The 57,671-nt window shown below is 65.4% G+C and carries 40 protein-coding genes and 1 tRNA gene (2 of these 41 running past the window's edge); 20 read left to right on the plus strand and 21 right to left on the minus strand.

Going from position 1 to position 57,671, the window contains the following annotated elements:
* The 4 genes in view from hutU to hutI are tightly spaced (at most 6 nt apart) and all read right to left on the minus strand, a layout consistent with a single transcriptional unit that may run on beyond the window.
* A protein-coding gene (hutU, locus tag VHN57_RS06795) for a urocanate hydratase (RefSeq protein WP_423283230.1) crosses the window boundary here: on the minus strand, positions 1-279 show its start. The gene continues 1,389 nt to the left of window position 1, outside the view; the window shows 279 of its 1,668 coding nt (coding positions 1-279); it begins with the start codon at positions 277-279; its stop codon lies off the left edge, out of view.
* Positions 280-285: 6 nt separating this feature from the next.
* Complete coding sequence (gene hutG, locus VHN57_RS06800) at positions 286-1,098, minus strand: N-formylglutamate deformylase (RefSeq protein WP_423283232.1); 813 nt, start codon at positions 1,096-1,098, stop codon at positions 286-288.
* Positions 1,095-2,624: a histidine ammonia-lyase gene (gene hutH / locus VHN57_RS06805; RefSeq protein WP_423283234.1), complete on the minus strand. Its 1,530-nt coding sequence runs from the start codon at positions 2,622-2,624 to the stop codon at positions 1,095-1,097. The genes hutG and hutH overlap by 4 nt, the downstream gene beginning before the upstream one ends.
* Positions 2,621-3,820, minus strand: a complete 1,200-nt coding sequence (gene hutI / locus VHN57_RS06810; RefSeq protein WP_423285988.1) for an imidazolonepropionase — start codon at positions 3,818-3,820, stop codon at positions 2,621-2,623. The genes hutH and hutI overlap by 4 nt, the downstream gene beginning before the upstream one ends.
* Positions 3,821-3,916: 96 nt before the next feature.
* Between hutI and VHN57_RS06815 the strand changes: the two genes are divergently transcribed.
* Complete coding sequence (locus VHN57_RS06815; RefSeq protein ID WP_423283236.1) at positions 3,917-5,272, plus strand: formimidoylglutamate deiminase; 1,356 nt, start codon at positions 3,917-3,919, stop codon at positions 5,270-5,272.
* Positions 5,269-5,979, plus strand: coding sequence for a histidine utilization repressor (hutC, locus tag VHN57_RS06820; RefSeq protein ID WP_278987214.1), 711 nt, complete (start codon positions 5,269-5,271; stop codon positions 5,977-5,979). Before VHN57_RS06815 ends, hutC begins: the two co-directional genes overlap by 4 nt.
* A 126-nt stretch (positions 5,980-6,105) precedes the next feature.
* Here hutC and VHN57_RS06825 read toward each other — a convergent pair whose 3' ends face one another.
* Together VHN57_RS06825 and VHN57_RS06830 are read right to left on the minus strand one after the other, a co-directional pair.
* The gene (locus tag VHN57_RS06825) at positions 6,106-7,752 is read right to left on the minus strand and encodes an amidohydrolase family protein (protein WP_278987212.1); all 1,647 of its coding nucleotides are present in this window, start codon (positions 7,750-7,752) and stop codon (positions 6,106-6,108) included.
* A gap of 73 nt (positions 7,753-7,825) precedes the next feature.
* Complete coding sequence (locus VHN57_RS06830; RefSeq protein WP_278987210.1) at positions 7,826-10,744, minus strand: TonB-dependent receptor domain-containing protein; 2,919 nt, start codon at positions 10,742-10,744, stop codon at positions 7,826-7,828.
* Positions 10,745-11,191: 447 nt separating this feature from the next.
* Between VHN57_RS06830 and VHN57_RS06835 the strand changes: the two genes are divergently transcribed.
* Positions 11,192-12,517, plus strand: a complete 1,326-nt coding sequence (locus VHN57_RS06835) for an amidohydrolase family protein (protein WP_423283239.1) — start codon at positions 11,192-11,194, stop codon at positions 12,515-12,517.
* Between the two features lie 177 nt (positions 12,518-12,694).
* Here VHN57_RS06835 and VHN57_RS06840 read toward each other — a convergent pair whose 3' ends face one another.
* Positions 12,695-14,251 (minus strand): S10 family peptidase, encoded by a 1,557-nt coding sequence (locus VHN57_RS06840; RefSeq protein WP_423283241.1) that lies wholly within the window; start codon positions 14,249-14,251, stop codon positions 12,695-12,697.
* 105 nt (positions 14,252-14,356) lie between these two features.
* On the opposite strand from VHN57_RS06840, the gene VHN57_RS06845 reads away from it, so the two are divergent.
* A complete protein-coding gene (locus VHN57_RS06845; RefSeq protein ID WP_423283243.1) occupies positions 14,357-15,439 on the plus strand; it encodes an alpha/beta fold hydrolase in 1,083 nt (360 codons plus the stop codon).
* A gap of 4 nt (positions 15,440-15,443) precedes the next feature.
* Here VHN57_RS06845 and VHN57_RS06850 read toward each other — a convergent pair whose 3' ends face one another.
* From VHN57_RS06850 to VHN57_RS06865, 4 genes are all read right to left on the minus strand, one after another.
* A complete protein-coding gene (locus VHN57_RS06850; protein ID WP_278987366.1) occupies positions 15,444-16,946 on the minus strand; it encodes a peptide MFS transporter in 1,503 nt (500 codons plus the stop codon).
* Positions 16,943-17,374 (minus strand): YybH family protein, encoded by a 432-nt coding sequence (locus tag VHN57_RS06855; RefSeq protein ID WP_278987368.1) that lies wholly within the window; start codon positions 17,372-17,374, stop codon positions 16,943-16,945. Before VHN57_RS06855 ends, VHN57_RS06850 begins: the two co-directional genes overlap by 4 nt.
* A 37-nt stretch (positions 17,375-17,411) precedes the next feature.
* Positions 17,412-19,214, minus strand: a complete 1,803-nt coding sequence (locus tag VHN57_RS06860) for a DUF885 domain-containing protein (RefSeq protein ID WP_278987364.1) — start codon at positions 19,212-19,214, stop codon at positions 17,412-17,414.
* An 85-nt stretch (positions 19,215-19,299) separates the two neighbouring features.
* Complete coding sequence (locus tag VHN57_RS06865) at positions 19,300-21,708, minus strand: glycoside hydrolase family 127 protein (protein WP_278987363.1); 2,409 nt, start codon at positions 21,706-21,708, stop codon at positions 19,300-19,302.
* 115 nt (positions 21,709-21,823) lie between these two features.
* Here VHN57_RS06865 and VHN57_RS06870 point away from each other — a divergent pair, with 115 nt between their 5' ends.
* Complete coding sequence (locus VHN57_RS06870; RefSeq protein WP_423283246.1) at positions 21,824-22,840, plus strand: Ldh family oxidoreductase; 1,017 nt, start codon at positions 21,824-21,826, stop codon at positions 22,838-22,840.
* A 15-nt stretch (positions 22,841-22,855) separates the two neighbouring features.
* Here the strand turns inward: VHN57_RS06870 and VHN57_RS06875 are convergent, their stop codons facing one another.
* Both VHN57_RS06875 and VHN57_RS06880 read right to left on the minus strand, forming a co-directional pair.
* Positions 22,856-24,058 (minus strand): M24 family metallopeptidase, encoded by a 1,203-nt coding sequence (locus tag VHN57_RS06875; protein ID WP_423283248.1) that lies wholly within the window; start codon positions 24,056-24,058, stop codon positions 22,856-22,858.
* 3 nt (positions 24,059-24,061) lie between these two features.
* Positions 24,062-25,312, minus strand: coding sequence for an NAD(P)/FAD-dependent oxidoreductase (locus VHN57_RS06880; protein WP_423283250.1), 1,251 nt, complete (start codon positions 25,310-25,312; stop codon positions 24,062-24,064).
* Between the two features lie 69 nt (positions 25,313-25,381).
* Between VHN57_RS06880 and VHN57_RS06885 the strand changes: the two genes are divergently transcribed.
* From VHN57_RS06885 to VHN57_RS06900, 4 genes are all read left to right on the plus strand, one after another.
* Positions 25,382-26,296, plus strand: coding sequence for a dihydrodipicolinate synthase family protein (locus VHN57_RS06885; protein WP_099230124.1), 915 nt, complete (start codon positions 25,382-25,384; stop codon positions 26,294-26,296).
* Positions 26,296-27,303, plus strand: coding sequence for a 4-hydroxyproline epimerase (locus tag VHN57_RS06890; protein ID WP_278987758.1), 1,008 nt, complete (start codon positions 26,296-26,298; stop codon positions 27,301-27,303). Before VHN57_RS06885 ends, VHN57_RS06890 begins: the two co-directional genes overlap by 1 nt.
* Before the next feature lie 85 nt (positions 27,304-27,388).
* The gene (locus tag VHN57_RS06895) at positions 27,389-28,039 is read left to right on the plus strand and encodes a GntR family transcriptional regulator (protein ID WP_278987757.1); all 651 of its coding nucleotides are present in this window, start codon (positions 27,389-27,391) and stop codon (positions 28,037-28,039) included.
* 51 nt (positions 28,040-28,090) lie between these two features.
* Positions 28,091-29,536, plus strand: a complete 1,446-nt coding sequence (locus VHN57_RS06900) for an amino acid permease (protein WP_278987755.1) — start codon at positions 28,091-28,093, stop codon at positions 29,534-29,536.
* A gap of 52 nt (positions 29,537-29,588) precedes the next feature.
* Here the strand turns inward: VHN57_RS06900 and VHN57_RS06905 are convergent, their stop codons facing one another.
* Together VHN57_RS06905 and VHN57_RS06910 are read right to left on the minus strand one after the other, a co-directional pair.
* Positions 29,589-31,454: a gamma-glutamyltransferase gene (locus tag VHN57_RS06905; RefSeq protein ID WP_423283253.1), complete on the minus strand. Its 1,866-nt coding sequence runs from the start codon at positions 31,452-31,454 to the stop codon at positions 29,589-29,591.
* A gap of 80 nt (positions 31,455-31,534) precedes the next feature.
* Complete coding sequence (locus VHN57_RS06910) at positions 31,535-34,594, minus strand: TonB-dependent receptor domain-containing protein (protein ID WP_278985829.1); 3,060 nt, start codon at positions 34,592-34,594, stop codon at positions 31,535-31,537.
* Positions 34,595-35,123: 529 nt separating this feature from the next.
* Here VHN57_RS06910 and VHN57_RS06915 point away from each other — a divergent pair.
* The 10 genes from VHN57_RS06915 (at position 35,124) to cobA (ending at position 51,079) form a co-directional block, all read left to right on the plus strand.
* Positions 35,124-37,013, plus strand: coding sequence for a gamma-glutamyltransferase family protein (locus VHN57_RS06915; protein WP_278985827.1), 1,890 nt, complete (start codon positions 35,124-35,126; stop codon positions 37,011-37,013).
* A 13-nt stretch (positions 37,014-37,026) separates the two neighbouring features.
* Entirely contained in the window at positions 37,027-39,981 is a 2,955-nt protein-coding gene (locus tag VHN57_RS06920) for an amidohydrolase family protein (RefSeq protein WP_278985825.1), read from the plus strand.
* A gap of 74 nt (positions 39,982-40,055) precedes the next feature.
* Entirely contained in the window at positions 40,056-40,637 is a 582-nt protein-coding gene (locus tag VHN57_RS06925; RefSeq protein ID WP_069338431.1) for an ANTAR domain-containing response regulator, read from the plus strand.
* Positions 40,634-41,848: a CmpA/NrtA family ABC transporter substrate-binding protein gene (locus tag VHN57_RS06930; protein ID WP_278985820.1), complete on the plus strand. Its 1,215-nt coding sequence runs from the start codon at positions 40,634-40,636 to the stop codon at positions 41,846-41,848. Before VHN57_RS06925 ends, VHN57_RS06930 begins: the two co-directional genes overlap by 4 nt.
* A gap of 219 nt (positions 41,849-42,067) precedes the next feature.
* Positions 42,068-43,312 carry a nitrate/nitrite transporter gene (locus VHN57_RS06935; protein WP_278985819.1) on the plus strand — a complete coding sequence of 415 codons (1,245 nt, stop codon included), beginning with the start codon at positions 42,068-42,070 and terminating at the stop codon, positions 43,310-43,312.
* An 81-nt stretch (positions 43,313-43,393) separates the two neighbouring features.
* On the plus strand, positions 43,394-44,599 hold the full coding sequence (locus VHN57_RS06940) for a hypothetical protein (RefSeq protein WP_278985817.1): 1,206 nt from the start codon (positions 43,394-43,396) through the stop codon (positions 44,597-44,599).
* 211 nt (positions 44,600-44,810) lie between these two features.
* Positions 44,811-47,324, plus strand: a complete 2,514-nt coding sequence (gene nirB / locus VHN57_RS06945) for a nitrite reductase large subunit NirB (RefSeq protein ID WP_278985814.1) — start codon at positions 44,811-44,813, stop codon at positions 47,322-47,324.
* Complete coding sequence (nirD, locus tag VHN57_RS06950; protein ID WP_423283258.1) at positions 47,321-47,689, plus strand: nitrite reductase small subunit NirD; 369 nt, start codon at positions 47,321-47,323, stop codon at positions 47,687-47,689. The genes nirB and nirD overlap by 4 nt, the downstream gene beginning before the upstream one ends.
* The gene (locus VHN57_RS06955; protein WP_423283260.1) at positions 47,689-50,298 is read left to right on the plus strand and encodes a molybdopterin-dependent oxidoreductase; all 2,610 of its coding nucleotides are present in this window, start codon (positions 47,689-47,691) and stop codon (positions 50,296-50,298) included. Before nirD ends, VHN57_RS06955 begins: the two co-directional genes overlap by 1 nt.
* A complete protein-coding gene (gene cobA / locus VHN57_RS06960; RefSeq protein WP_278988724.1) occupies positions 50,285-51,079 on the plus strand; it encodes a uroporphyrinogen-III C-methyltransferase in 795 nt (264 codons plus the stop codon). Before VHN57_RS06955 ends, cobA begins: the two co-directional genes overlap by 14 nt.
* 45 nt (positions 51,080-51,124) lie before the next feature.
* Here the strand turns inward: cobA and VHN57_RS06965 are convergent.
* From VHN57_RS06965 to VHN57_RS06975, 3 genes are all read right to left on the minus strand, one after another.
* Positions 51,125-51,201 (minus strand) — tRNA-Pro (locus VHN57_RS06965).
* A gap of 136 nt (positions 51,202-51,337) precedes the next feature.
* On the minus strand, positions 51,338-51,550 hold the full coding sequence (locus VHN57_RS06970) for a hypothetical protein (RefSeq protein ID WP_004212530.1): 213 nt from the start codon (positions 51,548-51,550) through the stop codon (positions 51,338-51,340).
* A gap of 158 nt (positions 51,551-51,708) precedes the next feature.
* Positions 51,709-53,082, minus strand: a complete 1,374-nt coding sequence (locus VHN57_RS06975; protein WP_278988540.1) for a M20/M25/M40 family metallo-hydrolase — start codon at positions 53,080-53,082, stop codon at positions 51,709-51,711.
* 102 nt (positions 53,083-53,184) lie between these two features.
* Here VHN57_RS06975 and ettA point away from each other — a divergent pair, with 102 nt between their 5' ends.
* On the plus strand, positions 53,185-54,870 hold the full coding sequence (gene ettA, locus VHN57_RS06980; RefSeq protein ID WP_029547819.1) for an energy-dependent translational throttle protein EttA: 1,686 nt from the start codon (positions 53,185-53,187) through the stop codon (positions 54,868-54,870).
* A 288-nt stretch (positions 54,871-55,158) separates the two neighbouring features.
* Here the strand turns inward: ettA and VHN57_RS06985 are convergent, their stop codons facing one another.
* The 3 genes from VHN57_RS06985 to VHN57_RS06995 all read right to left on the minus strand — a co-directional run.
* Positions 55,159-56,163: a cytochrome-c peroxidase gene (locus VHN57_RS06985; RefSeq protein ID WP_423283263.1), complete on the minus strand. Its 1,005-nt coding sequence runs from the start codon at positions 56,161-56,163 to the stop codon at positions 55,159-55,161.
* Positions 56,164-56,891: 728 nt separating this feature from the next.
* Positions 56,892-57,173, minus strand: a complete 282-nt coding sequence (locus VHN57_RS06990) for an acylphosphatase (protein ID WP_017502125.1) — start codon at positions 57,171-57,173, stop codon at positions 56,892-56,894.
* On the minus strand, positions 57,173-57,671 hold the 3' portion of the coding sequence (locus tag VHN57_RS06995; RefSeq protein ID WP_161734352.1) for an NYN domain-containing protein. It continues 317 nt past the right edge of the window; only the last 499 of its 816 coding nucleotides appear in the window; the start codon falls outside the window, past its right edge; its stop codon occupies positions 57,173-57,175. The genes VHN57_RS06990 and VHN57_RS06995 overlap by 1 nt, the downstream gene beginning before the upstream one ends.

Genomic DNA, 57,671 nt, shown 5'->3' on the forward strand with positions numbered 1-57,671 from the left:
ATGGGTGCGGAACACGCCGACCGGCTTGCCCGACTGGACGAGCAAGGTCTGGTCGTCGTCGAGCCGCTTCAGCGTTTCGACGATCCGGTCATAGCTTTCCCAGTCGCGCGCGGCGCGGCCGATGCCGCCATAGACGACCAGCTCCTCGGGCCGCTCCGCGACATCGGGATGGAGATTGTTCATCAGCATACGCAGCGGCGCTTCGGTCAGCCAGCTCTTGGCGCTGAGATCGGTGCCGGTGGCGGGCTTGATGATGCGGCTATTGTCGATGCGGGTCATGGAGGATCAGCCTTCCTGGCGGGTGAAGGCGAGGCAGGCCTTCACGATGGCGGTGAGGGTGGCGGTCAGCGGTGCGGCATGGGCCAGGTCGAGCGGCGGCGGCCAATTGGCCTCGGTCCGCTCGGCCGGCTCGTGGAGATAGCCGCGCATCGCCAGTTCCATCTGGATCGCATGGAAGCCCTGTTCGGGCCGGCCATAATGGCGCGTGGTCCAGCCACCGCGGAAACGGCCGTCGACGATATGGCTCATGCCGCTTGCCGCACAGAGCCGGGCAACCTCGGCAGTGAGGTCCGGCGAACAGGTCGTGCCGAAATTGGTGCCGATGTTGAACTGCGGCAATGCGCCGTCGAACAGGCGCGGCACATGGCTGCGGATCGAATGGGCGTCGTAGACGACGACCCGGTCATGCCGGGCGCGCAGCCGGTCGATCTCCGACTGCAGCGCGGCATGATAGGGCGTGAACCAGTTGGCCCGCCGCCGGTCGATCTCGGCCGCATTGGGGACGGTGCCGGCATAGAGCGGCGCGCCATCGAAATCGGTCGTCGGGCAGAGTTCGGTCGTCGCCTGTCCTGGATAAAGCGAGGCGCCCGAAGGATCGCGATTGACGTCGATCACGCTGCGCGAAATGGCGGTGCGGATCGTCGTCGCGCCCAGATCGCAAGCAAAGGCGTAAAGCTCGTCCACCCACCAGTCGGCATCGGCGCGCGCGATCCAGGGCGAATGGAAGGCGTCGCCGACATCGGCGAGATCGGTGCCGGTGTGGGGAAAGGCGACGATCAGCGCCGCCTCGCCCCGCCGGATGTCGAGCCAGTCGTTCATCCCAGCACCGGCAGGGCGTGACCGGCCGCCGCCACCAGCGCGCCCGATCGCACTATGCGGTTGGCCGCTTCCATATCGGGATGGAAATGGCGGTCGTCGGTGAGGTGCGGCACCTGATCCCGGACGCAGGCACGGGCCGCTTCCAACGCGGTGCTGGAGGTGAGCGGGGCGTGAAAGTCCATGCCCTGCACCGCCGCCAGCAATTCGATGCCGATCACTGCGGTCGCATTTTCTGCCATGTCGAGCAGGCGGCGCGCGCCATGGGCGGCCATAGAGACATGATCCTCCTGATTGGCGCTGGTCGGGATCGAATCCACGCTGGCGGGATAGGCGCGCTGCTTGTTTTCCGAGACCAAAGCGGCGGCCGTGACCTGCGGGATCATGAAGCCGGAATTGAGGCCGGGCTTGGGCGTCAGGAAGGCCGGCAGGCCGCTCAGCGCCGGATCGACCAGCATGGCGATGCGCCGCTCGGCGATCGATCCGATCTCGCAGATGGCGAGCGCGATCATGTCGGCGGCAAAGGCGACCGGCTCGGCATGGAAATTGCCGCCCGACAGCGCCTCGTCGCTTTCCGGGAAGATCAGCGGATTGTCCGACACGCCATTCGCCTCGATGGCCAGCGTGGTTGCTGCCTGGCGCAGCAGGTCGAGCGCGGCGCCCATCACCTGCGGCTGGCAGCGCAGGCAATAGGGATCTTGCACGCGTTCGTCGCCCTTCAGATGGCTCGCGCGGATGGCGCTGCCTGCCATCAAGCCGCGCAGCGCGTCGGCGGTCTCGATCTGCCCGGCATGGCGGCGCAGCGCGTGGATGCGCGGATCGAAGGGCGTGTCGGAGCCCTTGGCCGCCTCGGTCGAGAGCGCGCCGGTGACCAGCGCCGCCTGGAACAGCGTCTCCGCCTCGAACAGGCCAGCGAGCGCATTGGCGGTCGAGAATTGGGTGCCGTTGAGCAGCGCCAGCCCTTCCTTGGGGCCGAGCTCCAGCGGGGCGAGGCCGGCGCGGGCCAGCGCCTCGGCGGCGGGCAGGCGGTCGGTGCCCAGCATGATCTCGCCGACGCCGATCATCGCGGCGGCCATATGCGACAAGGGCGCCAGATCGCCGCTGGCGCCGACCGACCCCTGGGCCGGGACCACCGGGGTCAGCCCCTGAACCAGCATCGCCTCCAGCAACGCGACGGTCTGCGGCTGCACTCCCGACGCGCCCTGGCCCAGGCTGGCGAGCTTCAGCGCCATCATCAGGCGGATGACCGGCACGGGGGAGGGGGCACCGGTGCCGGCGGCATGGCTCAGCACGATATTGCGCTGGAGCGTGGCCAGGTCTTCGTCACCGATCCGCACGCTCGCCAGCTTGCCGAAGCCGGTGTTGATGCCATAGACCGGCTCCCCCTTCGCCAGGATGCGCGCCACCGCTGCCGCGCTCTCGGCGATGCGCGGGGCCGACGCGCCATCAAGCCGGGCCGTCGCGCCGCGATAGATGGCGCGCCAGTCGGCCAGCGAAGCTTCGCCGGGGACGAGGATGATAGCGTTCATTGACCACTCCAGATGCGGGCATGGAGCGGGTTATACCCCATGCGATAAACCAGTTCGGCAGGGCGCTCTATGTCCCAGATGGCAAGGTCGCAGCTTTTGCCGACCTCCAGCGTGCCGATGTCCTTGTCGAGACCGAGCGCGCGGGCCGCGTTGCGGGTCACGCCCGCCAGGCATTCGTCGATGGTCAGGCGAAACAGGGTCGCGCCCATGTTCATGACCAGCAGCAGCGAGGTGAGCGGCGATGTGCCGGGGTTGCAGTCGGTCGCCAGCGCGATCGGTACGCCGGCGCGGCGCAGCCCGTCGATCGGCGGTAGCTTCGTCTCGCGCACGAAATAATAGGCGCCGGGCAGCAAGGTTGCGACCGTGCCGGTGCGGGCCATGGCGGCGATGCCGTCTTCGTCCAGATATTCCAGATGATCGGCCGACAGCGCGCCATGGCTGGCGGCGAGCGCCGCGCCATGCAGGTTGGAAAGCTGTTCGGCATGAAGCTTGACCGGCAGGCCGAGCGCGCGCGCGGCGGTGAACAGCCGGTCGGTCTGTGCCGGCGAGAAGCCGATCCCCTCGCAAAAGGCATCGACCGCATCGGCCAGCCCTTCGGCGGCGACGGTGGGCAGCAACTCGTTGCACAGCATCGCGATATAGGCGTCGGCATCGCCGGCATATTCGGGCGGCAGGGCATGGGCGCCGAGGAAGGTGGTGACGATCCGCACCGGCCGTTCGCGGCCCAGCTGGCGCGCGGCGCGCAGCATCCGCAACTCGGAGGCGGGATCGAGGCCATAGCCGGACTTCACCTCGACCGTGGTGGCGCCTTCGGCGATCAGCGCGTCGAGCCGGGGCAGGGCGCTGGTGATCAGGTCCGCCTCGCTTGCCGCGCGGGTGGCGCGCATGGTCGAAACGATGCCGCCGCCGGCTCGGGCAATCTCTTCATAGGAGACGCCGGCCAGGCGCAGCTCGAACTCGGCCGCGCGATCGCCGCCATGGACCAGATGGGTGTGGCAGTCGATCAGGCCCGGCGTGATCCAGCGGCCGGCGCAGTCGATTGTCTCAACGGGGGCGAATGCAGGGGCATCGGCACGCGGACCGGCATAGGTGATGCGGCCATCGCGCGCGGCGATCACACCATCCTCGACCGCGCCGATCCCATTGCCCGCCATCGTCGCCAGCCGGGCATTGGTCCATAGCCGGTCGCATATCATCGTCATCGCCAGCCTCCCTTCACGGCCTTCCGCCCAGATTGCATGATTCGATATTTAATGTATAGACATTATATCGGTCCGGGAGATTTGCAGTCCATGACGTCCCTGTTTTTCGATCATGTGTTGCTGCCGGAGGGGTGGGCGCGGGACGTCCGCATGCAGTTGCAGGGCGGCACGATCGCGTCGATCGAGCAAGGCGCCGCCCCGCAGGCCGAGGATATCCGTCACGCCGTCGCGCTGCCGGGCCTGCCGAATCTGCACAGCCATGCCTTCCAGCGGGCGATGGCGGGGTTGACCGAGGTGCGGGGCCCGGCGGGCGACAGTTTCTGGACCTGGCGCGACCTCATGTATCGCTTCGTCGGTCGCATGGACCCGGACGACATCGCGGCGATCGCGGCCCAGGCCTATGTCGAGATGCTGGAAAGTGGCTTCACCCGCGTCGGCGAATTTCACTATCTGCATCACGCGCCGGACGGCGCGCCCTATTCGGACCCGGCCGAAACCAGCCTGGCGATCATGGCGGCGGCGGCGGAAAGCGGCATCGGCCTGACGCTGCTGCCGGTCTTCTACGCCTGGTCGGGGTTCGGCGCCCAGCCACCGAGCGCGGGCCAGCGGCGTTTCATCCATGATCTGGACGGTTTCGCCCGGTTGCGTGAGGCGGCCATCACGGGTGCGCGGAGCCTGCCCGATGCCGTCATTGGTGTCGCGCCGCACAGCCTGCGTGCGGCCGCGCCCGACGAATTGGCGCTGCTGGCCCGGATCGCGGGTCATAATCCAGTCCATATCCATATCGCCGAGCAGCAGAAGGAAGTGGCCGACTGCATCGCCTGGAGCGGCCAACGGCCGGTCGAATGGCTGCTAGATCATGCGCCAGTCAGCAACCGCTGGTGCCTGGTCCATGCGACCCACATGACCGAGGATGAGGCGCGGGCAATGGCGACCAGCGGCGCGGTAGCCGGCCTCTGTCCGATCACCGAAGCCAATCTGGGCGACGGCCTCTTCTCGGCTGAACCCTTCCTGGACGCCGGCGGCGTCTATGGCGTCGGCAGCGATTCCAATGTCCGCATCGATGCGACCGAGGAACTGCGACTTTTGGAGTATGGCCAGCGCCTTGGCCTGCAGCAGCGCAATGTGCTGGCGCGCGATCCGGGTATGTCGACCGGCGATCGCCTTTATCGTTCGGCGGTGTCAGGCGGCGCGCAGGCGTTGGGCGTCGTGGCCGGGTTGCGCATCGGTGCGCCGGCGGATTTCGTCACGCTGGACCTCGATCATCCTTCGCTTGCCCATCGTCCGGTCGAGCGTCTGCTGGACGGGCTGATCTTCGGCGCCGGGCGCGAGGCGATCGATACGGTCTGGCGCCGGGGCGTGCAGATGGTAAGCGGCGGGCGGCATCGCGCCCGCGACGCCATCGCCACCCGCTATCGCCGGACGCTGGAGAAACTGACCGCGTGAAACAGCCGCTGCACGAGAAGATCCGCGCCGATTTCGAGGCCCGCATCCTGGCCGGCACGCTGGCGCCGGGCGACCGGCTGCCGACTGAGCAGGAACTGATGCAGGCGCATGGCTGTTCGCGCATGACCGTGAACAAGGCGCTGTCGGCGCTGCAATCGGCGGGCCTTGTCGAACGGCGCAAGAAGGCGGGCAGCTTCGTCGCGCGGCCGCGCGTCCATTCGATGGTGCTCGATATCCCGGACCTTGCCGTCCAGATCGGCGAGCGCGGCCAGCGCCACAGCTATCGCCTGACCCGGCGGCAGCTGCGTGGCCCGATTGCCGGGCGCGACGAGGAAGCGGCGCTCGCCAATGGCGCGCAACTGCTGGAATTGGATGGCATTCATTGCGCCGATGATCGACCGCTGGCGGTGGAGCATCGCCTGATCGCGACCCGCGCCGTGCCCGCGATCGTCGATGGCGATTTCGACAGCATCTCGCCGGGCACCTGGCTGTTGCAGCATGTGCCCTGGACCGAGGCGGAAAACCGGATTTCGGCGGTGGGCGCAACGCGGGAGGAGGCGACCCTGCTCGGCATCGCGCCCGGTGCGCCCTGCCTGTGCGTCGAGCGCCATACCTGGCGCGGCGGCGACCCGATCACCTATGTCCGACAGGTCTTCCTGGCTGACGCCTATGACATGGTGGCCCGCTTCGGGCCGGCGGGCGGTTGACGGGGTAAAGGCAAATCGGCGCTCTTCCCCGCAGCTGACAAGGGCTGTCGGCAACAGGAAAGAGCGCCCGTCGACAGGCTCCGGTCAGGCCTCAAAGGCCGCCATCTGCCTGTCGCTGCGAAGACCTCATGGTAGCGTAGAGGCCTCCGCATTCTCGATCGTCATGATGCCCGGTGGCATGCCGCGCTCGGCCTTCTGCCGGGCGACCATGGCGCGGACTTCAGCGCGCAACGCCTTTGCATCATAGATGATGCCGTCCTTGATCGTGTAATCGACGCCGCCGACCCGTTCGACCTTGCCGGTCGCGTCATCGAGCCTGATCGATCCGGTGCCGAACAGCAGCTTCATGTTGGCCAGCGGGTTACCCTTGATGACCACCAGGTCCGCCTTGCGGCCGACGCGGATGGTGCCGATCTGGTCCTCATGGCCGAGCAGCCGGGCACCTTCCTGCGTGGCGGCGTGGATCACTTCCAGCGGGCTGAAGCCGGCCTCGCGCAGCAATTCCATCTCCTGGATATAGCCGAAGCCGTAGAGATTGTAGATATAGCCGCTATCGCTGCCCACGGTGACGCGGCCACCACGGTTCTTGTAGTCGTTCACGAACCGCATCCAGCGGCGATAATTATCTTTCCACGCCATTTCATGCTCGGTGGTCCAGTCGAACCAATAGGCGCCATGATTGGTGCGGCTGGGGCGATAATAGTCCCACAGCGCCGGCATGGTGTAGTCGGCATGCCATTGCGCCCGGCTCATCCGCATGAAGTCCCGGCTGGTGAGATAGGCGGTGAAGGTCGGGTCCAGGGTGAAGCCGCGTTCCAGCAGCCTGTCCATCACCTTGTTCCACTGGTCCGATCCCGGTTCGGCCGCCTGCGCCCACAGCCGCCCGGCCTCGCCAAAGCGCATCTGTTCGTCATTGTTGATGAAGTCGGTGGGGAAGGCCTGGATACGCTGGTCGGTGAACATCGCCTCGGGCAGGCCATACCAATGTTCCATGCTTTCCAGGCCCGCGCCCGATGTGCCCAGCACATTGGCATAGGCGACCAGTTGCTGGGCATGGTGCATGGTGCTGTGCAGGCCGAGCTTCTTCGTCTCGTCGAGCGCGGCGTAGAGCACATCCTCCGGCGCGCCGCCAATGAACTTGATGCCGTCGGCGCCGCGCTTCTTGGCTTCCTGGATCACCGCGCGGGCGGTGGCGGCGTCGTTCACGGGGCCGCGTATCTGGTGGAACATCGGATAGATGTCGATGCGCGGGGCGACGATCTCGTTGCGGGCGCTGCGGGCCTTGATGTCGGCCAGCCACTCGATCGGGTGGCCGCTGCCCAGATCGCGGACGGAGGTGATGCCATGCGCCATCCAGAGCTTGAGAATATAGTCGGACGGCACCTTCTGCGCGTCGCTCAGCGAATGGAGATGGACATGGGCGTCGACGAAGCCGGGCATGACATAGGCGCCGGCCAGGTCGATCTCATGGTCGCCGGGCGCGGCGCGCAGCGCGGGATTGATCGCGCCGGGCGCGCCGATCGACTTGATCTCGGCGATGCGGTCGTTCGACAGGACGATGTCGAATGGCCCCTGCGCCGGGGCGCCGGTGCCGTCGATCATATAGACATGGCGCAGCACAGTGCGCTGGAACGGCCCCACGCCCTGGTTGCGGGCGGGAATGGGATCGGCCGCCTGTGCCGCCGGGGCATTGGATGCTTCGGGCGCCGCGAGCGCGCTGCCGCTCAGGAGCAGCGCCGCCAGGGCGAGAATGGGACGGGACCGGACGGCCATGCGACGCTCTCCTCTATAGCTGTTGTGCGTGACGGGCCGGTGCGTCACGGCCCCGGCCCGCCTGCTCGTCGGATCAGAACTTCATCCGCGCGCCGACGAAGTAGCGCCGGCCCAGCGTGTCATAGAGCGACACGTCGGTATTGGCGTCGCCGACCAGCGTCGTGCCCAGGATCGGCGGCTGCCGGTCGAGCAGATTGTTGACGCCGCCGAAGAAGGAGAAGGTCTCCGTCGCGTCGATCGAGAAGCTGGTGTCGAGATACCAGACCGGGTCCACCGACTTCACCACATTGGTCGCGGTCGGATAGAGCTTCAGGTCGCCGATCATCCGGCCCTGCAAGCGGAAGCTCAGCGGGCCGCTGGCATAGGTGGCGCCCAGGTTCAGCTTGAAGTCCGGGGTGATGAAGCCGCCGGTGCCGACCGAACAACCCGCGCCATAATAGCCGGCGCAATCCTGCGGGGCGGAGGTGGCGAGCACCTGCGTCGTGCGCTCGAACAGCCAGCTGGCGATCGCCTGCAGCGACAGGCTGGCATCGTCGCCCAGCGACAGCGCGGCGGGCAGCGGCACGCGATAATCGACCTGCGCGTCGATGCCGTTGACCTTGAGCGAGCCGATATTGTTGCTCGACACGCTGACATAGTCGAGCTGGCCATTGCCCAGGCGCGTGATCGCCCGGCAGGTGGCGCTGCCCGCATCCATCATCGTGTAGCAGTCGTTCATCGTCTGCTGCGCGTTGACGGTCATGATCGCGTCGTCGACCTTCACGTTGAAATAGTCGACCGTGATGTTGAGGCGCGGGATGAAGGGCGGCGAGATGACGGCACCGATCGTGTAGGTCTTCGACTTTTCCTCGCGCAGGTTCGGGTTGCCGCCGCTGTCCTGGTTGAGGCCGAGCGTCGCCTGGGTGAAGTTGGCGATTTCGCCCGCCGGCACGCCGGTGGCGACGCAGAAATTCTTGAGCGCGTCGCTGCGATTGTCGCCGCCCGAGGTCGGGATGGCGCAGGGATCGGTGCCGCTGGAATAGCCGCGGGTCACCGCCGTGTAGAGTTCGGCGATATTGGGCGCGCGGATCGCGCTGTTATAGGCGCCACGGATGCGGATCCAGCTGACCGGGGCATATTCGCCGCCCAGCTTCCAGGTGAAGACCTTGCCGACCGAGCTGTAATCCGAATAGCGGGCCGCGCCCTCGATCGCGAGCGTATCGAAGAAGGGCATATCCGCCAGGATCGGGATGCGCAGTTCGCCGAACAGTTCCTTGACGTCATAGGCACCGGCCAGCGCCTTTTGCGACACCGCGCCATATTCATTGGCCAGGTCGAGCGGGCTGGGGCTGAACGTATATTTGTCCTTGCGATATTCGGCACCCAGCGCGACCGAGACCGGGCCGGCCGGCAATTCGAACAGGGTGCCGGCGATGCTGGCGCCCGCGACCTGGCGGGTGAAGATGTCATGGCTTTCGCGGACCGGGGTCAGGAAGGCGCCGGCTTCCGGGCTGATCGAATTGAGACCCAGGATCGACACGGGGACGCAGCCCAGCGACTGGTTGCGGCAGACGACATTGCCCGAGGAATCGATGACCGCGTCCAGGCCCATCGACAGGCGGGTCTGCGAGATCAGCCCTTCATTCCGGGTGTCGGTGCGGTTGCGCATATATTGGTAGAAGGCGTCCCACTTCCAGTCGCTGCCCAGCAGCGATACGTCGCCGCGCAGGCCGGTGGTGATCTGGTAGGATTGCCGTTCATAGCGATAGTTGCGCGTGCCCAGTTCGTCGGCGCGGCGGCCGCCGCCGACGATTTCCGCCGTGCCGTCGCCATTGGTGTCGAAGATGGCGGCATTGTTGGCGAAGAACTGGCGCAGGCTTTCGGGCAGCACCGGATTGCTGGCATAATTGGGGATCAGCAATGTCGAGGAGGCGGCGCCGGGCGTTAGCGGGGTGAAGCTGTCGGGCGCCAGGATCATGTCATTCTTGGCGTTGACGAAATAGGCCTCGGCATAGGCGGTGATCTTGTCGGCCACCTCATAATGGGCGTTGGCGGCGACGTTGAAGCGATCGAGCGGACGCTGCAGCAGATTATAGGGCGCGTAGTTGTAGGTATCTTCCGGCTGGCAATAGGGCAGGACGGTGCCATTCTCGCCAAAACGAATGCCGGTGACCGACGTGCAGCTGCCACCGGGGGTCAGGTTGACGCCGGTCAGGGCGGCGCGCTGCGCGGCGCTCAGCGGGACGCGCGTGCCGGGGATGCTGCCCGACCCCGAATAGACCAGCTGGCCGTTGACTTCGCCCAGCGGCGTGCGGCTGAAACCACGATCATTCTGGGTGATTGACGACTGGCGCGTCCAGCTGCCCGACAGGGTGATATTGCCCCGGCCATCGGCCGTGCTGGTGCCAAAGGTCAGGTCGAGCTTCTTCGATTCGGCGTCGCCGCGATCAGAAATGCCATATTGGGCGCTGCCTTCCACACCTTCGAACTTGTCGTCGAGGATGAAGTTGACCGCGCCGGCGATCGCATCGGAGCCATAGACGGCCGATGCGCCGCCGGTGATGATCTCGACCCGCTTGATGAGAGCGTCGGGAATGGAGGCAAGGTCGACATTGCCGTTGGAATCGGCGGGGATGAAGCGGCGGCCATTGACCAGCACCAGCGTGCGGGTGTTGCCCAGGCCGCGCAGATTGGCGGTCAGCACGCCCGATCCGCCGCCATTATTGACGGTGGAGGTGGTGCCCGACGCCAGCTGCGGCATCTCGTTCAGGGTCTTTTCCAGCGTGACGTTGCCGGACAGCTTCACATCCTCGCTGCCCATGACCGAAATCGGGCTGGGCGCGGTCAGATCGGTGCGGACCAGGCGCGACCCGGTGACGACGATGTCGGTGGAGGGCTGGGCCGCCTCCTGGGCCTGGGCGGTGGAACCCAAGCCGCCGCCGGCCAGGATGGTCGACAGCAACAGAAAGGCATTGCGGCGGCCGTACAGGCCCGCCGGTCGGATCGTCATCATTGGTCTATCCCCTTGTAATCGCTAGGATTCAATTCATTCGACACAGATTATGATTTTGCATGCGCAGCAATGTGGGATGCTGCGCCGATGTCGGCTCCTGCGTACCGGACCGCCTGACGGTCCCCCGGACGGGTGTTCAGCTCCTCTCTCTGTCTTTGCAGCTCTTTGACCGCTTCAATGTATATGGAATATCGTATACTTTAATCATGCTAAGGCTGCATGATCCTGTCAAGATTGCAGTTAAATGTCAGTCCGCAGTCGCCGGCTAAAAGCGTCGAACGGGGAGTTAGTGTAATGAAAATAAATAGAAAAATTGTTCGTTCCCTGCTGCTGTCTGGAGCGGCTCTGGGGCTGTTCCGGCCCGAGATTGTTGCAGCTGAAACAATATGGATACGCGACGTAACCGTCATCGACGGCACCGGGGCTGCGCCGAAGGCAGGGCAGGACGTGCTCATCGCCGATGGGAAGGTCGCAGCGGTCGGCACAAAGCTGAAGGCGCCGGCCTCGGCGCGGCAGGTCGACGGCCGCGGGCGCTATCTGCTGCCCGGCTTCATCGACTCCAATGTTCATGCGACCGTCTATGGCAATCCGGCGCGCCGCGACACCTCATCGCGTTATGCCGACCGGAACGAGGAACTGGCGCTCGAATTTGCCCAGCGCCAGTTGCGCGCGGGCGTCACCACCATGCGCGACAGCTATGGCGTGCTGCCGCCGCTGCTGGCGGTGCGCGACCGGATCGCCAGCGGCCAGGCGATCGGCGCGCGCATGCTGGTGGCGGGCAATATATTGGGCTGGGGCGGCCCATTTTCGCTGACCTATTCGCTGACCGGCGATCGCGACCTGACCCTGTTTCAGGAACAGTGGAACGACCTGCTGGCCCAGGGCATGGGCGAGGAACTGATGGACATGACGCCGGAACAATTGCGCGCCGCCGTCAGCGCCTATCTCGATCGGGGCGTCGATTTCCTCAAATATGGCGGCACCAGCCATTTCATGATGCCCTCACTGATCGGCTTTTCGCCGCGCCAGCAGGCGGTGATCGTGGCGGAGGCGCACAAGCGTGGCAAGATGGCCGAAACCCATGCCACCAGTTCGGAAGGGCTGCGCCTGGCGGTCGAGGCGGGGATCGACCTGATCCAGCATCCCGAGATATTGAGCCGCGACTATCCTGACGATCTGATCGCGCTGATCCTGTCAAAGGGGACGCTGTGCGCGATGCGGTCCAACATGGTCACCGGCGCGGTACGACAGAAGCAGATTGCCAGGCGCGCCAGGGCGGTGGCGGACATTGCGCAGATGCCGCCCGCGCTGACCAGCACCGAATTGCGCCGTCGGGCGACGATGCGCGGCGACGATGCGGAGATTGAGCGGCGCAATGCCGAGCGGCTGGTCGCGGCCGGATGCCCCGTCACGATCGCGACCGACAATTATCTGGGCGATGCGCCCGAGTTTCGCCGCAGCCCCAAATCGCCGGAGCAGGAGCCAGGCGAGGGGAGCCTGCTGGCGATCGAGGGGCTGGTGGAACTGGGCATGACGCCGATGCAGGCGATCGTCGCGGCAACCCGCAACGGCGCACGGGCCGCCGGGCGACTACAGGATCTGGGCACGGTAGAGCCGGGCAAGATCGCCGACCTGCTGCTGCTCGATGCCGATCCGCTGGCCGACATCCATAATATCCGCCGCCTCGGCCGGCTGTTCGTCGCGGGCAAGGAGGTCGATTTGCAGGCCCTGCCGCAGACGCACCTGTTCGTGGTGGATCAGCCAATGCCCTGAGGGCGTTGCCTGCCGTCTGCAAGCGGCCAAAGCCGGATGTCCATTCCTCCCCTGCAAGGGGAGGGGGACCGGCGAAGCCGGTGGAGGGGTGTTCCGCTATCGAAAGGGCGACGCCCTTCGGTCAGGCACGGGTAAGGGGGGATAGGCGGACCATCCCCCCCCCGCCCGTCCTGCCGCCTATTCCGCTGCGCTGTCGTAGAAGGCCAGCAGGTCGCGGCGCAGGCCCTTCATCGACTCCGGGTGGATGTAGATCATGTGCCCGGATTCATAATAGCGATAGCTGATATTGGCCTGCAGCGCCTTGTCGAGCTGCATATGCTTCAGGTCATATTCGGCGCCGGCAAAGGGCGTTGCCATGTCATAATAGCCGTTGAGCGACAGCACTTTGAGATGGCTGTTGGTGCGCATCGCGCGGGCCAGGTCCAGCGCGGTGTCCGCCGCCGGCATCGGCCGGCCGCCGCCGCCCGGTGCGCGATGGCGCTGATCCCAGGCCGGGCTGATATCCTTGTAGAAATTCGGGCGGTAGCTGAGCGGCGTCTTGTAGCCGAGCGTGCCGAACAGATAGGAGTTGAGCGCCGCGATATAGGCGCCGCTGATCGAGGTGTCGGCCGCGTCAAATTCGGGATCGGCGGCGCTGTCGTCGACATCGATGCCGACGAAGCGGGAATCCAGCCGGCCGACGGTACGGCTGCTGTCGCGCATCAGCTCCTTGCGGAACCGGCCGAGATCGACGCGCAGCTTGTTCTGCAGGATGAAGCCCTTGGACAGGCCGGTATAGGCGGCGAGTTGGGTGGCGATCGCATCGCGCTCGCTATCGGGCAGGTCGTCGCCCTTGGCCAGCGCGGACAGATAGGGGCCCAGGGCAAAGGCGCGTACTTCGCTCAGGAACGGCTCCAGCGTCGCCGGCCGGTTGGGCAGGCGGTTATGATACCAGGCGGTGGCAGCATAGCTGGGCAGATAGGTGACGTTGATCTGGTCATAGCCCGGATTGCGGATGCCATAGTTCAGGATCGACGACAGCAGCACCATGCCGTTCATCTGCACGCCGCGTTCCTGCAGCGTGTTGACCAGGCCCGCGGCGCGCAGCGTGCCATAGCTTTCGCCGAGCAGGAATTTGGGCGCATTCCAGCGATTGTTGATCGTCAGATAGCGCTGGATGGCGCTGGCAAAGGCATCGATGTCCGGATCGACGCCCCAGAAATCCTTGCCCTGTGCCTTGCCGAGCGGGCGCGACAGGCCGGTGCCGATCGCGTCGATGAAGACCAGGTCGCTGCGGTCGATCAGGCTGTCGGGATTGGGGCCGATGGCGAAGGGTGCGGGGCGGGCGGTATCGGGCGTGGGCGTATCCACCCGGACGGGGCCGAAGGAGCCGACGTGCAGCCACATGGTCGACGAACCCGGACCGCCGTTGAACAGGAAGGTGACGGGGCGTTCCTTCTCGCCCTTGGCCCGATCGGCGACATAGGCGGTGTAGAACATGCTCGCGATTGGTTCGCCGGCATCGTTGCGGATCGTCAGCGTGCCGGGCGTGGCGGTATAGTGGATCAGCTTGCCGGCGACCGTCACCGACGCGCGGCTGGGCATCGCCTGTTCCTCGACCGGGGCGACGGCGCTATCGTCTTTCTTGGCCTCTTCCTTCTCCGCCGGGGCAGGCTTGTCGGCGGCGATCGACGGCGCAGCCAGTGCCGTCAGCAGCAGGGGAAGGGCGGAATATGCGATGTTTTTCGGGATCATGACTCTGCCTGTTGCCTAAATTTGCGGCGAACCGTACATCGTATACCAAATCTGTCAAATGCGCATATGCATCATCTTCGTAAAGTTCCAAGGGAGGACCAGAATATGAAGAACCGATGGCCCCGGCTCGCCGCCGCTGCCGCACTGCTGCTCGCCACGCCGGCACTGGCGCAGGGCTTCGATGCCGCGCAGGTCAAGCAGGGCGACCATGTCATCCGCGATTTCGCCTTTCGCTCGGGCGAGAAGTTGCCGGAACTGCGGATGCATTATCGCACCATCGGCACGCCGCATCGCGACGCCAAGGGGCGGATCGACAATGCGGTGATGATCCTGCACGGCACCGGCGGATCGGGCGCGCAATTCCTGCAACCGCAATTTGCCGACGAACTTTATGGCCCCGGCCAGCCGCTCGACGTGCGCCGCTATTTCATCATCCTGCCCGACAATATCGGCCATGGTGATTCCTCCAAGCCCAGCGACGGCCTGCGCATGGCCTTTCCCCATTATGATTATGACGACATGGTCGAGGCGCAGCGCCGCATGCTGGTCGACGGGCTGAAGGTCGATCATCTGCGGCTGACCTTCGGCACCTCGATGGGGTGCATGCACATCTTCGTCTGGGGCGAGAAACATCCCGGCTTTGCCAGTGCGCTGATGCCGATGGCGTGCCAGGCAGCGCCGATCGCCGGGCGCAACCGGATGTGGCGCAAGGCGGCGATGGACGGCATCCGCGCCGATCCCGCCTGGCAGGACGGCAATTACAAGGCACAGCCGCTGCTTGGCCTGCGCACTGCATCCAGCCTGTCGCAGATCGCCGGTGCCGCTGCCAGGTACATGCAGGTACAATTCCCAACGCGCGACGCGGTCGACGCCTATTGGAAGGAGCGGTTCGATCGCGACATCGCCAGCCGCGACGCCAATGATTATCTCTACCAGCTCGATTCCTCGCGCGATTATGATCCGTCCGCCGATCTCGAAAGGATCAGCGCGCCGATGACCTGGATCAATTCCTCCGACGACTTCATCAATCCGCCGGAAATGGGCATGGCCGAAACGGCAGCCAAACGGCTGAAGACCACGCGCTACAAGCTGATCCCCTATTCGCCCGAGACGCGGGGACATAGCACCCACACCTGGGCGAAATTCTGGAAGGAAGAACTGGTCGCGCTGCTGGCGCGGAGTAACTGACCTCTTATCGGCCGCCTTGTCGCATGAGGCGGCCGATACGCGGCGATACGATCAGGATGATCAGGCCGATCAGCATGGCAAGGCCGCCGATCCGGCCGTAGGCGGCGAGCGCCGTGCTGGCCTGGTCTGCCCCTGCCGATGCGCCGATGGCGGCGGCGATCACGCCCGACATGAAATTGCCGCCCGCCGTCGCCAGGAACCAGGTGCCCATCATCAGCCCCAGCATATGGGGCGGCGACAGGCGCGACATCGCTGCCAGCCCGACCGGCGACAGGCACAGTTCGCCCATGGTGTGGAGCAGGTAGAGCAGCAGGATGAAGAGCATCGGCATCTTCGCCCCCGGCAGCATCATGCCCGCGCCGACCAGCAGCAGGAAACCGGCGCCGACCTGGATGATGGCCAGGCCGAACTTGGCGGGGGCGGACGGCTCCAGCCCGCGCCGGCCGAGCTTCAGCCATAGCCAGGCGAAGAAGGGCGCGAGCAGGAAGATGGAGAAGGGACCGACCGCCTGGAACAGCGAGGCCGGCACGGTGATGCCGAACATGGTGCGGTCGACATGCCGATCGATGAACAGGTTGAGCGAGGAGCCGGTCTGTTCGAACAGGCCCCAGAAGACGGGCTGCACCACCAGCAGGAAGATCGCCACCAGCAATCGCCCGCGCGCCGCCGGATCGAGCTTCAGGCAGGCATAGGCGACCAGGCCGATGCCCATGGCAAAGCCGCTGGCGCTCAGCAGATAGCCGACCGTCGCGGGGCTGGCGAGCAGGGCGAGCATCGCCGCGGTGAAGGGCATGGCGCTGGCATAGAGCCAATATTCGCGGGGGATGCCAAACAGCGGGCTTGCCAGCCAGGCCGGATCGGGCGCCTCGCCCTGGCCCTGCAACAATGGCCTGCCCATGACGAAGACGATGATGCCCAGGATCATGCCCAGTGCCGCCGCGCCAAAGCCCCAGGACCAGCCGATCGTTTCGCCCAGCAGGCCGCAGACGAGCGGGCCGAGCGCGCCGCCAAGGTTAATGCCCATGTAGAAGATGGTATAGGCCGGGTCGCGGCGCATGTCGTCGCGCGGATAGAGCTGGCCGACCAGCACCGAGACATTGGCCTTGAGGAAGCCGGTGCCGACCACGATCACCGCCATGCCGGCGAGGAAGATGCGGGTCGCGCTCTCACGGTCGCCGCCCAGCGCATCGAGACCGAGCAGGATATGGCCGCAGGCGATGACGATGCCGCCGAACAGCACTGCCTTGCGCGCGCCGAGGTAGCGATCGGCCAGCCAGCCGCCGACCAGCGGGCTGACGAACACCAGCGCGATATAGGCGCCATAGAGCATGCCGGCGCGCTCGTCGGAAAAGAGGAACTGCTTGGTCAGGTAGAAGATCAGCAGCGCGCGCATGCCGTAGAAGGAGAAGCGCTCCCACAATTCGGTGAAGAAGAGGATGAACAGGCCGCGCGGATGGCCGAGGAAGGTGGCGGTCGCGTGATGATCGGCTGGGGGCATGGCGCTCATTGGCAATAGGCGGGGTGGGTCGCATCCGGCTCGAACGCGGACACATGGTTCAGGGCGATCACCCAGCGGCCTTCGACCTTGCGCATCAGCCGCGTATTGATGCCGGACTGGCCGGGTTTGGCGGCAAGGTGGAAGCGGCTGATCAACTGGGCCGCATCGGGCGCCAGCATCTCGATCCTGATGTCGCAGAAATGGAGCGTGCCGCGCGTTTCGGGCGAGGCGCCATAGTCGCGGACATAATGGTCGAGCGTGCCCTGCCAGTCGCGCTGGAACTGGCCGCGCGACACGAAGGTGACGCCGGGGTTGAGGAAGCCCGCCATATAGCCGCGAAAATCACCCCGGTTCCAGGCGACCTCCATGTCGGCGATCACCTGCCGGATCGCCGCCTTCTCCGTCTCCGCCGTAGGGGGGATCGGCGCGGCACCCATGCAGAGCGCCGCGCCGATCAGGGGGAGGAGAATGCGCTTACTGGGCGGCACCGGAAGCCCCGGCTGCCACCTTGGCCTTTTCCGCCTGGATGAAGCGGTCAAGCTCCGCCTCCATCACCGGCAGCGGCACCGACCCCATGGTCAGCAGCGTGTCGTGGAACGGGCGCTGGTCGAACTTGTCGCCCAGTTCCGCCTCGGCCTTGGCGCGCATTTTGCGGATCGACAATTCGCCCAGCTTGTAGGCCAGCGCCTGCGCCGGCCAGGCGATATAGCGATCGACCTCGTTGGTGATGTCGAGCTTCGCGAGTGCGGTGTGGCTGGCCATATAGTCGATCGCCTGCTGCCGCGTCCAACCCATGGAGTGCATGCCGGTATCGATCACCAGCCGCACCGCGCGCCACATCTCGAATGTCTCGCGGCCGAATTCCTCATAGGGCGTCTCATACATGCCCAGCTTCGTGCCCAGCCATTCGGTATAGAGGCCCCAGCCCTCGCCATAGCCCGAGAAATAGGTCTGGCCGCGGAAGGCCGGGCGGTTGGGGGCTTCCAGCGCATAAGCAGCCTGGAAGCTGTGGCCCGGATTGCATTCGTGCAGCGTCAGCGCGGTCAGATTGTAGAGCGGCCGCGAGGGCAGGTCATAGGTGTTCATCAGGCAGGATTCGAGCCCGCCCCGACCCGAGGTATAGATGGGCGCGATCTCGTCCGGCACCGGCAGGATGGTGAAGCGATAGCGCGGCAGGTTGTTGAACGTGTCCTTCAGCTTGCCGTCCATCTTCTTGGTGACATAGGCGGAATAGGAGAGCAGCTCGCGCGGGGTCTTGGCATAGAATTGCGGATCGGTGCGCATGAATTCCAGGAACTCGGCGAAGCTGCCCTGGAACTTGGCATCCGCCATCGTCTTCTTCATGTCCGCGTCGATGCGCGCGACTTCCTTGAGGCCGATCTCGTGGATCTGCTGCGGCGTCAGGTCCAGCGTCGTATATTCGCGGATCTGGTCCTGGTAGAAGGCCTTGCCGTCGGGCAGCGAATAGGCGTCGATCGTCTTGCGCGCCTTGGGCATATATTCGCCGCGCATGAAGGTCAGCAGCTTCTGGTAGCTGGGGGCGATGGCGTCGCGGATCAGTGCCTGGGCCTGCGCCTGCATCGCCTGGCGCTGGTCGGCCGGGATGGTGTCCGGCATTGCGGCGAACGCCTTGTAGAAGGGATTGTCGGTGCCGGCGGCCAGGAACGGCTCGATCGTCTTGTCACGCCCCTCGATCGACACGCGCGGCACGGTATAGCCCCGCTTCAGGCCCGCCTGCATGTTCGCGATCTGCTCGTCGAAATAGCGCGGTATATCCTTCATCCGGCCGAGATAGCGGCGATAATTGTCGGCGCTGGAAAAGGGCGTGCGCGGGTTGAGGCCGGTCCAGAAGAAGGTATCGCTGTTGAACGGCGCCTCGTAGGTCTTGTACTTGATCTTGGTCGCATTCTCCCAGACCGACGTCTTGAACACCGCCTTGTTGATATATTCCTCATGCGACAGTTGGGCATCGGGGATCTGGTCGAGCTGTTTGAGAATGTCGCTCCAATAGGCATAGCGGCGCTGCTGGGTGGCGGCGGTCACGCTGGGCAGATGATCGTCGGCGCCGCCTTCGGTCCGGCCGCTGCCGGGCAGTCGGGCAAATTCCTTCTGGCGCCAGGTCCATTCGGCGTCATACAGCGCCTTGAGCTTCAGGTCGGCGGCGGTCGGCTGGGCGGCCGGTGCGTTGGTGGCCGGCGCCGTCTGGGCGAGGACAACCGGGGCCGTGCCGGCGAGCCAGGCGATGGCGAGCAAGGATGCGGCGTGGGGCATTTTCATGAATGTCTCTCTTCCCTGTTCGGCGAAGCGATCCGGCGCCCCGCTCCTATCAATAATGTATACGATATACTTTGATTAAGGCGGGTCAAGTGCGCGTTTCACCGGCCGGCGTGAAAATGCGCACGCCGAACATCGGACCGGCCCGCGTCATGCCGGGGGCTGGCTGGACGCGGATCGTCACCGCGCTCTTGCCGCGCGTCAGCGCCTCGGGAATGGCGTAGGTGACGTCGAAAAATTCGCCCGGCCGGTCGGCATCCAGCTTCTGCGTCGCGATTTTCTGGCCATCGACCAATATGTCGAACAGCCGGTTGCGCTCCTCGCCCCAATAGGTGGCCTGCAGGATCAGCGGGCCGGGCTTCACCTTCATGCGGAACTGGAAATGGCCGTCGGTGCGCGCGTCGCGCCCATGCCGTCCGCGATAGGTGGTGGTGTAGGAGAGTTTGGCTTCCAGCCCATGATCACGCTCGGGTTGCATCTCGCCCAGATGCATGACGTCGACCGAGCGCCGCTCCAGATCACGGAGCCGGGCCTGCTCGACGGCAAAGGCCTGCTGCTCCACGCCCCATTCCTGCTGGGTGAAGCGCTTGAAATAGACGGCGGTGCGGCGATCGCGCTGCTGGAAGAAGGGGGCGAAACTGAGGTCCGCCGGCTTGCCGATGCCGGCGGTGCGATAGGCGGGCACGGCGGCGGTCGTGGCAGAAAAGCCCTGCGTTACATCGGCGGCGACCAGCGCCGGGGCGGGACCGTCAAAGGGCTGGTCGGCCGCGCCCAGATCGGCCGCCAGCACGACCGGGCCGTGGAGCAGCGCGATGGTGCGGGCATCATCCGGAGTCGCTTCGATCCGCAATGCCATCGGCAGGTCCAGCGTCACCCGGTCGCCGGCCTTCCACTTGCGATCGATCAGGGCATAGCCATCGGCGATGCGCGGGGCGGGCAGGGGCGTGCCGTTGACGGCGATACGCGCGCCCTGGCACCAGCCGGGGATGCGCAGCGCCAGGGTGAACCGGCCAGCCCGCGCCAGTTTCGGGATCGACATCGCGACATGGCCGTCGAACGGATAGCCGGTCTCGATCCGCAGCTTCGCGCCCCGCGCCGCCCAGTCGGCTTCGCTGGGGATATAGAGATTGGCGATCAGCATGTCGGCCGGCCGGTCGGCATCTTCCCACCAGATGGATTCGCCATGTTTGGCATGGCTTTCCATGCCGCTGCCGACGCAGCACCAGAAATCGTCGAACGGTTCCGACCAGACGCGGTGCGACCCCGACATCAGCGGCACCATATAGGCGAACATGCCGGTGGCCGGGTTCTGATGCGCCAGGATATGGTTGATATGGGCCCGCTCATAATAGTCGAACAGGCGCGCCTCGGGCTTCCAGGCATAGAGATGCCGGGTCAGCTTCAGCATGTTGTAGCTGTTGCAGCTTTCGCAGGTCTGTTCGGTAATATGCTTGGAAATGGTGCCGGGATCAGGGAAATATTCCCGGTCGGCATTGCCGCCGATGACATAGCTATATTGCCCGACCACCGTTTCCCAGAAGAAGTTGGCGGCGATCGCGTCGGCGGCATTGCCGGTGATCTCGTGCAGGCGCGCAAGGCCGATCAGCTTGGGGATCTGCGTATTGGCGTGGATCCAGGGCAGGCTGTTCTGCCGCTGGGACAGCGGATCGAGCACCTTGCGATGGCGCAGCCGCGTGGCCAGCGCCAGCCAGCGCGGATCGCCGGTGCGGGCGTGCAGTTCGGCGAAGCTCTCGTTGATGCCGCCATGCTCGCAGTCCAGCACCTGCTGCACCTGTGCATCGTCCAGTTTCGCGAACACGCCGTCGATATAGGCGGCCAGGGCCAGCGCGACGCCGCGCGCCTGGCTGTTGCCCAGATGGGTTTCGGCGTCGAACAGGCCGGCGAACAGCTTGTGCCAATTATAGAAGGGCACCCAGCAGCCGTTGAGGTCAAAGCCGGCCGATCGGATGTCGCCGCGCATGATCTCCGGAAAGATCAGCCTGCCATCCTCGATCACATCGTCGCGACGGCGGGTGAAGCCCGCGACATAGCCATCGCCGGCCGCCGCCTGGCACTCGGCCAGTTCGGCGATGATATAGGCGGCGCGGCGGGCGCATTCGGCGTCGCCGGTCTGGGCGTGCATCAGCGCGAGCGCGGTCAGATAATGGCCCAGCGTATGGCCGGCGATGGTATCATTTTCCCAGCCGCCATAGATGGCGCCCTTGGGCGTCAGGCCGGCATGTTTGCGGAAATTGTGCAGCAGCCGATCCGGCTCCAGCCGCAGCAGATAGAGGCGATTGCCCTCGACCGCGTCGGCAAAGGGGGAGGGGAGAAGCCGGGTCGCATTTAGCGGCAAGGCGCGCGCCGATTCGGGCAGCGCACTGCCGGTCGCGGCATGGGCGACGCTGTTCCATCCCTGCCAGGCGGGGGCCGTCGCGACGGCGGTGGCGGCCAGCAACATGGCCCTGCGGCTGAGGGGCGTGTGACGGTGGGACATGGCGGCTCCGGCTTGTCTGTAATCGTTATACCGTATACGATATTGCGATTGTGGTTCGGGATCAAGACGGAGGATGCATGTCTATCTTCAACGCTGCGGCATGGGCAATAAAGGCATGAGCGCGGATGAAAGCGTCACGCTGACGCTGCAGCAGGTCGCGGATCTGGCCCATGCCGTGCTGCGCCGCCATGGTTTGGCGGAGGCGCATGTCGGCCCCGTCGCCGCGACGATCATCGCCGGCGAGCGCGACGAATGCGCGTCGCATGGCGTCTATCGCCTGCTCAACTGCGTCCACACGCTGCGCAGCGGCAAGGTCGTGCCGGACGCCGTGCCGGTGGTCGACCCTGTCTCGCCCGCACTGCTGCGCGTGGATGCGGCCGGCGGCTTTGCCCAACTGGCTTTCGCTACGGGATTGCCTTTGCTGGTGGAAAAGGCGCGGACGATGGGCATCGCCGCCATTGGCATCAATCGCTGCGTCCATTTCGCCGCGCTCTGGCCGGAGATCGAGGCGCTGACCGATCAGGGGCTGGTCGCCTTCGCCTGTACCCCCAGCCATGCCTGGGTCGCGCCGGCCGGCGGCACCTCGCCGCTGTTCGGCACCAACCCGATCGCCTTTGGCTGGCCGCGCCCCGGCGGCGATCCCTTTGTCTTCGATTTCGCCACCAGCGCGGTCGCGCGCGGCGAGATCGAACTGCATCGCCGCGCCGGCAAGCCGATCCCGGAAGGCTGGACGATCGACGCCCAGGGCAATCCGACCACCGATGCGGAAGCTGGCCTGGCTGGCGCATTGCTAACCTTTGGCGGGCACAAGGGATCGGCGCTGTCGGCGATGGTCGAACTGATCGCCGGGCCACTGATCGGCGACATGACCAGTGCGGAGTCGCTGGCACATGACGATGGGGCCAAGGCGTCCCCCTATGGCGGCGAACTCATCATCGCCATCGATCCCGCCGGCTTTCTGGGGGCGACGGCCGCCGAACATATGCAGCGGGCCGAGGCGCTGTTCGACGGCATTACCGGCCAGGGCGCGCGCCTGCCATCGCAGCGGCGCTTCGCGGCGCGTCTGCGCACCCCCGATCAGGGCTGCCGCATTCCTCGTGCGCTCTATGAGGAACTGGCGGCGCTCAGCTGAGCGCCGCCGGCGATTTCAGGCGAAAGGCTGGTCGATCGCGACCGAGGGCGGGGTGAACCAGGCGGCCCCGGTATCGGTCACGTAAAAATGATCCTCCAGCCGCACGCCGAAGCGATCCGGCACGACGATCATCGGCTCGTTGGAAAAGCACATGCCTGGCTCCAGCGGGGTCATGTCGCCGCGCACCAGATAGGGCGCCTCATGGATCGAGAGGCCAATGCCATGACCGGTGCGATGGGGCAGGCCGGGCAAGCGATAGTCGGGGCCAAGGCCCGCCGCTTCCAGCACGCCCCGCGCTGCCGCGTCGATCGCGCCGCAGGGGACGCCGGGCTTGACCGCGTCGAACGCGGCCTGCTGCGCGTCCTTTTCCAGTGCCCAGATGCGCCGCTGTTCGGCATCGGCCTCGCCATAGACATAGGATCGGGTGATGTCGCTATGATAGCCGCCGATGGTGCAGCCTGTATCGATCAGCACCATGTCGCCTTCGGCCAGCACGCTCTCGCCTGGCAGGCCATGGGGATAGGCGGTCGACCGGCCGAACTGGACGATGCAGAAGCTGCTGCCCGACGCGCCCAGCGCCCGGTGCGCGGCCTCGATGAAGCGACGCACTTCGGTCGCGGTGATGCCGGGGCGCAGGATGCGGGCGGCGCGGCGATGCACCTCCAGCGTCATCGACTTGGCCTGCTGCATCAGCGCCAGTTCGGCGGCCGACTTGCGGCTGCGACAACCGTCGATCACGGCGGAGGCGGCGATCAACGTCACCCCCGGCGCGGCGGCCCGAATGCGCTCGACGAACAGGAAGGCCATGGCCGGGTCGATCCCCAGCCGGGCGACGCCCAGCGTCTTGAGCGCGTCGGCGACCAGGATTGACGGACTTTCATCCTCTTCCCACAGGCGCAGATCGCCAGCGTCGATCTTGAGGTCGGCTTCCAGTGATCCGCGCTCGAAGCGTGGGCAGATCAGGATCGGCTCGCCGGTGAGCGGCAGCAGCATCGCCACCAGTCGCTCGCTCGCGCCCCAGGGCACGCCAGCGAAATAGGCAAGGCTGGTTCCGGCGTCGATCAGCAGCGCGTCGAGCCCTTCCTGCGCCATCAAGGCGCGGGCCTTGGCAATGCGCGCCTGATATTCGGCGGCGGCGATGGCTGGCGCGCGATCGGGCCAGGGCTGAAGTCCGGCCAGTTCGGTGGCGGCGTCGGAACCGCCGATCTGCTGTGTCATACTCTATCCTTCAAAGCGGCGGAGCGAAAAGGGCGTGGCATCGACCGGCGGCGGTGCGCCGGTGGCAAGCGCGGCGATGATTTCGCCGGTCAGCGGTCCCAATGTCAGCCCCAGATGCTGGTGGCCGAACGCATAGAGCAGGTTGTCCGCCCGGTCACTCCGGCCGATCGCGGGCAGATAATCGGGCAGGGTCGGGCGCGCGCCGATCCAGGGGCTGGCATCCGCCTCGATCGGCAGGCCCAGCGCCGCGGCATGGGCGCGCAGCCTTTGCCATTTGCGCGGGTCGGGCGGGGAAGAGAGGCTGGAAAATTCGACGAAGCTCGCCGCGCGCAGGCCGCTCTCGAACCGGGTGACGATCATCGATCTATCCTCGAACACCACCGGTGGCATGTCCATCGGCCAGCCTTCGGGCGCGTTCGGCGTCTGCAGATGATAGCCCCGTTCGGCGATGATCGGCACCTTGTGGCCCAGCGGGCGCAGCAGCGCGTCCGATGCGGCGCCGGTCGCGACGATGATATGGTCCGCGTCCAGCGTCCGGCCGTCGGCCAGTTGCACCTGCGCCTGCCCATCACGGGTGGGCAGTGCGCTAACCTCCGCCTGCTCGATCCGCCCGCCTGCCGCCAGCAGCGCCTCTTTCAGATCCTGCCCCAGCCGGGACGGGTCGGCAATGCGGCCACTTCCTTCGCAGCGAATCGCGCCGATGATCGGATGGGGGAACAGAGCTTCGAGCAGGGCCAACTCGCGCGCCGTCGCATCGCGGAAGCGCGCCGTGCCGCAATCGGCGGTCATCCAGGCACGGCGCCCGGCCAGCGCGCTCGCCTCGCTTTCCCAGACGATGAAATGTCCATCCTCGATCAGGCGGCTCGGCCCGGCGCATAGCGCGTCGATCCGCTGCCAGGCCGGCATTGCTTCTTTCAACATCGCCTTTAACGCGGCGCGTCCTGCCGCGAAGCGTGATGGGCGCGCAGAGCTCAACAGGCGTAGCGAGAAGGGCAGCCAGCGGCCGATGTCGCGCCAGGGCAATCCCAGTGCGCCGCCGCGCCAGAACAGCCGCCGGGGGAAGCTCTTCACCGTTGCCATCGACGCGAGCGGATCGATCTGCTCCACCGCGACATGGCCTGCATTGCCCCAGGATGCGCCGCGCAGCAGGCTTTCCCGCTCGATCAGCAGCGTTGAAATTCCCTTTTCCTGCAATCGGATAGCGCAGGATGTGCCGACGATGCCGCCGCCGATGATGATTGCATGTTGGGTCAATTGACTTCTTTTCACTTGGCGATGACAATTAGATACCGTATACGATCCTCAGTTTCAACGGAGGCTTATGTGAATTCCTCAAAATTGACGTGGCGTGGTGTCTACCCTGCCGCCACCACCCAGTTCACCCCCGATCTGGACGTTGATATCCCCGCAACCCAGGCTGTCCTGGATGCGCTGGTGAAGGATGGCGTCGACGGCCTCATCATCGCCGGTACCTGCGGTGAGAACAACTCGCTGGAAGCCGAAGAAAAGCGCGCTGTCGTCAAGGCGGCGGTCGAGGTCGTGGATGGCCGCGTGCCGATCCTGGTCGGCGTGTCCGAATTCACCACCCGCCGCGCCGTCGCCTTCGCGCAGGACGCGGAAAAGCTGGGCGTCGACGGGCTGATGCTGCTGCCCGCGATGGTCTATGTGCCGACCGTGGGCGAGCTTTGCACCCATTTCGAGACGGTGGCCAAGGCGACGTCGCTGCCGATCATGCTCTACAACAACCCGCCGGCCTATCGGGTGAATATCGGCATCGACGCGCTCACCCGCCTCGCCGACACGCCCAACATCGTCGCGGTCAAGGAAAGCGCGCCCGATCCGCGTCGGTTCACCGACCTGATCAACGCCTTCGGCGACCGCTATATCCTGATGGCGGGCCTGGACGATGTCGCGTTCGAGGGGCTGTTGCTGGGCGCCCATGGCTGGATTTCCGGCCTCACCAGCGCCTTCCCGCGCGAATCCGTGGCGCTGGTCGCGGCGATCAACCGGGGCGATCTGGAAGAAGCACTGCGCATCTATCGCTGGTTCATGCCGCTGCTGCACCTCGATGCCGATCATGATCTGGTCCAGTCGATCAAGCTGGCCGAAAGCATCATGGGACGCGGCACCGAGCATGTCCGCCTGCCGCGCATGCCGCTGGAAGGCCAGCGCCGCGCCGACGTCATCCGCTGGGTCGAGCAGTGCGCTGCCACCCAGCCCAGCCTGACGGCGGCCTGATGTCCGCGGTGCGCCACACCTTCTTCTGCATAGACGGCCATACGGCGGGAAATCCCGTCCGTCTGGTCGCGGGCGGCGCGCCGCTGCTCAAGGGAAAGTCCATGGCGGAACGCCGCCTGGACTTTCTCGACCGCTTCGACTGGATCCGCACCAGTCTCTGCTTCGAGCCGCGCGGCCATGACATGATGTCGGGCGGCTTTCTCTATCCGCCGACGCGCGACGATACCGACATCGGTATTCTCTTCATCGAGACCAGCGGCTGCCTGCCGATGTGCGGCCATGGCACGATCGGCATGGTGACGTTCGGCCTGGAAAATGGCCTGATCCAGCCGGCGACGCCGGGCAGGCTGCGGGTCGAAGTGCCAGCCGGCGTCATCGACATCGATTACACGACCGACGGCAAGCGCGTGACATCGGTCAAGATCCGCAACGTCCCCGCCTATCTGGCGGCGGAGGGGATCGCAATCGATGTGCCGGGTTTCGGGCCGCTCAGCGTCGATGTCTCCTATGGCGGCAATTACTACGCGATCGTCGAACCGCAGGGCGCTTATACCGGCCTCGACGACCTCGGCGCATCGCGCATCGTGGAACTGAGCCGCACCATTCGCGAACTGGTGCGCGCGCAATATCAGCCGGTCCATCCGCTCGAACCCAGCATCAAGGGGGTCAGCCATGTGCTGTGGGCCGACAAGCCCAAGGGTGAGGGCGCCGATGGCCGCAACGCCGTCTTCTATGGCGAGCGGGCGATCGACCGCAGCCCCTGCGGCACCGGCACGTCGGCGCGGCTGGCGCATCTGGCGGCCAAGGGCAAGCTGAAGGTCGGCGACCGGTTCGTGCATGAAAGCTATATCTGCAGCCGCTTCATCGGCCGCATCGAGGCCGAGACGATGATCGGCGACCAGAAGGCGATCATCCCCTCGATCGAAGGATCGGCGATCGCCACCGGCTTCAACACCATCTGGGTCGATCGCGAAGACCCGTTCTGGGCCGGCTTCACGGTCGTATGAAACTGAAGGTGCAGAGCGGGCGGACGGGATCGTCCATCATATACGAAGTTGTATTCCGCCGTCCGCTCTGTGCTATGTTCGCCGCATGAGCCTAGTCATCCGAAACCTGTCCGACCAGCTGGTCGATCTTGTCCGTGAGCGCATCCTGTCCGGCCGGGTGCCGCCCGACGGGCCGATCCGCCAGGACGCGCTGGCCGCCGAACTGGGGATCAGCAAGATTCCGCTGCGCGAGGCACTGGCCCGACTGGAGCAGGAAGGGCTGCTCAAGTCGCAGGCCAATCGCGGTTTCTTCGTGCGCAGCCTCAATCGGGTGGAGGCGGACGAGGTCTATGCGCTGCGGCTGAAGCTGGAGCCGGACGTCATGGCGCTGGCGGCCGAACGGGCCGAGGCGGCGGACCATGACATCGCGATCAAGACGCTCGATACTCTCTATCAGGTCACCGACGAAGGCGGTGACGGGGTCGGGGCGTTCAACCGCGCCTTCCACATGGCGCTGCTGCGTCCCAGCAACCAGCCGCTGTCGGTCAATATTCTCGAACGGCTCCATATTCTGTCGGAACGCTATGTCCGCAAGCATCTGGAGCCGCTTGGCCGCGACGAACGCGCCAATGACGAACATCGCGAGATGCTCGATGCCTGGCTTGCCCGCGACGGCCAACTGATCCGGGAACTCACGGTCGCACATATCCGCAAAACCATGGACGATCTCATGGTTCAGCTCGACGCCGACGACTGAACCATAACCGAGCAACCGGAACGTCCATAAGAACAGGGAAGGAAATTTCGGTTGAGCACTGGATTTTGGGGACCGATCAAGCCGATCGGCGCCGGTCATCACGCGCAGCATCAGCAGTTGCGCAAGACATTGTCCTGGCCGCATCTGATCGCGCTGGGGGTCGGGGCGATCGTCGGCACCGGCATCTACACGCTGACCGGCGTGGGCGCCGACCGAGCAGGGCCGGCGGTGATCCTGGCCTTCGCCATTGCGGGGGCCGTATGCGCCTGCGCTGCGCTGGCCTATGCCGAACTGGCCACGCTGATCCCGACCGCAGGCAGCGCCTATACCTACACCTATTCGGTGCTGGGGGAGACGCTGGCCTGGGTTGTGGGGTGGAGCCTGATCCTGGAATATTCGCTGGCGTGCAGCACGGTGGCGGTCGGCTGGTCGGGCTATCTGGTCGGCTGGATCCAGCAGGCGGGAATCAGCCTGCCGCCGGTGCTGCTGGCCGGGCCACATGGCGGTGGTATCGTCAACCTGCCCGCCGTGCTTGTGGCACTGGCGATCGCCGGCATGCTGATCGCGGGCACGCGGGAAAGCGCGACGCTCAACATCATTCTGGTCGTTATCAAGCTGACCGCGCTTGCCGCCTTCGTCGCGCTGGCGCTGCCCGCCTTCCAGTCCGACCATCTCCAGCCCTTCATGCCCTATGGCTTCGTCAGTCATGTGGAAGGTGGCATGACGCGCGGCGTGATGGCGGCGGCAGCGATCGTCTTCTTCGCCTTCTACGGTTTCGATGCGGTCGCGACCTCGGCCGAGGAAGCGCGCAATCCCGGCCGTGACCTGACCATCGGCATCGTTGGATCGATGGCGGTTTGCACCCTCATCTATATGGCGGTCGCCGTCGCGGCGATCGGCGCGCTCGACTATCGGGCGCTGGCCGGTTCGTCCGAGCCACTGGCGCTGGTGCTGCGCACGTTGGAGCATCCAGTCGCTGCCTGGCTGGTGGCGGGCGCCGCGCTGGTGGCGCTGCCCTCCGTCATCCTGGTCATGATGTATGGCCAGAGCCGCATCTTTTTCGTCATGGCGCGCGACGGCCTGCTGCCGCGTTCGCTCAGCAAGGTGTCGGAAAAGACCGGATCGCCCGCCCGCATCACCGCGATCACCGGTGTCTTCGTCGCGGCCGTTGCCGGCTTCTTCCGCCTGGACGAGATTGCCGAACTGGCCAATGCCGGCACGCTAATCGCCTTTATCGCGGTCGCCGGCTGCATGATGGCGCTGCGCCGCAAGGCGCCGGAAATGCCGCGCGTCTTCCGCTGCCCGCAGCCCTATCTGGTCGGCACGCTGGCGATTATCGGCTGCATCTATCTGCTGATCAGCCTGCCGGAAAAGACGCTGCTGCGTTTCGGCCTGTGGAACCTCGTCGGCCTGGCCCTCTATTTTGCCTATAGTCGGGGTCGCAGCCTGCTGCGCACCACCGGCCATGCGGCCAGCGAGGAAGGCTTGCCGGAATAGGACAACCGTAACGCAAGCCGGTCAGCCGCGTCGCCGCGACTGGCCGGCTTGCTCAATAGCCCACAGCATAGCCCATGCGGCGGGGATCGGCGCCGGCCATGCGGGCGCCCGATGGGGCGGCCAAAATGCCTTGCACGCTGCCGATCGCATAGGGGCCGACCAGTTCGATCTTGTGCCCCATCGCGGTCAGGCGCTGGATTGTTGCGTCGGGGAATCGTCGTTCCGCCTGCACGGTGATCGCCGCGCCGGGCTTGTAGAAATTGGGATCGGCGTCGAGCGCGAAGCGCGGTGCTTCGATCGCGGCCTGGATCGGCAGGCCGCGATCGACGACATTGACCAGGAACTGGAACTGGGTCTGGCCGATCGTCTCGCCGCCGGGCGATCCGAAGACCAGTTTCAGCCGGCCCTTGTCGAGGACGATGGTCGGGCCATTGCCGAGCAGGGCGATCTTGCCCGGTGCGACCTTGTTGGGATGGCCGGCATAGGGGGCGGACGACCCCAGGCGCAGGCCGTTGTTGAACAATATGCCGGTATTGCCCATCACCAGGAAGGTGCCGAAGCCGCCGCCGACGGTGGTCGTGACCGCGATGGCATTGCCGTCGGCATCGACCGCCGACAGGCTGGTGGTGTCGCCGCCGCGCGTATGGTCGTCGCCCTGATGCGCGAAATCCTGCCGTGCCCGTTCCAGCGCGGCCCGCTCGAAGGCGGCGGCATTGCCGCCTTCGGGATAAAGGCCCGCACGGGTGGCATCGATCAGCTTGCGTCGCTCGGCGGCGAAGCGCTTGGACAGCAGTCCCTCGACCGGCGTCTGCGCGAATTTGGGATCGGCGGCATATTTATAGACGTCGGCCTTCGCGACCTTGATCGCCTCGATCAGATAATGGGTGAAGAGGGGATCGTCGGCGGGCAGCGCTGCGAGGTCGAACCCCTCGACCAGATTGAGCTGCTCGCACAATTCCAGCCCCGTGCGCGAGGTCAGCGGGCTGCAATAGACATCCAGCCCGCGATAATTGGTCGTGACCGGATCGTCCCAGCGCGGCTGATAGGCCTTGAGGTCATCGAGCCGCAGCCAGCCGCCGGTCTGTGTCGAGAAGCGGGCAAATTCCTGCGCGATCGGGCCGGTGTAGAAATAGTCATGCGCCGCCTGCAGCGCGCGATCCCGATCGGCGCCGCCCTTGAGCGCCTGGCTCTCCGCATCGGCAAGCGCCTGAAAGCTGCGGGCCAGATCGGGATTGCGGAAGATGGATCGCGGGGCGGGCGGCTGGCCACCGGGCAGGAAGATCGCCGCGCTGGTCGGATAAAGTGCCAGCGTCTTCTGCGCCCGCGTGATGAACATGGCGATGGAGGCATCGAGCGGGTGGCCGTCGCGGGCATAGCCGATCGCCGGTTCAAGCAGGGTCGAGAGCGGCAATTTGCCGAACCGGCGGGCCAGCGCGATCCAGCCGCCAAAGGCGCCCGGCACGGTCAATGCCTTGGGGCCATGGTCCAGCGCCTTGGGATCGCCATCGGGATCGAGCAGGCGCGGCGCGCCGCCGGTGAAGGCCAGTGACTGGACCTTGCCGGTCTTGCGATCGAGGCAGGTGGCAAAGCCGTTGCCGCCCGCGCTGGATGCCCAGGGTTCGACCACGTTCATGACCGCCATCGCCGCGACCACGGCGTCGGCTGCGGTGCCGCCCTGCATCAGCATGCGGGTGCCGGCCATGGCGGCCAGTGGATGGCCGGCGGTCACGCCGCCATGCGGCATGGGCACTTCGACCCGGTGCGCGGCGACGCTGGCGCTGCCGGTGCGGGGTGCGTCGGGCGCGCGTGCGCCCGATTGGGCCAAAGCGCGGCCGGGCAGGGCGGTGAGCGCCATGCCGGCAAGGCCGGCGGCCAGCATTTCGCGGCGATCCAGGAAGGATGGGGGCGTATCGGACATGGCGGAGCGACCTTGCAGGGGAAAGGAAAAGGAGAAAATGGGCACGGCAGCATCGCGCCGTGCCCATGTCTTGCAAGCCTTTAGAAGACCTTCTTCAGGCTGGTGTACCAGTAGCGCGCCTGCGGCTGGTAGAGGTTCGACAGATAGCCGCCCGATGCCAGCGGCGGATCCTTGTCGAAGATGTTGCGCGCGCCGATCTGAACGGTGGTGCCGTTCAATGGGCCGTCATTCTTGAACGTATATTGGCCATAGAGATTGACCGTCGTCTGGCCCTTCACCGTCCAGGGATTGGCGGACGCATCGCGCACGCCATTTTCATAGACGCTGTCGATATACTGCGTGAAGGCGCCGATCTTCCACGGGCCGAGCGACCAGTCGAAGGTTGCCGAAAGCCGCCAGCGCGGCTGGCCATCGCGACCGATCACGTCGCCGCCGCCCTGGATCGGCACGCCGGCATTGATCTCGCCAGCGGCCTGTCCCGCGATCACCTGCTGCACGCCCGCCGGGGCGTCGACATAATAGCTGATCAGGCGCGAGGCATTCACGTTGAGCGAGAAGGTGCCGACCGACGTCGTGGGCAGGAAATAGTCCAGATTGAAGTCGATGCCCTGAACGGTGACCGGCAGCAGATTCTGGAAATTGGCGACGACGTAGAGCAGTTCGCCGACTGGCGCGAGGCCGGTGCCGGCGACGCGGGCGATATCGTCCGCCGTGGGATCGCGGCGGATGACGTTGGGATTGCTACTGCCCTGGGTGCGCAGCAGATAGTCGAGGTTGAGCGCATTCTGATAGTCGAGCAGGCCCACGACATTCTTCTGCTGGATCTTCCAGCGGTCGACGGTGAAGGTGACCTTGCCCAGGCCATCGCCCAGTTTCGGCGACAGCACGGCGCCGAAGCTCCAACTGGTCGATTCCTCGGGCTTCAGGTTCGGGTTGCCGCCGCTGCGACGCAGCACCGACACGTTGCAGACCGCGCTGGAGAAGTTCGTCGCGCGTCCGGATCGGACATCGGCATCGCACAGCACATAGTCGAAGCCGCCATTGACGCGATCGAGCGTGGAGGTGTTGATGACCTCCAGGTTCGGCGCACGGAAGCCCTGCGACCAGGAGCCGCGCAGCATCATGCCTTCCAGCAATTCCCACGATCCCGCGATCTTGGGCTTCGCCACAGACCCGACGTCGCTATAATCCTCGTAACGGCCCGCGACCTGGAAGTTCAGGCGACGGAACATGGGGATTTCCATTTCCGGGCTGAAGATCGGGATGGCGAGTTCGGCATAGGCGGACTTCACGTTGCGCTTGCCGCGCACGTCGGGGCTGGGGCTGGCGCCGCCAAGGTCGGAGCCATAGAAGACGCCGGTCACCGCGTCGGTATAGGTGGTGTCGACCCCGGCAATGCCGCCCTGATAGGTGGAGCGATTGTCATGATAGGTCTCGCGCCGCCATTCGATGCCGGCCGCGACGCCGATGCTGTTGTCGGCCCACAGGCCCAGCAGATTGGCGTTCGACACCTTGAAGTCCCACAAGGCCAGCGAGGTGCGGGTCTTGCGGGTTGCCTCGATCATGAAGCTGTCGATCGTGGACTGGCTGTTGGGCGTGCAGTCGCCGATCGAGGGCGTGTCGACGCAGCCGCCATTGAACGGATTATAGGCGTCGGGCGTGGTCTTGTTGATCGCCTGTTGCAGCAGCGTGTTGGAGAAATTCTCCTGCGTGTCCTTGGCCGTGGCCCAGGTGTAGAGGCCGGCCGATTCCCAGTCGAAATCGCCGATGCTGCCGCGCAGGCCGCCCAGGAAACGATATTGGTAATTGGTCACGTCGACCTTGCGCGATCCCACGTCGACATAACTGAGCGAGGTGATCTGCACCGGCAGGCCCTCGGCCGGGACCACCGAAAGATCGAGGCCGGGCAGGCGGTTGGGCGATCCGACCGGGCCGAGCGGGTTCCAATAGGCATTGGCCGCTACGGTGATCGGGATGTTGGCGAGCGAGCCGGGCGCGCCGATCGTCGAACTGGTCTTGCCGCGATAGAAGCCGACCTCGCCGAAGAAGGACAGGGCGTCAGACAGTTCATAGTTGATGTAGGAGAAGATGTTGATGCGCTTGACCGAGGGCTGGGCGGTCAGGTCGTCGAAGGTTGCCGGCGAATTGAAGCGCAGGTTGGAATCCGCGCCCGACATTTCCGTCGCGCCATTGCCGTCATCATAGCAGGTGTCGGGTGTGCCCGAAGCGATGCGGCAACCGGCATTGGCGCTGGGCTGGATGTGGAACTGGCCCGAGCTGTTGGTGAAGGCAGTGCCGTTGCTGGTGAGCGTCTGGTTGAGGAAATTGGCGCCGCCGCCGGGGCGGACGACGCGGAAGGTGCCCCAGGGCGTGCTGGTGCTGGTGCCGTTCCAGGCCGCGACATTGGCGAAGGAGGTGCCAGCGACATAGCCGCGCCGATCGACGCTGGCGGTATAATCCTGGTCGCTGAGATAGAGTTTCGATTTCTGGGCATAGCCGCCGAAGATCGAGATATTGCCGCGGCCTTCGTTGAAGTCGAACCCGACCAGGCCATTGGCGGCAAATTCGCGCAGATTGGTGCCTTCCGCGCCGCCATATTGGACGTCGAACTTGGCGCCCTTGTAATCGGACTGGAGCACATTGTTGACGACGCCGGCGACCGCGTCAGAGCCATAGAGCGCCGCCGCGCCGTCGCGCAGCACTTCGACGCGCTCGATATTGCCGACGGGAATAGTGTTGGCGTTGTAGCCGAAGGTCGGGACGCCGGAATCGACGACGCCGGTGATCGCCTGCGATGTCGGGTGCAGCACGGTGCGACGGCCGTTGATCAGCAGCAACGTATTGCCCTGGCCCAGACCACGCAGCGAAACGGTCGATACGTCGCCGCGCGCGGCGTTGGCGTTGCCGCCGCCCAGCACCTGTTCGTTGAAGGTGACGCCGCCCAGTTGCGGGATGGAGCGATAGAGGTCGGCACCCGAAACGGCGGCCACTGCCTCGATCTGCTCTTCTCCGACCAGGCTGACCGGCAGCGCGCCGGCGGTATTGGCGCCCTTGATCTGGGAACCGATGACGACGATTTCCGCAGCGGGCGGTTCACCGGCCTGCGGGGCGGCTTCTGTGCTGGACTGGGCCTGGGCCATGCCGGCCGTCAACGCCCAGAGACTGGCACTGGTTAGGGCGGTGGTTAAGGCGAAAAGCGTCTTTCCTCTTTCTCTCGTCATTATTGTTCCCCTGTGATGAAGCCTTGAGCTTCGCGCCGTTAGGCAAAGGTGCCTTTCCGGTTCAGAGTTTGGGGAGGTCGGCAAATGTCGGCGCCGCACGACGCGTGCAGCGACCCATGCTTATTGATGACCGTTCAGATAGTGCATTTGCAGGCCCTCCCGAAAAACTGGAGTTCCGGCATCATCCCTTGCGTGGGAAATCGTTGCTGCTGTCGCCCTCACGACGGCAAGGCTTTTTCCGGGCACAACACCCACCATTGTGCGCGTTCATTGCGCTAGAACTGATGGGCATGAAATTTCCACCATATGTTTCGAAATATTTTTGAAATAAAATCGGATTTACCGGCATGTAGCGGAAAAATCGGGTTGGCTCGTTGTTGCGCGTATCGGCCGGCAAACGCCTTCCCTCGGGTGATGCCGGACAGGCCGAAAACAGGGGATTCCATCGATGAGCGATAACGCAAAGCAGGGGGTGACCCGGCGGGAGTTCGCGGCGTCGGCCATGGCCGGTGCGGCCTTGGTCGCGGGCGCCGGGCCGGCTTCCGCCCAGGCGGGCAATGCGCCGGCAAAGCCCGGCAAGGCGGCGATCGAGCCAACCAGATTGGTTAGCGCAGGCGAAACGCTGCGGCCGGAGATCGTCGGCCAGTTCGGCATCGTCGCGGCAGGGCGCCATTATGCCGTGGCGGCGGGGACGCGCATCCTGCTGGCCGGCGGCAATGCGACCGACGCGGGCGTGGCGGCGGTCTTTGCCGCGGCCGTGACCGAGATTTCGCATTTCGGCTTTGGCGGCGAAGCGCCGACCATCATCTATGACGGCAAGACGAAGAAGGTGTCGCTGATCAGCGGCCAGGGCGTCGCGCCGGGGCTGGCCACGCCCGACAAGTTCGCCGATGCCGGCGTCATTCCGGGCAATGGCCCCAATGGCGGCACCGTGCCGGCGATGGTCGACGCGATGGCGCTCGCGCTCCAGCTCAACGGCACAATGGGGCTGCATGAAGTGATGCAGCCCGCCATCGAGCTGGCCGACGGCTTCGTCATGTATAATTTCCTGGCCGAAGTGTTCGTCAGCCAGCAGAAGGCGACGTCCAAATATAAGGACGCCTACGACGCCTATTATCCCGGTGGCCAATTGCCCAGGACCGGGGAGATTTTCCGCCAGCCCAACCTCGCCCGCACGATGCGGATCATTGCCGATGCCGATGCCGCAGCGTTCAAGAAGAGCGGCGATCGCAAGGCGGCGATCCAGGCCGGGCGCGATGCCTTCTACAAGGGCGACATCGCCCGCCGGATCGGCGCCGCGATGGAGCGGGACGGCGGCCTGATGCGCTACGAGGATCTCGCCAAGTACAAGGGCAAGGTCGAGGCGCCGGCGATGACCAGCGTCTTTGGCTATCAGGTCTGCAAGGCGGGTTTCTGGAGCCAGGGGCCGGCCATGCTGATGGCGCTCAACATTGCGGAGGCGGCCGGGATCGCGACGATGGAGCCGGGCTCGGCGCCCTATCTCCACACCGTTGCCGAGGCGATCAAGCTCGCCTTCGACGATCGCAACATGTATTTTGGCGACCCCGATTTCGCCACAGTGCCGATGAAGGGGTTGTTGTCGAAGGACTATGCGGCGCAGCGGGCGAAGCAGATCGGCCCGCGTGCCTCGCTGGAGCATCGCTTCGGCAATCCCTGGGCATTCGAGGGCAGGGCGCGGACCACGCCCCAATTCACGCCGCATATGCTGAAAGCCCCGCCCAAGCCGACCGCCGACACGACCGCGATCGAAGTGGTGGACAAGGATGGCAACCTCTTTTCCTGCACGCCCAGTTCCGGCTGGATGCTGGGCGGCGCCTATATTGCGGGCGACACCGGCGTGCCGATGAGCAACCGCCTGACCGTGTTCGATCTTGATCCGGAAAGCCCCAATGTCCTGGTGCCGGGCAAGCGGCCGCGCACCACCCTGTCGCCGTCCATGGTGCTCAAGGATGGCCAGCCCTATCTGGCGATCGGGACACCGGGCGGCGACAATCAGGATCAGCAGATCATGAATGTGCTGCTGCGGGTACTGGCCTTTAACCAGCCGCTACAGGCCGCGATCGAGGCACCGCGCATCAATTCCAATCATTTCCACGGCTCCTTCGGCATCAAGAAGGATGAGCCGGGCGTGCTGGAAATCGAGGATCGCGTGCCAGAGGCGGTGCGCGACGATCTGACCGCGCGCGGTCACAAGCTGGACGTGCTCGGGCCGTTCGCGGTGTCGACCGGCATCGTCGCGGCCGGCGTGGTGCCAGGCAGCGGCACGCTGCGCGGTGGCGCGGATGTGCGCCGCGAACGCTATATATTTGGTTGGTAAGGGGATCGATCCGATGAAATCTGCCTTCAAGCTTCTGACGCTGGCCCTGCTGTCGGCCGGCGCCGTCCAGGCCTATGCCCAGCCCGCCAATCTGCCCCCGCCCGGCGGCGAGACCCCGGTCGCCTTCGATGTGCATGAAGGCACGTCGATGGCGGTGTCGGTGTCGCCCGACGGCAAATGGCTGGCCGTGGACCTGCAGGGCAGCCTGTGGATCATCTCGACCAGCGGCGGCAAGGCGAAGCGGATCACCGACTATTTCAACGATGCCCGCCAGCCGGTCTGGTCGCCCGACGGTTCGCGCCTCGCCTATTTTTCCTATCGCGACGGCAATTATGACCTCTGGACGATCAAGCCGGACGGCAGCGACATGCGCAAGCTGACCGAGGGCGCCTATGATGATCGCGAGCCGGCCTGGTCGCCCGATGGCCGGACAATCGCCTTCTCGTCGGATCGCAGCGGCAATTACGACATCTGGACGCTGGACATTGCCAGCGGCGCGATGAAGCAGGTCAGCAGCAACGGGCGCGAGGATCGCATGCCCAGCTGGTCGCCCGACGGCGCGCGCATCGCCTATTCCGGGACGGACGGCGCCAAGACTGCCCTTTATGTCACGGCCCTTGCCGATGGGCAGGAAAGCCTGTTGAAGCAGGTGCAGGGCAAGATAGATGCGCCGTCCTTCGGACCCGGCGGCGAGCTTGCCTATGTCGTGCAGGACGCGCAGGGCAGCCGTCTGGAAGTCGATGGCAAGGCCGTCAGCGGCGCCGAGAATGTCTTCCCCTTCCGTGTGTCCTGGGGGAAGGGCGGTTACTATTATGTGTCCGACGGCAAGATCCGCAGCCGCAAGGGCACCAGCCTGTCGACCGTCAACTTCGCTGCCACGCTGGAGGTGGTGAAGCCCAGCTACGCCCGCGCCAAGCGCGACTGGGATTCGACCGCGCCGCGCAAGGCGCTTGGCATCGTCCACCCGACCCTGTCGCCCGACGGCAGCCGCATCGCCTTTGCCGCGCTCGGCGATCTCTATGTCATGTCGTCCAAGGGCGGGGTGCCGGAAAATCTGACCAAGGATGGCGCGCTCGACACCGATCCGGCCTGGTCGCCCGATGGCCAGAGCCTGGTCTATACCTCCGACAAGGGCGGTGGCCTGCCGCAGCTGTGGATCCGCGACATGAAGACCGGCAAGGATCGCCGGCTGACCGATATCGACACCCAGCCGCTAGGTGCCGCCTGGTCGCATGACGGCACGCGGATCGCCTATATCGATGTCGACGGCCGCTGGGGCGTTGCCGGCCTGTGCGTGGTCGATGTCGCGACCGGTAAGATCACCCGCCTTCAAGGATCGCTGGGCCAGCCCGGCAGCCCCAGCTGGTCGCCCGACGGCAAATATGTCGCCATCCCGCTATCCTACAAATATTCCAACAGCTTCCGCGAGGGCACCAATCAGGTCTACATGGTGCCGACCGATGGCGTAGGCAAAGCCTTCTGGCATCTGCCCGAACCCAATATGTCGATGGACACCCGCGCTGGTGGCGGTCCTGCCTGGTCGCCCGACGGGACGAAGATGGCCGCCATCTATGAGGGGCTGCTGAAGATCTGGCCGGTGGCCGCCGACGGCAAGCCGCTGGGGCCGCCGCGCTCTTACACGTCCGACATCTCCTATTTCCCGAGCTGGGCGGGCGACAACAAGACGATCCTGTTCCAGTCGGCCGACAAGCTGAAGTCGCTCGACACCGAAACCGGCGCGATCACCGACATCCCGCTGGACCTGACCTATCGCATCGCCAACCCGACCGGGCGCACGGTCATCCATGTCAGCAATCTGGTCGACTCCGTTCATGACGTGACCCAGCATGACAAGGATATCATCGTCGACGGCCATCGCATCGCCGAAATCCGCGACCATGATCCCGCGCTTCATCAGGCGGAGCATTTCGTCGACGGCACGGGCCTCACCGCCATTCCCGGCCTGATCGAACATCACTCCCACGCCCAGAAGGATTTCGGCTCCAATCTGGAACGGGCCTGGCTCGCCTATGGCATCACCACGGTGCGCGATCCGGGTACGCAGATCTATGATGCGGTGGAGGATCGCGAGGCGGCGGAATCGGGCGTGCGCCTGTCGCCGCGCCTCTATGTCGCGGGACCGCTGCTCGAATGGCAGCGCGTCTATTACAAGATGGGCGTGGCGGTCTCCAGCCCGGCCCATCTGGAGCGGGAATTCACCCGCATGCGCGCGCTCCATTATGACATGATCAAAAGCTATGTGCGCATGCCCGACCTGTTCCAGCGCCAGATCGTGCGTGCCGCCCATGAGATGGGCATACCGGTCAGCGGCCATGAAATCTTCCCGGCCGCCTTTTCCGGCGTGGATGGCACCGAGCATATGGGCGCGACCAGCCGGCGCGGCTATTCGCCCAAGCAGGGGCCACAGGGCATGGCCTATGAAGATGTGATCCAGCTTTTCGGCCGCAGCGGCCGGACCCTGACGCCCACCCATTTCGGCGCGATGACGCCCTATCTGGCCAAGCATCCCGGCTACAAGGACGACCCGCGCCTCAATCTCTATCCGGTCTGGGCACGCGAAACGATCACCGAAGCCGATCCGATGGCCAGCATGCTGCGCCCGTTGCTGGAGGGGCAATATAAGAGCCTGAAGAAGATGTATGATGCCGGCACGCTGGTGACGGCTGGCACCGACACGATGATCGCCAACAATCTCCATGCGGAGATTTCCTCCTATGTCGACGCGGGGCTGACGCCGTTCCAGGCGCTCCAGACCGCGACCGTCAATTCGGCGAAGGATCTGAACCTGGATGCGGGCACGCTGGAGGCCGGGAAGCTGGCCGACATCGTGCTGGTCGACGGCGATCCGCGCGCCGACATTGCCAACACCTTCAAGGTGAAGAAGGTGATGATGAACGGCGTCATCCATGACGTGGACGACATCGTCGCCGGCGGCATGCGGAAATGATCCGGCGATTGCCGTTCGCTTTCGATTGACCTGAGCCGTCGGACTGCTGCTATGGGCGTATCCAAAGGGGCGCCATGCGAATTGTCATCATCGACGACAGCGGATTGAGAGCGACGGTCCTGGAAGAAGGGCTGCGTGAGGCGGGCTATGACGATATTCATATCGTCCCGCCGCGCGGGGCCTTCGTTGCCCGGCTGGAGCGGATGGCGCCCGATGTGGTGCTGATGGATCTTGGTAGCCCCAGCCGCGACACGCTGGAGGAGATGCTGACGGTAAGCCGCGCGCTTGCCCGGCCGATCGCGATGTTCGTCGATCAGTCCGATGATGCGATGATCGGCGCGGCGATCGATGCGGGCGTATCCGCCTATGTCGTCGATGGTCTGCGCAAGGAGCGGGTGAAGCCGGTGCTGGAACTGGCGGTGCGGCGCTTCAACGCCTTTGCCCGGATGCAGACGGAACTGGACGAGGCGCGCACGGCGCTCGCCGACCGCAAGGTCATCGACCGGGCCAAATCGATCCTGATGAACCAGCGCAGCCTGTCCGAGCAGGATGCCTATGCGCTGCTGCGGTCGAGCGCGATGAACCAGGGCAAGAAGATCGTGGATGTGGCGCAGGCGCTGATTACCGCCAGCGACCTGCTGGGAGGGGGCATATGAGCGAATTGCTGCGGATAGCCTTTCTGCCGCTGACGGATGTGGCCGTGCTGGCGGTCGCGCGCGAACGGGGTTTTGCCGAGGAAGAAGGGATCGCGCTCGATCTGGTGCGCACCACCAGCTGGGCGACGCTGCGCGACCGGCTGGTCTATGGCCAGGTGCAGGGCGCGCAGATGCTGGCGCCGCTGGCCGTGGCGGTGACGCTGGGTCTCAGCCAGCAGCCCGCCGCACTGGTTGCGCCCTATAAGCTCAACGTCAACGGCAATATGCTGGTGATGGCACCGGACTTCGCCAAGGCGCTGGAACCGGACATCGGCCGGCGGCTCGCCGATCCGCTGGGCACTGCCCATGATTTTGCCGCCGCGATCGGCCTGTGGCGGCGCAAGCCGGTGATCGGTGTCGTCCATCGCTTTTCCAGCCATGCGATCATGTTGCGCTACTGGCTGGCGAGCGCGGGCATCGATCCCGATCGGGATGTCGTGCTGCGCGTGCTGCCGCCCTCGCTGACGGTCGAGGCGATGCGGGCGGGTGAAATTGACGGCTTCATCGCCGGCGAACCTTGGGGCAGCGCGGCGATCGAGGCCGGGCTGGCTGAAACCGTCGCGATCGGCGAACGCATCTGGCAGCGCGGCGTGGAAAAGGTTCTGGCCTTTCGTCAGGACTGGCTGGAGGCGAACCCGGAAACGGTCGATCGCTTGCTGCGCGCGCTCGCCCGGTCGGCCGCCTGGTGCGACGATCCGGCGCATCATGAGGCGCTCGCCGATCTCCTGTCCGACCCCCGCTATGTCGATCAACCGGCCGACCTGATCCTGCGCGCACTGTCGGGGCGGATCGTGGCGCGCCTCGGCGATGCGCCGATCGTCAATCCCGACTTCATGCTGTTCGCGCGCGAAGCCACCGCCTTCCCCTGGCGCAGCCAGGCGCTGTGGATCTATTCGCAGCTGGTGCGTTGGGGCATGGTGGCCCATGATGCGGAAAGTGCGGCGCGGGCCGCCGCCGTCTTCCGGCCGGATATTTTCCGTCGAGCGCTGGCCGACAGCGGCCTGCCGATGCCGGGGGCGAGCATGAAACTGGAAGGGGCGCTCACGACCCCGATGCCGGTCGGTGCCCATCGCGGCGACCTGACGCTTGGCCCGGATCGCTTTTTCGACGGGCGAATCTTCGACCCCGAACGGATCGAGGATTTCCTGCGGGATTCTGCGCCGCTCCGTTGAAATGAAGGGCGAATTTGTGCCTTGCAACATAATGCATTCTACGGGATAAGATAAGCGATCGCGCGACGAGGCGCGTGCAGACGAATGCGCCGTCCCAAGGGTGGGATCGCCATTCCATCCATTTTTCGCAGCAAAGCCGCTGACCGGACCACGCCATGAGTGTGCGCGTCCGGCCTGCGGCTTTTTTCGTTTCCAATTCCATTGGTTGGGGGACGCATCATGGCTACTGTTTATTGGGACCGCGAAGGGGAGGCCGCACCGGCCACCGCAACGACAAGCTTCTGGAAGGCCGGCCACGCGCCGACCCTGATTGCCGCCTTTCTCTATTTCGATCTCGCCTTCATGGTCTGGGTCTTGCTGGGGCCGCTGGCGCCGATGATCGCCAAGACGCTGGCGCTGACGCCCGCGGAAAAGGGGCTGATGGTGGCGACACCGACACTCGCCGGCGCGCTGCTTCGCGTCGTCAACGGCCTGCTGGTCGATCGCATCGGCCCGAAGCGGTCGGGCGCGATCAGCCAGATCATCGTTATCGCCGGCTTGTTCCTGGCCTGGCTGATGGGCGTCAACAGTTTTGGCGGCACGCTGGCTCTGGGCGTGATCCTGGGCTTTGCCGGCGCCAGCTTCGCGATCGCGCTGCCGCTCGCCAGCCGCTGGTATCCGCCCGAGCATCAGGGCAAGGCGATGGGCCTTGCCGGCATGGGCAATTCGGGCACGGTGCTGGCCTCGCTGTTCGCGCCGATGCTGGCCAAGGCATTTGGCTGGAATGCAGTGCTGGGTCTTGCCTGCATCCCGCTGTCGATCGTCTTCGTCGCCTATATGATCATGGCCAAGGATGCGCCCAACGCGCCGCCAGCCAAGCGACTGGTCGTTTATTTCGAGCCGCTCAAGACCGCTGACGCTTGGTGGCTGATGGCCTTCTATGCCGTCACCTTCGGTGGCTTCGTCGGGCTGGCAGCGTCGCTGCCCATCTATTTCACCGACCAGTTCGGACTGACCCCGATCATCGCGGGCTATTGCACCGCAGCCTGCGTCTTCGCCGGGTCGCTGGTGCGGCCGATGGGCGGCGCACTGGCGGATCGGATCGGCGGCGTGAAGGCGCTGATGATCGTCTATGTCGTCGCGGCGCTGGCGCTGGCCGGCGTGTCGCAGGCGACGACATTGGCCAGCGCGCTGGCCCTGTTCGTCCTGGCCATGCTGGCGCTGGGCACCGGCAACGGTTCGGTCTTCCAACTGGTGCCGCAGCGTTTCCAGGCGGAAATCGGCGTGATGACCGGCCTTGTCGGCATGGCCGGCGGCATTGGTGGCTTCTACCTCGCCAGTTCGCTCGGCCTTGCCAAGCAACTGACCGGCAGCTTCGCGCCCGGCTTCCTGATCTTCGCCGGTCTTGCCGTGCTGGCCCTGCTGGGCGTGGCGCTGGTCAAGGCGAAGTGGCGCGCCAACTGGACCAGCGGCGCCCGCATCTGAGTTGGAGAGGAGGGCGGCGGCCTCTTTTGAGGACTGCCGCCCCGAGCCACGCTCTTTCCGTCCGAGGGGGGACGATCATCCATGAAATATCTTCTCGCAACGACGGCCGTGCTGGCCGTCGCCGGGCCCGCTTGCGCCCAGCAGATCGACCTGAAACCGGTCGCCGAGGCGCGACTGCGCTACGAACATGTCGACCAGGATGGCCTGGCGCAGCAGGCCGATGCGTTGACCTTCCGGGCCCGCGCCGGCCTGACGGCCAGCAGCGGCGCGCTGTCGGCCACGCTGGTGGGGCAGGGGACATTGGCGGTCATCGACCGTTATTTCGACGGTTTCGACAATGCCGCGACCAAGCCGCTGGTCGCCGATCCGCAGAATGTCGCCCTCTATATCGCCCAGTTGCAATACCGGACCAAGTCACTGACCCTGACCGGCGGGCGGCAGAAGATATTGCTGGATGACGAGCGCTTCGTTGGCAATGTCGCCTTCCGCGACAATGGCCAGACCTTCGATGCGGTGCGTGCCGAGCTGACCCCGGCCAAGGGACTGAAACTGGACGTCTCCTATGCGTGGAGCGTAAGCACCATCTGGGGCTTGCAGGGCAAGGGCACGCGCCAGCAGGCGGTCAGCGGCGACAATATCTTCGCCAATCTCTCCTATGCCACGCCGCTGGGTACGCTCAGCGGCTTTGCCTATCTGGTCGATCAGGACGAGGCGGCGGTGCAGGCCTATCGCCTGTCGAGCCAGACCTATGGGTTGCGTCTGGCGGGCAGCCAGCCGCTCTCAAGATCGGCCAAGATCGCCTATCAGCTCAGCTATGCCCGTCAGTTGGACTATCATCGCAATCCCAATGACTATGCCGCTGATTACTGGCTGGCGGATGCGACGCTCGACCTGCATGGCTGGAAACTCAATGCCGGCTATGAGGTGCTGGGCGCGAGCCATGGCGCTGCGCTCACCAGCTTCCAGACGCCGCTCGGCACCAATTTCAAGTTCCAGGGCTGGGCCGACAAGTTCCTGACCACGCCCGCCAACGGCATGCGCGACCTCTATGTTGGCACCGGCTATGGCTGGAAGCAGGTAGGGCCGCTGTCGGGCGTCGCACTGGCCGCCACCTGGCACCGGTTCGAGAGCGATCGGCTCGACCAGCATTATGGCAATGAGTGGGATCTGATCGCATCTGCGAAGCTGCGCAGGACCGCCCTGTCGGTGCGCTACGCCCATTATGATGCGCGGGCGATGGCGACCGATACCGAGAAATTGTGGCTTCAGGCCGACTGGAGCATCTGATTGAAAAGCCATGAGAGGAATCGCTTGAGCGCTCGGGCGATTCCCCATATGCTGCACTGCAAGGGACAAGGATGTCCCGCTTCACATCGCTGCGACGGTTCAGGGTAGGATCGGCAAGGCACTAGATGATGGCAAAGCCGCCATCCAGACTCTCGGGTTTCAACCTCCGAGGGTCTGGATGGCGGCTTTTTTCTTTTCTGGAGTAACGGGGATGGACTTTCAGGACGGGATCGACCCGGTCACGCAGGATGAGGACAATGTCCTGCCGCCCTTGGGGCAAGCACGCGAGCATCTGGTCGTCATCGGCAACGGCATGGCCGGCTGCCGCGCGGTCGAGGAATTGCTGGCGCGGGATGCGGGACGCTATCGCGTCACCATCTTCGGTGCGGAACCCTATGTGAACTATAACCGCATCATGCTCTCGCCGGTGCTGGCAGGCGAAAAGACGTTCGAGCAGATCGTCATCAACGACGCCGCCTGGTATGCCGACAATGGCATCGAACTGATCGCCGGCGATCCGGTAAAGGCCATCGACCGCGCTACGAAGACCGTTTCCAGCCAGTCGGGCCGCACCGTCGGCTATGACAAGCTGCTGATCGCGACCGGCTCCGACCCGTTCATCATCCCGGTGCCCGGCAAGGATATGCCCGGCGTCATCAGCTTCCGCGACATGAAGGATGTCGACACCATGCTCGCCGCCGCTGCCGATGGCGGCAGCGCGGTGGTCATCGGCGGCGGCCTCCTCGGCCTGGAAGCCGCCCATGGCCTGACCCTGCGCGGCATGAAGGTGACCGTCATCCACCTGATGGACACGCTGATGGAGCGGCAGCTGGACGAGGCGGCCGGCTGGCTGCTCAAGACCGCACTCGAAGGACGCGGCCAGACCATCCTGACCGGCGCCAATACCGAAGCCATCTATGGCGACGGCAAGGTCGAGGGCGTACGGCTGAAGGACGGTCGCGAAATTCCCGCCAGCCTGGTGGTGATGGCGGTCGGCATCCGCCCCGCGACCGCGCTGGCCCGCGACGCCGGCCTGGCCGTCAATCGCGGCATCCAGGTCGACGATCATATGGTCACCAGCGATCCCGATGTGCTGGCCGTGGGTGAATGCGTCGAACATGACGGCAATGTCTATGGCCTGGTCGCGCCACTGTGGGATATGTGCCGCAGCCTCGCCGATGGCCTGACCGATCAGCATTCGGGCTACAAGGGCTCGGTCACCTCGACCAAGCTCAAGGTCGCGGGGCTGGACGTCTTCTCCGCCGGTGACTTTTCCGGCGGTGAGGGGTGCGAGGATATCGTCCTGCGCGACGCCTCGCGCGGGGTCTACAAGCGGGTCATCGTCAAGGATGACAAGCTGATCGGCGCGGTGCTCTATGGCGATACCGTCGATGGCGGCTGGTATTTCGATTTGCTGAAGCGCGAGGAGAATGTCGCGGACATGCGCGACATGCTGATCTTCGGCCAGGCCTTCGCCTCGGGAGGAGGCGCGCTGGACCCTAAGGCGGCCGTTGCGGCGCTCTCGGACGAAGCCGAGATTTGCGGCTGCAACGGCGTCAGCAAGGGCCAGGTCGTGTCCTGCATCGCCAAGGGCGCGCATAGCCTGGATGCGGTCCGCGCCACCTGCAAGGCGTCGGCCAGTTGCGGTAGCTGCACCGGTCTGGTCGAAACCCTGCTCGCGCTGACGCTGGGCGAGGATGTTCAGTCGGGGCCGAAGACGATGTGCAAATGCACCAGCTTCACCCATGACGATGTCCGTCGCGAGATCGTGGCACAGGACATGCGCTCGATTCCCGAAGTCATGCAGAAATTGAACTGGTCGACGCCGGAGGGCTGCTCCTCCTGCCGCCCCGCGCTCAATTATTATCTGCTCTGCGCGCTGCCCGGCGACTATCAGGACGACCAGCGCAGCCGTTTCGTCAACGAACGCATGCACGCCAATATCCAGAAGGACGGCACCTATTCGGTCGTGCCGCGCATGTGGGGCGGGCTCACCAACCCCAAGGAACTGCGCGCGATTGCCGATGTGGTCGAAAAATATAATGCCCCGATGGTCAAGGTGACCGGCGGCCAGCGCCTGGATATTTTCGGCATCAGGAAAGAAGACCTGCCCGCCGTCTGGGCCGATCTCAATGCGGCCGGCATGGTGTCGGGCCATGCCTATGGCAAGTCGCTGCGCACGGTGAAGACCTGCGTGGGGTCGGAATGGTGCCGGTTCGGCACGCAGGATTCGACCGGGCTGGGCGTCAAGTTGGAGCATATGACCTGGGGATCGTGGATGCCCCACAAGTTCAAGATCGCGGCGTCGGGCTGCCCCCGCAATTGCGCGGAGGCGACGATCAAGGATTTCGGCGTGGTCTGCGTCGACAGCGGCTACGAACTGCATGTCGGCGGCAATGGCGGCATCCATGTCCGCGCCACCGATCTGCTGTGCAAGGTCGCGACCGAGCAGGAGGCGCTCGATTATTGCGCCGCCTTCATCCAGCTCTATCGTGAGGAAGCCCGCTATCTGGAGCGCACCGCGCCCTGGATCGAGCGCGTCGGCGTCGATTATGTGAAGAGCCGCATCGTCGCGGATGATGTCGGCCGCGAGGCGCTGCGCGCCCGCTTCCTCTTCTCGCAGCAGTTCATGCAGGACGATCCCTGGGCGCGTCGCGCCGCCGGCGAGGACGCCGAACTGCACCAGCATCTGGCCGAAGTCCGCCCCATGGAGACCGTCGCATGACCCTGAATACCAGAGTCGGCACCTGGCTGGACATCGGACCCGTCGATCAGATCTCGCCCGGCAATGCCCGCACCCTGCCGGTGCGCGGCGGCGAGGAAATCGCCATCTTCCACACGCAGGACAATCAGTTCTACGCGCTGGTCAACAAGTGCCCGCACAAGCAGGGGCCGCTGAGCCAGGGCATTGTCCATGGATCGGTCGTTGCCTGTCCGCTGCACAATTGGAACATCTCGCTCAAGACCGGCAAGGCGCTGGGCAGCGATGAGGGCTGTGTGCCCACCATCCCGCTCAAGGTGGAGGCCGGCCGCATCTTCCTGCTGCGCGAGGCGGTCATTCCCGTGCCCAGTGCGGCAAAGGCGGCCTGATGGCACAGGCGATCCGCACCACCTGCGCCTATTGCGGCGTCGGCTGCGGCATCGCCGCCACGCCGACCGGGCCGCGCTCGGTGATCATCAAGGGGGACGAGGCGCATCCGGCCAATGGCGGGCGCCTCTGTTCCAAGGGCACGCATCTGGGCGAGACGGTCGGCCTGACCGGCCGCCTGCTACACCCGATGATCGGCAAGCGCCGCGCCAGTTGGGACAAGGCGCTGGATCTGGTCGCGAAGAAATTTCGCGAGACGATCGAGCGCCATGGCCCGGACAGCGTGGCCTTCTATGTCTCGGGCCAGTTGCTGACCGAGGATTATTATGTCGCCAACAAGCTGATGAAGGGCTTCATCGGGTCGGCGAACATCGACACCAACAGCCGCCTGTGCATGTCGAGCGCGGTGGCTGGCCATAATCGCGCCTTTGGCGAGGACGTGGTGCCGGCCAGCTATGACGATCTGGAACAGGCCGACCTCATCATCCTTGTCGGCTCCAACACCGCCTGGTGTCACCCGATCGTCTATCAGCGTATCCAGGCTGCCCGCGCCGCGCGCGGCACGAAGCTGGTGGTGATCGACCCGCGCCGCACCGAAACCTGCGAGGGCGCGGACCTTCATCTGCCGATCCGGCCCGGCAGCGACGTCGCGCTGATGACCGGGCTGCTCGCCTGGTGCGATGCGCAGGGCGTGACCGATCCGGCCTATCTGGCCGATCATGTGAACGTGCCCGACGGATTCTGGGATCATGTCCGCACCGGCCATGACCTGTGGACGACGGCCCAGGCCTGCGACCTCGACCCGGTGCTACTGAAGGCCTTTTTCGAGCTGTTCGCGGCGATCCCGCGCACCGTCACCCTGTTCAGCCAGGGCATCAACCAGTCGATCCGCGGCACCGATCAGGTCAATGCGATCATCAATGTCCATCTCGCCACCGGTCGCATCGGCAAGCCGGGCGCGGCGCCCTTTTCCATCACCGGCCAGCCCAATGCGATGGGCGGGCGTGAGGTTGGCGGTCTCGCCTCGACGCTCGCCGCGCATATGGACTTCGCGCCGGAAAATGTCGCCCGCGTCGGCCGCTTCTGGGCCGCGCCACAGATGGCGACCAAGCCGGGGCTGAAGGCCGTCGACCTGTTCCGCGCGATCGATGAAGGCCGGATCAAGGCCCTCTGGATCATGGCGACCAATCCCGCCGTCTCGCTGCCCGATGCCGGCCGGGTGCGTGACGCGCTGGAGGCGATCCCCTTCCTGGTCGTGTCGGACATCATCGCCGACACTGACAGCTCTACCCATGCCCATGTCCGCCTGCCGGCCGCCGGCTGGGGCGAAAAGGACGGCACGGTCACCAATTCGGACCGCACCATCAGCCGCCAGCGCCCGTTCATGGCATTGCCCGGCGAGGCCCGGCCCGACTGGTGGATCATCACCCAGGTCGCCCGCCGCATGGGCTGGAAAAACGCCTTTGCCTATGATCGGCCGGCTGACATCTGGCGCGAACATGCGCGTCTGACCGCCTATCAGAATGAGGGGCAGCGGCTGCTCAACCTGCGTGCGCAGGCGGCGATCGGCAACGATGCCTATGACGCGATGGACAGTTTCCGCTGGGGTGGGGTGCCCTTTGCCGATGGGCATTTCCCCACTCCGGACGGTAAAGCGCGGTTGGTGCTGACGAGGCAGATGGATTTGCAGGGGCCGCTGCGCGACTGGCCGCTGACGCTCAACACCGGTCGCTATCGCGATCAATGGCATACGATGACCCGCACGGGTCTGGCGCCCAAGCTGGCGCGTCATCGCGAGGAGCCGCTGGTCGAAATCCACCCGCAGGATGCCGATGCGCTAGGCCTGGCCGATCGCGATCTGGCGCGGGTGTCGACCGCGCAGGGCAACAGCATCTTCCGCGTCAGCATCAGCGACGGGCAGCGGCCGGGCGAAATCTTCACCCCGATCCACTGGACCGACCAGATATCGAGCGGCGGGCGTACCGGCCTGCTACCGCGTCCGCTGGTCGATGCGCATTCCGGCCAGCCCGGCTTCAAGTCGACCCCGGCCGCGGTCGAGAAGGTCTCGACCCAATGGCAGGGCTTCCTGATCCTGCGCGGGCAGGAGCCAGTGAATCTGCCCTGCCTCTGGGCAACGCGGGTCGCGGTGCCGGGCGGGGCGCTCTATGAACTGGCCGGCAATGGCGATGCCGCCCGACTGGAAGCCTGCCTGCCCAGGGGCGAGCGGGTCGAGGCGATCGATCATATGCGCGGCAGTCGCCGGGTCGCGATCATCCAGGACGGCCGGCTGGCCGGCGTCCTGTTCGTCACCCGCACCGGCCTGTTGCCCTCGCGCGACTGGCTGATCGGCCAGTTGGCGGCCGACGATGTCGGCGCAACCGTGCTGGCCGCCCGCGGGCCGGGCAGCCAGCCGGACAAGGGCGCCACCATCTGCGTCTGTTTCGATATCGGCCTCAACCAGATCGTCGCAGCGATCCGCGATCAGAAGCTGGTCGACGTGCCTGCGATCGGCAAGGCGCTGGGCGCCGGCACCAATTGCGGTTCCTGCCGCCCCGCCATCGCCAATATCCTGGCCCAGACATCTCAGGAGACATTGCATGCAGCCGAATGACCTCATCGCGCCGGGCGACGTCTGGCTGGTCGGTGCCGGGCCGGGCGATCCCGACCTGCTGACGCGCAAGGCCGAAAGGCTGATCCGTGCGGCGGACATCATCTTCTATGACGCGCTGGTCGGGCCGGGCATATTGGGCCTCATTCCCGATCATGCCGAACGGGTCAGCGTCGGCAAGCGGTCGGGCCGCCATTCGAAGGATCAGCAGACGATCGACGAGATGCTGGTGGAGGCGGCGCTGGCGGGCAAGCGCGTGGTGCGGCTGAAGGGCGGCGACCCGGCGATGTTCGCCCGTTCAACCGAGGAAATGACGGCGCTGCGCGCGGTCGGCGTGCGCGTTCGGATCTGCCCGGGCATCACGGCGGCCAGCGCCGTCGCAGCGTCGGCGGGTATTTCCCTGTCGCTGCGCGGGATTGCGCGCCGGGTCCAGTTCGTGACGGCGCACAGCCGCCGAGGTCAGGCGCTGGATCTGGATTGGGATGCCCTGGCCGATCCGGCCTGTACCCTGGCCGTCTATATGGGACGCGAGGCCGCTCCGGAACTCAGCCGCGCGCTGATCGCTGTGGGCCTGCCGGGCGCGACCCCGGCGCTCATTACCTGCGATGCGTCGCTGCCGCAGGAACAGCAGTTGCGCACGCGCCTCGATCTCCTGCCGCTGGTGACGCAGGCTTTTGCCGATGATCGCCCAACCCTGATCCTGATCGGCGAGGCGGTGGCTCAGGCCGACATGGCCATGGCTGGCGCAACGGACGATGTCCGCCGATCGATGGCATCGCGCTGAAGCAGCAACAGCGACGCCGTATATCTAACTGATAATATTGGAAAATGGTCGGGGAGACAGGATTCGAACCTGCGACATCCTGCTCCCAAAGCAGGCGCGCTACCAGACTGCGCTACTCCCCGATGCACGCGCGCCTTAGCGTTCGAGCGCCGCCGGCGTCAATGCCCGAAAATCATGTCGGGCCACATATATTGCGCGGACAAACAAAAAAGGGCGGACCATATAGGCCCGCCCTTCGAAATCTCGCCGTGGCAGAGATTAGTGCGCGTTCGCAACGTTCTCAGCAACGTTAGCGGCGTTAGCAGCTTCGTTGGCGGCGTTGGCGGCGTTGTCAGCAGCGTTGGCGGCGTTTTCGACAACGTTCTCGACGACGGCGTTCGAAGCGTTCGCGGTTTCGTTGGCCGGCTTCTCACCGCAAGCGGCGAGGGCCATCAGGCTGGCCGAAGCGAAAACAACAGCGATCTTCTTCATTGTGTACGGCTCCCATAGCATTATGCCGCGTCTGGCACGTTACAAATGTGACCCTACGCGAGCGACCCGCATTAACGTGTGCGCTGCACAAATCAATGCTTTTCTGACGTCGGTGAAGCGGCAGAATCACGCGACGGGGCGTTCTCTACTATAAAAGTTCAGTTAATGCCCAATGTTTCTGTCGCATTCGCAGCAATGTTGAGCGTGACCGCCCAGGCGGCGACATTCTGGCGCAGCTGCGCCGGATCGATCTTGTCCAGCGTGTCGTCCGGCGTGTGGTGAATGTCGAAATAGCGCGTGCCATCCTGCTGCAGGTCGATCACCGGAATGCCCGCGTCCACCAGCGGTTCGATGTCCGATCCGCCATGCGCCTTGTCACGGCTCGGCACGATGCCCAGCGGCGCCAGCCCCTGCGCGATCCGGGCCGACAGCGCTTCATGGCCGGCGGGCAGGGTGAAGTCGACCTTCCACACCTTGTCGGCGCCGAAGTCCGATTCCAGCACCAGCGCATGCGGCTCCTTGCCATGGGCCGCATAATAAGCGCGGCCACCATTGCCGCCCACTTCCTCGGCACCGGCGAACAATATGCGGATCGTGCGGCGCGGCGTACCGGTCTTGGCGACCTGCAACGCGGCGGCGGCCACGATGCCGCAGCCCGACGCATCGTCGATCGCCCCGGTGCCCTGGTCCCAGCTGTCGAGGTGACAGGCAGCGACGATGACGCCGGCCTTGGGATCGCTGCCGGGGATTTCGGCGATGACATTGCCCGACGGCTGGTCCTTCGCCGTCTTCGATACGGCGGTCAGGTGGACGCGGACCGGCTGGCCGCGCGACACCACGCGCGCCATCTGTTCGGCATCGGGTACGCTGACGGCGACGGCCGGGATCGGCGTCACGCCATCGGCCCACATCTGCACGCCGGTATGGGCGATGCGGTGATGATCGGTGCCGATCGACTTCACCAGGATCGCGATCGCGCCCTTCTTGGCGGCGATGCTCGGCCCCTGGCGGCGGGCGGCACCATAATAGCCATAGCCCGACCCGTCCTGGGCGGCGACCATGTCATGGCTGACGAACACGATCTTGCCCTTCACCGCGCTGTCCGGCGCGGCCTGCAGGTCGGCGATGGTCGGAAAATAGGCGATTTCGCCCTCGATCCCCTGGGCCGGGGTCGATCCGCTGTTGCCGAGCGCCGCGACGACCAGCTTCTGCGGGAAGGGGGCGATGATCGCCGCTTCGTCATGGACGCGCTCCCACAGCGGCATCTTATAAGGCTCGATGCGGACGTTGGCGAAGCCCAATGCCTTGAGCTTGGCGGCGGCCCATTCGCGCCCGCGCGCTTCGAGCGGCGTGGCGGCCGGGCGCGGGCCGACTTCGGTCGTCAGCCCTTCGGTAATGTCCCAGGCGACATCATCCTTCAGGGCGGCTTCGCGAATCGCGGCGTCGCTGGCCGGGGCGGCCTGGACCAGAGCGGGGGTGAAGATGCTGCCAAGGAGCAGGGCGGCGAGCGGGCCCGATCGGATTTTCTGCATGGCTGAAGGCTTACTCAGACATACCCCATTTGCCAATGGCTTCCGCCTTCGCTAATTCGGCGCAAATTTTCCTGTCCATACCCTTTGGAGCTGCGCGAACCCATGTCCGCCTCATCGCAATATGCCTATGTCATGAAGAACATGACAAAGACCTTCCCCGGCGCGCCCAAGCCGGTGTTGAACAACATCAATCTGCAATTCTATCGCGGGTCCAAGATCGGCATCGTCGGCCCGAACGGCGCGGGCAAGTCGACCCTGATCAAGATCATGGCCGGCATCGACACCGATATCAGCGGCGAAGCCTGGCCGGGTGAGAATGTCACCGTCGGCTATCTGCCGCAGGAGCCCCAGCTCGACCCGACCAAGAATGTGCTGGAAAATGTCAAGGACGGCGCCCGCGAAATGGCGGACAAGCTGGACCGCTTCAACGAGATCAGCATGATCATGGCCGATCCGCCGGAAGACGTCGATTTCGACGCGCTGATGGAGGAAATGGGTACGCTGCAGGAACAGATCGACGCCGCCGATGGCTGGACGCTCGACAACCAGCTCGAAATCGCGATGGAAGCGCTGCGCTGTCCGCCGTCGGACTGGTCGGTGGAAAGCCTGTCGGGTGGTGAAAAGCGCCGCATCGCGCTCACCCGCCTGCTGATCCAGAAGCCGGACATCCTGCTGCTCGACGAACCGACCAACCATCTTGACGCCGAAAGCGTCACCTGGCTGGAAAACCACCTCAAGGAATATGCCGGGTCGGTCCTGATGATCACCCACGACCGCTACTTCCTCGACAATGTCGTCGGCTGGATCCTGGAGCTCGATCGCGGAAAATATTTCCCGTACGAAGGCAACTACTCCACCTATCTGGAGAAGAAGGCCAAGCGTCTGGAGCAGGAAGACCGCGAGGCGACCGGCCGCCAGAAGGCGATCAATGACGAGTTGGAGTGGATCCGTCAGGGCCCCAAGGGCCGTCAGACCAAGTCGAAGGCGCGTATCGCCAAGTTCGAGCAGCTGGTTGCATCCCAGGAAAATCGTGCGCCCGGCAAGGCGCAGATCGTCATTCAGGTGCCTGAGCGTCTGGGCGGCAAGGTGATCGAGGCCAAGGGCATTTCCAAGGCCTATGGCGACAAGCTGCTGTTCGAGGATCTGTCCTTCATGCTGCCGCCCGGCGGCATCGTCGGCGTGATCGGCCCGAACGGCGCGGGCAAGTCGACCCTGTTTCGTATCATCACCGGCCAGGAAACCCCCGATTCGGGCGAGATCGACATCGGTTCGACCGTGCGTCTGGGCTATGTCGACCAGAGCCGCGACCATCTCGATCCGTCGAAGAATGTCTGGGAAGAAGTCTCGGACGGCCTCGATTACGTCAAGGTGAACGGCCATGACATGTCTACCCGTGCCTATGTCGGCGCCTTCAACTTCAAGGGCCAGGACCAGCAGAAGAATGTCGGCAAGCTGTCGGGTGGTGAGCGCAACCGCGTCCACATCGCCAAGATGCTGAAGCGCGGTGGCAACGTGCTGCTGCTCGACGAACCGACCAACGACCTTGACGTCGAAACGCTGGCGGCCCTGGAAGAGGCGATCGAGAATTTCGCCGGTTGCGCCGTGGTCATTAGCCACGACCGCTTCTTCCTCGACCGTCTGGCGACCCACATCCTCGCCTTTGAAGGCGACAGCCATGTCGAATGGTTCGAAGGCAATTTCGAGGCCTATGAGGAAGATAAGCGCCGTCGCCTGGGCGATGCTGCGGATCGCCCGACGCGCCTTGCCTATAAGAAGCTGACGCGCTGATCTGATTGGGAGGCTGGAAACGGCCTCTCGCTAAATGGCGTCAGAACAATGGCTTGAAACGCCCGATGTCCCCTGGGACGTCGGGCGTTTTGTCGTCCCATCGCCCTGGCGGTAATGAAGTTGCAATATCTGCAACGCCGGTTCCGCCCTTCGCAATTGCGAAAGAACGCGCTGCGCTGCACATAGGAGAGGCCTTTCAGGCATCCTCTCCTAAAACTTATCAAGGCCGGCCTTTCGGGGCTGGCCCTTTTTTTGTCCGTGGAACGCGTGTTTTCAGGCGGGCACAGCTCACGCGGGGATGGGGCAGGACGCGGCAGGCCGGCCCAGTGCGGCATTCTTCAGGAAATCATGGTCCGTCAGCGCGTCGAGAAAGGCGAGCAGGGCAGGCATGTCGACATCGACCAGCATCGGCGCGGCGTGGCGGCGGATCGCCGATTCGATCGTCGGCGACTGGCCATCGTGCAGCCAGGGGCCAGTGACGGCGACATTGCGCAACGACGGCGTGCGGAACTGCTCGGGCGGCGGCTCGAAGCCCGGCGGCAGGGGCTTGCCGCCATAGGCGGCCGCATCGACCTCCTGCGGCGCAGCGGTGCCGACATAATGGGTCTTGCTGTCGGTGAAGTCCGGCCCGGAATGGCAGCTGCCACAGCCCGCTGCGGCGAATTGCCTGGCCCCACGCTGAGCCAGTGGCGACAATGTGCCGCGATCATGGGCGCTGCCGAAGGAGATCATCGTGCGCTGGAACGCCGCAAGAGCCGCGGTCACCCTTGCGAAGCCCAGGTCATTGGGTGCGCCGGGGAAGGCGGCCGCGAACATCCGGCGATAGCAGGGGTCGGCGCCGATCCGTCGGGCCAGCCCGACATCGTCCTGCGCCAGCCCCATCTCGACCGGCTTGGTCCCGGTCATCGGCACCATTGCCTGCTGCTCCAGCGTCGAAAGGCCGGCCTCGGTCCAGGTGAGGCCGCTGCGCCACGCGACATTGGCAAGGCCGGGCACGTTGCGCACGCCCATCTCGCCCATCACGCCCCGATGGGTGGCCAAGCCATCGGCAAAGCCCTTCTCCATCTGGTGGCAATCGGCGCAGGCCATGCTGCCATCGGCCGACAGGGCGCGATCATAAAAGAGCCGGCGGCCAAGCGCGACCTTGGCAGCGGTCATGCCGTTGTCGGACGGGATGGCGGGCGCTGCAACGCCAGCGGGCAGGGCAGGCCAGCGCCAGGCGGGACGCGCCGCCCCCAGTCCCGTCGCCAGCAACGCCGCCGCCCCGATGATCGCCCCTCCACCCACTCGCATCCGCCGTCCCCTTTGTCGCGCATGACGAACCAAGGCTGACCGATCCGTAGGCCGGGGTAAAGGGGATGAGGCCGATGGAGGTTAAGGACGGCGGTCGGTGCGGTGCCAAATGCCCTTGCTTCGGGCGACGTCGGATGCTGTCTCGACCGAACGGCTACCGAGGGTGGTTTTCTGCCACTCCCCTCCCGCACGCGGGAGGGGCAGCGAGACTTATGCGCGAAGCGCATTAGTCGCAGCGGGGTGGGCTTGTGCGACGTCCAGCCCACCCCCTAACCCCCTCCCGCCTGCGGGAGGGGGAGCAGGTCTGGAATTGGTGGTTTGATGCCATCGCAAATCCGTCAACCGTGCGAGGTGGGGCTGTCCTATTTGGCGCAAGCCTGATCTATTCGGGCCATGGAAAGTCGTCTCGATTTCGTCTGCTCTGCTGACATTGTCGCTTTGGTGTCGCTTCACGGTCACCTGACTGCCGCGTCGGCGAAGCGCTACTGTGACCCTGATCATGGCTCTGCTGTCGCGTTGCAGGCGCGTGGGTGCCGCGTAATGGGCGCGTTGCAGGCGCAAAAGGCCCGAAATGGCCCGACGACACTGTGAACTTCGGACGAAAATAAACTGTCGCGTCGATTGCTGCGCTGGCGGCCGGGCATTTCCGCTGTCCTACAGGCCGTGATCCTACCTAAATTCGATCGGCTCTTTGATCTGTCGAGACCCTCTCGCGCCCCATGGCCGCGTCAGGCTGTCGGCCTCTTCTCGAAGCCGTTCAGCGCCTCGACCGGCGCATCCGTCGCGTCGATCCGCGCGACCTTTGCCGCGGGCGGGCCATCCTGTGCCGACGCGACGAAGCGATCGACCGCATCCGCCTCGCCCTGCACCAGCGCCTCGACACTGCCATCCATCCGGTTGCGGACCCAGCCGGTCAGGCCCAGGCCGCGCGCCGTCTCGACCGTCCAGTTGCGGTAGAAGACGCCCTGCACCCGGCCGAGGATCGTCAGATGGCGGGCGACGACCGGCATCAGCGGATCCGCTTGATCCAGGTCTGGCCGCCCTCGCGCACTTCGGTGGTGAAATTGGGGATGGCGGCGACCAGATCGGACAGGCGCTTGAAGCCATAATTGCGCACATCGAAGCTGGAGCGGTTGCCGACCCGCTGGCCGACCGGCCCCAGCGCGACGAAACCGCGCTCGTCCCGCTTCGCCTCGTCATAGGCGTCGATCAGCAGGCGCACGACTTCCGGGTCCACCGCCGCGCCTGTGCCTGCCGGTGCAGGCGTCGCCGCCGTCGGGGGCGAGGCCTGCGTTGCGGCGGGCTTTGCAGCCGCGCTGCTCTTGGCCGGCGCCTTCTTCTTGGGGGCTGCCGCTGGTTTGGCCACCGGCACTTCGACCGGCCGCAGCGCCGCAACGTCGATGAAGCGGGTGCAGGCACGACGAAAGCCCTCGGGCGCATTGGCGTTGCCGAAGCCATAGACCGGAATGCCATCCTGGCGCAGGCGCGTCACCAGCGGGGTGAAGTCG

The organism is Sphingobium salicis subsp. salicis (genome assembly GCF_049472635.1).
In the GTDB taxonomy this organism is placed as follows: domain Bacteria; phylum Pseudomonadota; class Alphaproteobacteria; order Sphingomonadales; family Sphingomonadaceae; genus Sphingobium; species Sphingobium yanoikuyae_A.

Bases quoted from the DNA above. Each gene is read 5' to 3' on its own strand.
- hutG (WP_423283232.1), bottom strand. From the start codon at position 1,098: ATGAACGACTGGCTCGACATCCGGCGGGGCGAGGCGGCGCTGATCGTC.
- hutH (WP_423283234.1), bottom strand. From the start codon at position 2,624: ATGAACGCTATCATCCTCGTCCCCGGCGAAGCTTCGCTGGCCGACTGG.
- hutI (WP_423285988.1), bottom strand. From the start codon at position 3,820: ATGATATGCGACCGGCTATGGACCAATGCCCGGCTGGCGACGATGGCG.
- VHN57_RS06815 (WP_423283236.1), top strand. From the start codon at position 3,917: ATGACGTCCCTGTTTTTCGATCATGTGTTGCTGCCGGAGGGGTGGGCG.
- VHN57_RS06825 (WP_278987212.1), bottom strand. From the start codon at position 7,752: ATGGCCGTCCGGTCCCGTCCCATTCTCGCCCTGGCGGCGCTGCTCCTG.
- VHN57_RS06830 (WP_278987210.1), bottom strand. From the start codon at position 10,744: ATGATGACGATCCGACCGGCGGGCCTGTACGGCCGCCGCAATGCCTTT.
- VHN57_RS06840 (WP_423283241.1), bottom strand. From the start codon at position 14,251: ATGATCCCGAAAAACATCGCATATTCCGCCCTTCCCCTGCTGCTGACG.
- VHN57_RS06845 (WP_423283243.1), top strand. From the start codon at position 14,357: ATGAAGAACCGATGGCCCCGGCTCGCCGCCGCTGCCGCACTGCTGCTC.
- VHN57_RS06850 (WP_278987366.1), bottom strand. From the start codon at position 16,946: ATGAGCGCCATGCCCCCAGCCGATCATCACGCGACCGCCACCTTCCTC.
- VHN57_RS06855 (WP_278987368.1), bottom strand. From the start codon at position 17,374: ATGGGTGCCGCGCCGATCCCCCCTACGGCGGAGACGGAGAAGGCGGCG.
- VHN57_RS06860 (WP_278987364.1), bottom strand. From the start codon at position 19,214: ATGAAAATGCCCCACGCCGCATCCTTGCTCGCCATCGCCTGGCTCGCC.
- VHN57_RS06865 (WP_278987363.1), bottom strand. From the start codon at position 21,708: ATGTCCCACCGTCACACGCCCCTCAGCCGCAGGGCCATGTTGCTGGCC.
- VHN57_RS06870 (WP_423283246.1), top strand. From the start codon at position 21,824: ATGAGCGCGGATGAAAGCGTCACGCTGACGCTGCAGCAGGTCGCGGAT.
- VHN57_RS06875 (WP_423283248.1), bottom strand. From the start codon at position 24,058: ATGACACAGCAGATCGGCGGTTCCGACGCCGCCACCGAACTGGCCGGA.
- VHN57_RS06890 (WP_278987758.1), top strand. From the start codon at position 26,296: ATGTCCGCGGTGCGCCACACCTTCTTCTGCATAGACGGCCATACGGCG.
- VHN57_RS06895 (WP_278987757.1), top strand. From the start codon at position 27,389: ATGAGCCTAGTCATCCGAAACCTGTCCGACCAGCTGGTCGATCTTGTC.
- VHN57_RS06905 (WP_423283253.1), bottom strand. From the start codon at position 31,454: ATGTCCGATACGCCCCCATCCTTCCTGGATCGCCGCGAAATGCTGGCC.
- VHN57_RS06910 (WP_278985829.1), bottom strand. From the start codon at position 34,594: ATGGCCCAGGCCCAGTCCAGCACAGAAGCCGCCCCGCAGGCCGGTGAA.
- VHN57_RS06915 (WP_278985827.1), top strand. From the start codon at position 35,124: ATGAGCGATAACGCAAAGCAGGGGGTGACCCGGCGGGAGTTCGCGGCG.
- VHN57_RS06920 (WP_278985825.1), top strand. From the start codon at position 37,027: ATGAAATCTGCCTTCAAGCTTCTGACGCTGGCCCTGCTGTCGGCCGGC.
- VHN57_RS06925 (WP_069338431.1), top strand. From the start codon at position 40,056: ATGCGAATTGTCATCATCGACGACAGCGGATTGAGAGCGACGGTCCTG.
- VHN57_RS06930 (WP_278985820.1), top strand. From the start codon at position 40,634: ATGAGCGAATTGCTGCGGATAGCCTTTCTGCCGCTGACGGATGTGGCC.
- VHN57_RS06935 (WP_278985819.1), top strand. From the start codon at position 42,068: ATGGCTACTGTTTATTGGGACCGCGAAGGGGAGGCCGCACCGGCCACC.
- VHN57_RS06940 (WP_278985817.1), top strand. From the start codon at position 43,394: ATGAAATATCTTCTCGCAACGACGGCCGTGCTGGCCGTCGCCGGGCCC.
- nirB (WP_278985814.1), top strand. From the start codon at position 44,811: ATGGACTTTCAGGACGGGATCGACCCGGTCACGCAGGATGAGGACAAT.
- nirD (WP_423283258.1), top strand. From the start codon at position 47,321: ATGACCCTGAATACCAGAGTCGGCACCTGGCTGGACATCGGACCCGTC.
- VHN57_RS06955 (WP_423283260.1), top strand. From the start codon at position 47,689: ATGGCACAGGCGATCCGCACCACCTGCGCCTATTGCGGCGTCGGCTGC.
- cobA (WP_278988724.1), top strand. From the start codon at position 50,285: ATGCAGCCGAATGACCTCATCGCGCCGGGCGACGTCTGGCTGGTCGGT.
- VHN57_RS06970 (WP_004212530.1), bottom strand. From the start codon at position 51,550: ATGAAGAAGATCGCTGTTGTTTTCGCTTCGGCCAGCCTGATGGCCCTC.
- VHN57_RS06975 (WP_278988540.1), bottom strand. From the start codon at position 53,082: ATGCAGAAAATCCGATCGGGCCCGCTCGCCGCCCTGCTCCTTGGCAGC.
- ettA (WP_029547819.1), top strand. From the start codon at position 53,185: ATGTCCGCCTCATCGCAATATGCCTATGTCATGAAGAACATGACAAAG.
- VHN57_RS06985 (WP_423283263.1), bottom strand. From the start codon at position 56,163: ATGCGAGTGGGTGGAGGGGCGATCATCGGGGCGGCGGCGTTGCTGGCG.
- VHN57_RS06990 (WP_017502125.1), bottom strand. From the start codon at position 57,173: ATGCCGGTCGTCGCCCGCCATCTGACGATCCTCGGCCGGGTGCAGGGC.